Source organism: Paenibacillus sp. J22P51, assembly GCF_059692215.1.
The window spans coordinates 1-57,671 of record NZ_JCAUAZ010000011.1; the positions used below are offsets into that span (position 1 = coordinate 1).

General features: G+C 45.4%; 47 protein-coding genes, 1 riboswitch and 1 other annotated feature (1 of these 49 running past the window's edge). Of the genes, 6 read left to right on the forward strand and 41 right to left on the reverse strand.

Features of this window, described 5'->3' with window-relative positions:
* Positions 1–346: 346 nt before the first annotated feature.
* From nrdF to liaF, 19 genes are all read right to left on the reverse strand, one after another.
* Positions 347–1,333, reverse strand: coding sequence for a class 1b ribonucleoside-diphosphate reductase subunit beta (gene nrdF / locus AC58QC_RS21235; protein WP_497417074.1), 987 nt, complete (start codon positions 1,331–1,333; stop codon positions 347–349).
* Between the two features lie 21 nt (positions 1,334–1,354).
* Positions 1,355–3,439 (reverse strand): class 1b ribonucleoside-diphosphate reductase subunit alpha, encoded by a 2,085-nt coding sequence (gene nrdE, locus AC58QC_RS21240; RefSeq protein WP_497417075.1) that lies wholly within the window; start codon positions 3,437–3,439, stop codon positions 1,355–1,357.
* On the reverse strand, positions 3,426–3,785 hold the full coding sequence (nrdI, locus tag AC58QC_RS21245) for a class Ib ribonucleoside-diphosphate reductase assembly flavoprotein NrdI (protein WP_056609533.1): 360 nt from the start codon (positions 3,783–3,785) through the stop codon (positions 3,426–3,428). Before nrdI ends, nrdE begins: the two co-directional genes overlap by 14 nt.
* A 592-nt stretch (positions 3,786–4,377) precedes the next feature.
* Positions 4,378–5,466 (reverse strand): 3-phosphoserine/phosphohydroxythreonine transaminase, encoded by a 1,089-nt coding sequence (serC, locus tag AC58QC_RS21250; protein ID WP_497417076.1) that lies wholly within the window; start codon positions 5,464–5,466, stop codon positions 4,378–4,380.
* A gap of 79 nt (positions 5,467–5,545) precedes the next feature.
* The gene (gene mug, locus AC58QC_RS21255; protein WP_497417077.1) at positions 5,546–6,055 is read right to left on the reverse strand and encodes a G/U mismatch-specific DNA glycosylase; all 510 of its coding nucleotides are present in this window, start codon (positions 6,053–6,055) and stop codon (positions 5,546–5,548) included.
* Positions 6,056–6,073: 18 nt separating this feature from the next.
* Positions 6,074–7,306, reverse strand: a complete 1,233-nt coding sequence (locus AC58QC_RS21260) for a DUF1501 domain-containing protein (RefSeq protein WP_497417078.1) — start codon at positions 7,304–7,306, stop codon at positions 6,074–6,076.
* An 11-nt stretch (positions 7,307–7,317) separates the two neighbouring features.
* Complete coding sequence (locus tag AC58QC_RS21265; RefSeq protein ID WP_497417079.1) at positions 7,318–8,646, reverse strand: DUF1800 domain-containing protein; 1,329 nt, start codon at positions 8,644–8,646, stop codon at positions 7,318–7,320.
* Between the two features lie 126 nt (positions 8,647–8,772).
* Positions 8,773–9,333 carry an NADPH-dependent FMN reductase gene (locus AC58QC_RS21270; RefSeq protein ID WP_497417080.1) on the reverse strand — a complete coding sequence of 187 codons (561 nt, stop codon included), beginning with the start codon at positions 9,331–9,333 and terminating at the stop codon, positions 8,773–8,775.
* Between the two features lie 200 nt (positions 9,334–9,533).
* Positions 9,534–10,958, reverse strand: a complete 1,425-nt coding sequence (gene glnA, locus AC58QC_RS21275; RefSeq protein ID WP_497417081.1) for a type I glutamate--ammonia ligase — start codon at positions 10,956–10,958, stop codon at positions 9,534–9,536.
* Between the two features lie 239 nt (positions 10,959–11,197).
* Positions 11,198–12,241 (reverse strand): 3-deoxy-7-phosphoheptulonate synthase, encoded by a 1,044-nt coding sequence (gene aroF / locus AC58QC_RS21280; RefSeq protein WP_497417082.1) that lies wholly within the window; start codon positions 12,239–12,241, stop codon positions 11,198–11,200.
* 147 nt (positions 12,242–12,388) lie between these two features.
* Positions 12,389–12,904, reverse strand: coding sequence for a DUF2062 domain-containing protein (locus AC58QC_RS21285; protein WP_497417083.1), 516 nt, complete (start codon positions 12,902–12,904; stop codon positions 12,389–12,391).
* A 60-nt stretch (positions 12,905–12,964) separates the two neighbouring features.
* Positions 12,965–13,921, reverse strand: coding sequence for a 4-hydroxy-3-methylbut-2-enyl diphosphate reductase (locus tag AC58QC_RS21290; protein ID WP_497417084.1), 957 nt, complete (start codon positions 13,919–13,921; stop codon positions 12,965–12,967).
* A gap of 46 nt (positions 13,922–13,967) precedes the next feature.
* Entirely contained in the window at positions 13,968–15,461 is a 1,494-nt protein-coding gene (locus AC58QC_RS21295; protein ID WP_497417085.1) for a sensor histidine kinase, read from the reverse strand.
* Position 15,462: 1 nt separating this feature from the next.
* Positions 15,463–16,152 (reverse strand): response regulator transcription factor, encoded by a 690-nt coding sequence (locus tag AC58QC_RS21300; protein WP_497417086.1) that lies wholly within the window; start codon positions 16,150–16,152, stop codon positions 15,463–15,465.
* Positions 16,153–16,266: 114 nt separating this feature from the next.
* Positions 16,267–17,862: a S1C family serine protease gene (locus AC58QC_RS21305; protein ID WP_497417087.1), complete on the reverse strand. Its 1,596-nt coding sequence runs from the start codon at positions 17,860–17,862 to the stop codon at positions 16,267–16,269.
* 137 nt (positions 17,863–17,999) lie between these two features.
* Complete coding sequence (locus tag AC58QC_RS21310) at positions 18,000–18,413, reverse strand: YugN family protein (protein ID WP_497417088.1); 414 nt, start codon at positions 18,411–18,413, stop codon at positions 18,000–18,002.
* Between the two features lie 102 nt (positions 18,414–18,515).
* A complete protein-coding gene (locus tag AC58QC_RS21315) occupies positions 18,516–19,166 on the reverse strand; it encodes a response regulator transcription factor (protein WP_497417089.1) in 651 nt (216 codons plus the stop codon).
* The gene (locus AC58QC_RS21320) at positions 19,163–20,203 is read right to left on the reverse strand and encodes a HAMP domain-containing sensor histidine kinase (RefSeq protein WP_497417090.1); all 1,041 of its coding nucleotides are present in this window, start codon (positions 20,201–20,203) and stop codon (positions 19,163–19,165) included. The genes AC58QC_RS21315 and AC58QC_RS21320 overlap by 4 nt, the downstream gene beginning before the upstream one ends.
* 9 nt (positions 20,204–20,212) lie before the next feature.
* Positions 20,213–21,346, reverse strand: coding sequence for a cell wall-active antibiotics response protein LiaF (gene liaF, locus AC58QC_RS21325; RefSeq protein WP_497417091.1), 1,134 nt, complete (start codon positions 21,344–21,346; stop codon positions 20,213–20,215).
* A gap of 272 nt (positions 21,347–21,618) precedes the next feature.
* Here liaF and AC58QC_RS21330 point away from each other — a divergent pair, with 272 nt between their 5' ends.
* On the forward strand, positions 21,619–22,905 hold the full coding sequence (locus AC58QC_RS21330; RefSeq protein ID WP_497417092.1) for an ammonium transporter: 1,287 nt from the start codon (positions 21,619–21,621) through the stop codon (positions 22,903–22,905).
* A gap of 47 nt (positions 22,906–22,952) precedes the next feature.
* Here AC58QC_RS21330 and AC58QC_RS21335 read toward each other — a convergent pair whose 3' ends face one another.
* From AC58QC_RS21335 to metA, 10 genes are all read right to left on the reverse strand, one after another.
* Complete coding sequence (locus tag AC58QC_RS21335; RefSeq protein ID WP_497417093.1) at positions 22,953–23,333, reverse strand: hypothetical protein; 381 nt, start codon at positions 23,331–23,333, stop codon at positions 22,953–22,955.
* 78 nt (positions 23,334–23,411) lie between these two features.
* The gene (locus tag AC58QC_RS21340; RefSeq protein ID WP_497417094.1) at positions 23,412–24,935 is read right to left on the reverse strand and encodes a methyl-accepting chemotaxis protein; all 1,524 of its coding nucleotides are present in this window, start codon (positions 24,933–24,935) and stop codon (positions 23,412–23,414) included.
* 319 nt (positions 24,936–25,254) lie between these two features.
* Positions 25,255–25,905 (reverse strand): 3D domain-containing protein, encoded by a 651-nt coding sequence (locus AC58QC_RS21345; protein WP_497417095.1) that lies wholly within the window; start codon positions 25,903–25,905, stop codon positions 25,255–25,257.
* Between the two features lie 195 nt (positions 25,906–26,100).
* Positions 26,101–28,035, reverse strand: coding sequence for a threonine--tRNA ligase (gene thrS, locus AC58QC_RS21350; protein WP_497417096.1), 1,935 nt, complete (start codon positions 28,033–28,035; stop codon positions 26,101–26,103).
* Between the two features lie 384 nt (positions 28,036–28,419).
* Positions 28,420–29,367, reverse strand: coding sequence for a putative sporulation protein YtxC (locus tag AC58QC_RS21355; protein ID WP_497417097.1), 948 nt, complete (start codon positions 29,365–29,367; stop codon positions 28,420–28,422).
* A gap of 345 nt (positions 29,368–29,712) precedes the next feature.
* On the reverse strand, positions 29,713–32,601 hold the full coding sequence (locus AC58QC_RS21360; RefSeq protein ID WP_497417098.1) for a glycosyl hydrolase family 18 protein: 2,889 nt from the start codon (positions 32,599–32,601) through the stop codon (positions 29,713–29,715).
* 294 nt (positions 32,602–32,895) lie between these two features.
* Positions 32,896–34,032 (reverse strand): cyclic dehypoxanthinyl futalosine synthase, encoded by a 1,137-nt coding sequence (gene mqnC / locus AC58QC_RS21365; protein WP_497417099.1) that lies wholly within the window; start codon positions 34,030–34,032, stop codon positions 32,896–32,898.
* A gap of 136 nt (positions 34,033–34,168) precedes the next feature.
* The gene (locus AC58QC_RS21370; protein WP_497417100.1) at positions 34,169–35,347 is read right to left on the reverse strand and encodes a trans-sulfuration enzyme family protein; all 1,179 of its coding nucleotides are present in this window, start codon (positions 35,345–35,347) and stop codon (positions 34,169–34,171) included.
* Positions 35,344–36,513: an aminotransferase class I/II-fold pyridoxal phosphate-dependent enzyme gene (locus tag AC58QC_RS21375; protein WP_497417237.1), complete on the reverse strand. Its 1,170-nt coding sequence runs from the start codon at positions 36,511–36,513 to the stop codon at positions 35,344–35,346. Before AC58QC_RS21375 ends, AC58QC_RS21370 begins: the two co-directional genes overlap by 4 nt.
* A gap of 36 nt (positions 36,514–36,549) precedes the next feature.
* The gene (gene metA, locus AC58QC_RS21380) at positions 36,550–37,494 is read right to left on the reverse strand and encodes a homoserine O-acetyltransferase MetA (protein WP_497417101.1); all 945 of its coding nucleotides are present in this window, start codon (positions 37,492–37,494) and stop codon (positions 36,550–36,552) included.
* A gap of 113 nt (positions 37,495–37,607) precedes the next feature.
* A riboswitch (SAM riboswitch) is annotated at positions 37,608–37,736 on the reverse strand.
* 244 nt (positions 37,737–37,980) lie between these two features.
* On the opposite strand from metA, the gene AC58QC_RS21385 reads away from it, so the two are divergent.
* Both AC58QC_RS21385 and corA read left to right on the forward strand, forming a co-directional pair.
* Positions 37,981–38,208: a hypothetical protein gene (locus tag AC58QC_RS21385; protein ID WP_497417102.1), complete on the forward strand. Its 228-nt coding sequence runs from the start codon at positions 37,981–37,983 to the stop codon at positions 38,206–38,208.
* 303 nt (positions 38,209–38,511) lie between these two features.
* Positions 38,512–39,450: a magnesium/cobalt transporter CorA gene (gene corA / locus AC58QC_RS21390; RefSeq protein ID WP_497417103.1), complete on the forward strand. Its 939-nt coding sequence runs from the start codon at positions 38,512–38,514 to the stop codon at positions 39,448–39,450.
* Positions 39,451–39,527: 77 nt separating this feature from the next.
* Here the strand turns inward: corA and tyrS are convergent, their stop codons facing one another.
* Both tyrS and AC58QC_RS21400 read right to left on the reverse strand, forming a co-directional pair.
* Positions 39,528–40,787, reverse strand: a complete 1,260-nt coding sequence (gene tyrS, locus AC58QC_RS21395; RefSeq protein WP_497417104.1) for a tyrosine--tRNA ligase — start codon at positions 40,785–40,787, stop codon at positions 39,528–39,530.
* Between the two features lie 57 nt (positions 40,788–40,844).
* Positions 40,845–41,106, reverse strand: a binding site (T-box leader).
* A gap of 65 nt (positions 41,107–41,171) precedes the next feature.
* Positions 41,172–42,185 (reverse strand): HRDC domain-containing protein, encoded by a 1,014-nt coding sequence (locus AC58QC_RS21400; protein ID WP_497417105.1) that lies wholly within the window; start codon positions 42,183–42,185, stop codon positions 41,172–41,174.
* A gap of 203 nt (positions 42,186–42,388) precedes the next feature.
* On the opposite strand from AC58QC_RS21400, the gene AC58QC_RS21405 reads away from it, so the two are divergent.
* Both AC58QC_RS21405 and AC58QC_RS21410 read left to right on the forward strand, forming a co-directional pair.
* On the forward strand, positions 42,389–42,682 hold the full coding sequence (locus AC58QC_RS21405; protein WP_497264426.1) for a DUF3055 domain-containing protein: 294 nt from the start codon (positions 42,389–42,391) through the stop codon (positions 42,680–42,682).
* Positions 42,683–42,734: 52 nt separating this feature from the next.
* Positions 42,735–43,046, forward strand: a complete 312-nt coding sequence (locus tag AC58QC_RS21410) for a hypothetical protein (RefSeq protein WP_497417106.1) — start codon at positions 42,735–42,737, stop codon at positions 43,044–43,046.
* A gap of 60 nt (positions 43,047–43,106) precedes the next feature.
* Here the strand turns inward: AC58QC_RS21410 and AC58QC_RS21415 are convergent, their stop codons facing one another.
* On the reverse strand, positions 43,107–44,591 hold the full coding sequence (locus AC58QC_RS21415) for a tagaturonate epimerase family protein (RefSeq protein WP_497417107.1): 1,485 nt from the start codon (positions 44,589–44,591) through the stop codon (positions 43,107–43,109).
* 175 nt (positions 44,592–44,766) lie between these two features.
* On the opposite strand from AC58QC_RS21415, the gene AC58QC_RS21420 reads away from it, so the two are divergent.
* Positions 44,767–45,615, forward strand: coding sequence for an AraC family transcriptional regulator (locus tag AC58QC_RS21420; protein ID WP_497417108.1), 849 nt, complete (start codon positions 44,767–44,769; stop codon positions 45,613–45,615).
* 538 nt (positions 45,616–46,153) lie between these two features.
* Here AC58QC_RS21420 and AC58QC_RS21425 read toward each other — a convergent pair.
* From AC58QC_RS21425 to ssuE, 9 genes are all read right to left on the reverse strand, one after another.
* On the reverse strand, positions 46,154–48,265 hold the full coding sequence (locus AC58QC_RS21425; RefSeq protein ID WP_497417109.1) for an alpha-galactosidase: 2,112 nt from the start codon (positions 48,263–48,265) through the stop codon (positions 46,154–46,156).
* A 29-nt stretch (positions 48,266–48,294) separates the two neighbouring features.
* The gene (locus AC58QC_RS21430; protein WP_497417110.1) at positions 48,295–49,113 is read right to left on the reverse strand and encodes a carbohydrate ABC transporter permease; all 819 of its coding nucleotides are present in this window, start codon (positions 49,111–49,113) and stop codon (positions 48,295–48,297) included.
* Complete coding sequence (locus AC58QC_RS21435; RefSeq protein WP_497417111.1) at positions 49,113–49,991, reverse strand: carbohydrate ABC transporter permease; 879 nt, start codon at positions 49,989–49,991, stop codon at positions 49,113–49,115. The genes AC58QC_RS21430 and AC58QC_RS21435 overlap by 1 nt, the downstream gene beginning before the upstream one ends.
* 65 nt (positions 49,992–50,056) lie before the next feature.
* Positions 50,057–51,391: an ABC transporter substrate-binding protein gene (locus tag AC58QC_RS21440; protein WP_497417112.1), complete on the reverse strand. Its 1,335-nt coding sequence runs from the start codon at positions 51,389–51,391 to the stop codon at positions 50,057–50,059.
* 127 nt (positions 51,392–51,518) lie between these two features.
* Positions 51,519–53,126: a response regulator transcription factor gene (locus AC58QC_RS21445; RefSeq protein ID WP_497417113.1), complete on the reverse strand. Its 1,608-nt coding sequence runs from the start codon at positions 53,124–53,126 to the stop codon at positions 51,519–51,521.
* On the reverse strand, positions 53,101–54,918 hold the full coding sequence (locus tag AC58QC_RS21450; protein ID WP_497417114.1) for a sensor histidine kinase: 1,818 nt from the start codon (positions 54,916–54,918) through the stop codon (positions 53,101–53,103). Before AC58QC_RS21450 ends, AC58QC_RS21445 begins: the two co-directional genes overlap by 26 nt.
* Before the next feature lie 202 nt (positions 54,919–55,120).
* On the reverse strand, positions 55,121–56,461 hold the full coding sequence (locus AC58QC_RS21455) for an ABC transporter substrate-binding protein (protein WP_497417115.1): 1,341 nt from the start codon (positions 56,459–56,461) through the stop codon (positions 55,121–55,123).
* A 173-nt stretch (positions 56,462–56,634) separates the two neighbouring features.
* Positions 56,635–57,510, reverse strand: a complete 876-nt coding sequence (locus AC58QC_RS21460; protein ID WP_497417116.1) for a 5'-3' exonuclease — start codon at positions 57,508–57,510, stop codon at positions 56,635–56,637.
* A 143-nt stretch (positions 57,511–57,653) separates the two neighbouring features.
* Positions 57,654–57,671 carry the end of an NADPH-dependent FMN reductase gene (gene ssuE / locus AC58QC_RS21465; RefSeq protein WP_497417117.1) on the reverse strand. The gene runs 525 nt beyond the window's last position, so 18 of the gene's 543 nt are visible here — the last part of the coding sequence; the start codon falls outside the window, past its right edge — the gene reads right to left on this strand; its stop codon occupies positions 57,654–57,656.

Genomic DNA, 57,671 nt, shown 5'->3' on the forward strand with positions numbered 1-57,671 from the left:
CTCCATCGAGCCCCATTGGCCGGATTAAGTCGATTTTTTCGACTTAGAGGTCTCCATCGAGCTCGATTGGCCGGATTAAGTCGATTTTTTCGACTTAGAGGACTCCATGGAGCCCGATTGGCCGGATTAAATCGATTTTTTCGACTTAGAGGACTCCATCGAGCCCGATTGGCCGGATTAAGTCGATTTTTTCGACTTAGATGTCTCCATCGAGCACGATTGGCCGGATTAAATCGATTTTTTCGACTTAGAGGTCTCCATAGAGCCCCATTGGCCGAGCGCACACACAAACAAACCACCCAGCAGCCGCTGAGTGGTTCATTTCTTCATCTCTATGTTTCACAACTTAGAATACAAAATCATCATCCGTCAAAGCCTCAACGTGAATCGTGCGTACATAACCGTTCCCTTTTTTGGAGAAAAAGTCATGCTGCTTCGTCTTCGTGCTCAGTCCATTCAGAACAATCGGGTTGATGTCCTCTTCCGGGAACATCGGTTCAACACCCAAATTCATAAACGCTTTATTCGCGTTGTAGCGCAGGAATGCTTTCACTTCGTCCGCCAGACCCAGCGGTCCGTACAGACTATCTGTATAGCCTTCTTCATTCGCATGAAGCTCTTTCAACAACGCACAAAGTGTCGCATACGCTTCATCCTGCTCGGCAGGGCTTAGCTCCGCATAAACCTCTTGTGCAAGCACGCCTATGTACAGCCCGTGGATGCTCTCATCACGAAGAATCAAGTCAATGATCTCGCCGCTGCTCGTCATTTTACCTTGGCCAGCCAAATACAGCGGATAATAGAAACCGCTATAGAACAAATAGCTTTCAAGCAGCACAGACGCAGCCATCGCTAGATACAGCTCTTTGGTCGTTGTAATATTCTCATAGTAATGTGAAATCTTATTCGCCTTAAACTGCAAGTGTGGATTACGCTCCACCCATTGGAACAACTCGTTAATCTCTTCTGTCGTAGACAGCGTTGTGAATATCGAGCTGTAAGACTTCGCATGGATCTGCTCCATCATTCCCATGAAGCTGAGCACTGCTTTGCGCTGCAGCCCATCGACATGCTCGAGAATCTTCGGCATTCCAATGCCGCCTTGCATCGTATCAAGCAAAGTCAGACCGCCAAGCACCTTCATATATAGCTCACGCTCAACGTTACTTAGTGTAATCCAGGACATTTTATCATCAGACAATGGAATTTCTTCATCTGTCCAGAATTGCATAATATTTTGATTCCAGAACGTTATCGTAAAATCATCATCAGGCCGGTTCCAATTCACCGCTTTTTTGACGATAGGTTTATTGATGGTTGGTGCACTTGTCATAAATGGTAATCCCCTTCCTAATTATACTGAGCAGCTTACACATTCCTCAACGGATAGCTGATTGGTTCGTGTGTAGTAGAGCGATTTAAGTCCTTTGTGTGCCGCATACAGGTATAATCTAGCAAGTTGTCTTGTTGAAACATCACTGTTTACGTGTAAAATCGTCGAGATCCCTTGATCCACATGCGTTTGAATCTCCGAAATAAGGTCAAGAATCTTGAACTGATCCATTTGATAAGCGGATTTATAGTAGAAGAAATTGTCACGCGCCATGAATGGCATCGGATAATACGTTGTTGAGTTCGCATACGTCCGTGTCTCAATCGGTTCCACAATCGGCATGACGCTCGATGTTGAATTTTGAATATACGAGATGCTTTGTGTTGGCGCTACAGCCAAACGGTAGGCATGATACAGTCCGTGCTTCTGTACATCCGCTTGCAAAGCTTTCCAGTCGCTTGGAGACGGGATTGGCATGCCATCGAATAAAGCTTTCACTTTTTCCGACAGCGGACGGTAATCGATTTCTGTATAACGGGTAAAATAATTCCCATTCGCATACTCGGACAGCTCGAAGCCTTCGAAGGTTTGACCGGATTCTTTGGCAATCTCCATACTTTTCTCAATGGAATAGAAATTCATCGCAGCGAAGAAGGTACGAACGAAATCCTTAGCCTCGGCACTTTCATAAGCAATTTTGTTCTTCGATAAATAGCCGTGCAGGTTCATGACACCTAGGCCGACAGAATGCAGCTCACGGTTCGCTTTGGCGACACCAGGCGCATTGTGAATCGTCGTCATATCACTCACTGAAGTTAACGCGATCATGCCTTCGTGAACGGTTTCGCGCAGCTTTTTACGATCCATCACATTCGCAATGTTCATGGAAGCTAGGTTACAGCTGATATCCCGAAGAATGACATCTTCTTGACCATAATCATTAATTTCGGATGTTTCCTGCAGTTGGAAAATTTCCGTACAGAGATTGGACATCTTGATCGTCCCGATCCCCTTCAGGGCATGATCCTTATTCGCATTCGTGCGGTTCATGATATATGGATAACCGGATTCCAGTTGAGTAGTCGCAATTTTGGTCAGCATATCACGTGCATTCATGACAGCTTTCTTCTTTACCTTTGGGTTCGCTAAGAGTTCATCGTACATTTCATCCAAATCAAGATCATCCAAATGCTTGCCATAGGCTTGGAGAACAGTGTATGGCGCGAAAACATGTAGAGGCTTATTCTCCTCCGCCAGCTTATAAAACTTATTCGGAACAATAAGTCCAATTGAGAGAGTTTTTAAACGGGATTTCTCATCCGCATTAATTTTCTTGCTATCTAGGAATTCCAATACGTCCCAGCCAAAAATGTTGTAATACGCCGCGCCTGAGCCCTTGCGTTGACCCATTTGATCCGCATAGGAGAACGCATCCTCCATAAGCTTAAGGACTGGAATAATACCTTTGGCTGCGCCCTCAACGCCTTTAATCGTTTCACCGCGCCCACGAAGCTTCGATAAATTCACGGCTACACCGCCGCCAATTTTGGAAAGCTGCATGCATGTAGCCAACACATAGTTGATGGAATTTAAGGAATCATCCATTTCTAATAAGAAGCAAGATACCAATTCACCACGACGACTCTTGCCTGCGTTCAGGAATGTCGGTGTCGCTGGCTGCAAGCGCTGCTCCATCATGGATACGGCAAGCACTCGTGCTGTCTCCGCGTTTCCGCGCCCCAAGTACAGGGCCACAATCGCTACGCGATCAGCGAAATGCTCCAGGTATAACGTCTTATCATCACTGCGTAAAGCGTAATCTGTATAAAATTTCGAAGCTGCCATATACGATGCGAACTCGAATTTATTGTCATGTGCCACTTGATACACGCTGTCAACTTCAGCTTCGGTGTATTTGTCATAAACGTTTTCGTAGAAGTTATTGTCGATCATATAACGAACCTTCGAAGAGGTATCGGGGAATGTGAGGCTTCTGCTGTGGACTTCCTTCATGAACACTTCAACAGCTTCTTTATCCTTCTCTAATTGAAAAAAACCATCCGTACCGCGTTGCATTAATTCATTATTAAGTTCAATGTGCCGCAATTGCCTGTACCCCCTGAACAAATCGTTCTACATCATTTTTGGTGCCTGATAATTCAAATTTGGTTAATACGGGAACATCGTAAAGCGCTGAGATTGTATCTGCGCTTTTGGCGAAGCCGTCTCCCCAGTTGCGATTACCGCTAGCTGCTACGCCTTGAAGACGAGAGGAATTGCTTTCTAGGAAAGAAGCTACCTTGGGAGGAATTTGGCCAAAACCAGTTGTATATGTCACGAGCACGAAAGGCTCGTCCATCGTCATCGCTTCCTCTATTTGAACCGCGGGCATCTGGAGCTTCGCAATAAAACGGCGAACATTTCCAGTCTTCGAATCGTAAGCAATCAACATAGCTTCCGTCTCCTATCATTCTCAATTCTCTCTTCTTGTGCCTTCACTTGCGGGTAACCTATATGTAGTGAACATTCAAATTCTATCGTCTGTCATACGTGGTGCAGCTTAACCTTAATCGACAGAATCTGCGTTTTCTTACCTACTCCGTTAGCGGTCAAAAAAGCTCTAAACCTGCGGTTTCACTTGATTTACGGCTCGGTTTGAGCCTTCGTTTAGCAATCTCGCAATTCGCTTTTTATCACGACATCTAGTTGATAGATTCAAATTTATATCAATATATTGTGTTTGTCAACGAGCAAAACGACCTATTTACATTTCCAAAACACCTAATCCTAGACGGGGCGTGGCTCGATGGGTTTAGAAAAAATATTTTCAATTTTTACTTGATTTTTTCGGAAATGTCGAAATGACTAGGACCTTAATCACCCACTATATCTAGTTTCTACTCCTCTCTCAAAAAACGTCTTTAAACCTTCTCAGAGACCTTCTACAGACCTTCAATCCCTTCGAACGATAACTCATGCCTCCAACAAAAAAAAGCTATTCACGCGCACACGAGGGTGCCATGAATAGCTTAATTTATTTTTGATTAACTGTTGCGTTGTTGGAAGTCCGTCATGAAATCAGCGAGCGCTTTACATGAAGCGTTAGGTACCGCGTTATAAGTAGAAGCACGTAAACCACCCACACTTCGGTGACCTTTGAGTCCAACAAAGCCTTGCTGTTCTGTTTCTTTAATGAACTTCTTCTCCAGCTCTTCATCTTGCAAGCGGAACGTAATATTCATTGTAGAACGGCTGCCTAGATCTACTGGTCCACGGAAGAAACCATTGCTGCTATCAATAGCGCTATAAATGAGGCCCGCTTTTTCTACATTATTCTTCTCAATCACCGTTAATCCGCCTTGCTCTTCGATCCATTTCAGTACCAGATTCACCATATAAATGGAATAAGCCGGTGGCGTATTATATAGGGAGTTGTTTTTGCTATGCGTTTCGTAGCGCAGCATGGTCGGAATTGTTTTCGGCAGATCCTGCAGCAAATCTTCTTTGATAATGGCAACCGTCACACCAGACGGTCCAAGATTCTTCTGTGCACCCGCATAGATCATGCTGAACTTCGACACATCGACCGGGCGGCTCAGGATATCGCTGGACATATCGGCAATCAAAGGGACATTCCCTGTATCCGGGTAGCTTTGGAACTGCGCCCCTTCAATCGTTTCGTTGGAAGTCACATGCAGATAAGCGGAATTCGGGTGAATGTTAATTTCACTCAAATCCGGGATTTTCATGAATTTCTGTTCCTTAGAGCTAGCTGCAATCGACACTTCGCCAAATAGAGCAGCCTCTTGCACAGCCTTCTCAGCCCATGCGCCAGTAAGTACGTAACTGCCAACTTTACCAGGTTTCAAGAAATTCATTGGAATCATTGCAAACTGGGAGCTTGCCCCACCTTGCAAGAAGAGAATTTGGTATCCTGCCGGAATGCCAAAAATACGCTTCAACAATTCTTGCGTTTCATTATGTACTTGCTCATATTCCGCACTACGGTGAGAAATTTCCATGATGGACATGCCGATACCCTTAAAATCAACAAACTCCTCTTGCGCTCTTTGAAGTACTTCGAGCGGTAACGCCGCAGGCCCTGCGTTAAAGTTAAAGGCCCTGTTTCCCATGAGTGACCACACCTTTGCTTTTGTATTATGGCTATGATAGCAATATTCTGTTCAAGCATCAAGTAAAACCTCAAACAAGCTATACAAGAGCAGCTAGAATACCACTGTAAATCGCAACCATTTCCTCCAGCTTCATCCGCACAAGTCCACTGGAAGACGGGCATACATAATCAATAACGCCGTCTACCATCGGACTCGGTTGTTCCCCCCACGCAATGCCTCTGCGGCCGCTATACTGCTCGTAAACGCCCTTACCTACGAAGCAAACAACCTTAGGTCGGTAGGTCTCAATTTTCTCTTTTAAAATGCGTCTGCCCTCACGGTACTCTTCTGCGGTGATTTCCGCTGCTGTCAGTGAGGGGCGTGACACGATATTCGTGAAGCCGTAGCCGATTTGAAGCAGATCGCCATCTTCTTGCGGCTTGTAGAGCCGGGGTGTTAAACCCGCCTGCAGCAGAATGCGATAAAATCGATTACTCGGATTCGCATAATGATGTCCGGTCTCCCCCGATCGGATACTAGGGTTATATCCAACGAAGAGAACTTGCAAATTGACCGCAATATGATCTGAAATTTCCGCTAGCTCCAATAGTGCACCTCTATCTATTTAAATAAACTTTAAATTCTCATATGCTTTACCTAGCACTGTCGCTGAATCACCTTTTAACCATGAATCAATTAACGTATGATACACAGAACGGAAATCCACCTCATATTTCAAATCATCGTTGTCCAAGTTACTTAAACTCGGGTAGGTTCCATACAGTCCGCCTTTCACCTTGCCGCCAATGACGAACATCGGGGCAGCGGTTCCGTGGTCTGTGCCTCCGCTTCCATTCTCCTTAGCGCGACGTCCGAACTCGGAGAACACCATGATGGCAACCCGATCCTGCAGCCCTTGTGCCTGCAAATCCTGGTAGAACGCAGTCAGTCCTTCATCGACCTGCGTCAGCATTTGCGCATGCTGCAGCTTCTCATCGGCATGATCATCAAATCCACCCACTTCAACATTGAAGAGTCGCGTGCCCGACTTTCCTGCTAACAGCTTCGTTACGAGCTGCAAGTCCCTTGCAAAATTCGTATTCGGGTAATCTATTTTCTTCGTATAGGTGGCGGCAAGCGATTGGATCGCTTCGACACTCTTGTATGCTTCTGAGCCTCTAACCGAGGCAACTCGCAGTTGATCCAGACTATTCGATGCGCCATACATATCCAAGAAAGCTTTGGTAATTCTATTTTTGTCCATCAATGCCGTCTTGGGATCAAAAACATGGTAGGACTCGAGGGATTGAATCACTGGAAAGCTTGATTTATCTGAGGCGAAGGCTTTGCTGCCTGAACCGCCAATTTGAATCACTTTTAGTGGATTAGGATTACTCTGCAAGGAAGATTCCGCGTACCTTGCCAGCCAGCCGCTGCGGCTCATTTTCGCAGGCTCTGCTGTTTGCCAGATTTCCATGGATCGAAAGTGAGAACGATTAGGCTCCGGATATCCAACTCCTTGTATAATAGCCATTTTGCCTAACTTATACAATGCTGCCAATCCTGTAAGACTCGGATGTAAGCCAACATGCTGATCGAGCGCCAGTATTTCCTTCTCCTGGTAAGCAAGCGTGGGCCGCGAATCATAGTAAATGCCCTGTCCGTAAGGGATTAATGTATTGATACCGTCATTGCCGCCGCTTAATTGCACAACCACCAGCACCGGGTCATCCACGTCTGATTCTGAGCTCCCAGCCCAAAGTGATTTACCCGTATTTGTGAAAAGCGCACCACCAAGCCCAAGGGTTGCGAATAACGCCGTACCTTTAATCAGAAAATCTCTTCTCGTTAATTTCACCTGGTTCCCCCCTACTTCATCTGAGCTTCAGGACTAATCAATACGAGCTGCAATAAGCCGCGCAAGCCTGTCGTTTTCTGTTTCTTCTGATTCGTATGTACAATGGTGTCGTCTGCATAAGCGCTCAAGCTCATCTGTGTTTGCTCCGATAAGTCCGTTATGCCCATGAGCTGTGCGAAGAACTTCGCCCATGCCAAGGGAGACTCCGCTTGATCGGGTTTGAACTCAGCGGAGGCTAGAAGTTGTCCGTTCATTTGCTTCGCTATGCTCTCAGCAAATTGATACCTCGCCAACAAACAGTTGGTTGTGAGCCATGAGGCGCCTCCTCGCCAGCCCGCAACATCAGGCGGGACGAATAGTTCCTGCCCCATCTTCCGCATCGCTTGTGCATGCCCCTTGGCGACAGAGAGATTGCAGCATTTCAGAATACCCGCTACATAATCTGCTGGTGTCTTAATGAGTGACATCCTATATTTCTCCGCGTAGAATTCATCGGATAAGAAAAGCTCTTGAAGCACTTCTCCCACTGTACGCTTCTGCGTGATGAGCCCCGCTAGGGTCTGAACCCAACTTTCCGATGGCGTATCGGTTGCAAAATATTTCAACAGCTTCTCTGCCAGAAAAGTTGGCAATGCTTTTTGATGAAATAAAATATCAATCACATCGTCTGCGTCTAGCTTGCCGCTTTCCCCCAGCAACGTTTTCGCGTCGTTATCGTGCTGTTTGGCATTATAATTGACCTTATGTTCATTCTTATTGTACGCCCAGCCTGTGAAAGCCCGCGCTGACTCCTTCACATCCATTTCGGTATAGTGACCGATGCCAAGCGTGAATAGCTCCATCACCTCACGGGCATAATTCTCATTCGGCTTACCCTTCTTATTCTGATTCACATCCAGCCAGATCATCATGGCAGGATCTTTGCCGATTTTGGTTAGCAGCTCTTTGAAATTGCCTAGGGCATATGTACGAAAAAGTTCATTTTGCCCCACCATGAGCGCCGCATCCTTTACCTTATAATTCGCCGTCGCAAAATGCCCATGCCAAAACAGCGTCATCTTCTCGATAAGCGGCGTTGGTGAGTTCACCATTCGATAGAGCCAGTACATCTGCTGATCCGCTAATAAGAGTGGGTCCAAGGCTTTCTTCCCATCCGCGTGGAATTGATCAAAGGAGGCGAGCTTCGGGGCCTTCTCGATCAAATTTTCACCGCTAACTAAGCGTCGAACCGTTTCCTCTCTTCCTAGGGCCAAGCAAGCTGCAACTTCCTCATTCGTTGAACCAAAGCCTGCGCGCATTAAAAGATGAATAACTTCCTTGTTCGTCCACTGGACTCCCATGATCTCCCCACCGTTCATTTTTCCCCATACTGTACCATATAAATGTGTCAAAAGTGTGTAGAACCGCAAAAAAACCAAGTCAGGTGACTTGGTCCTTTCATGCTTCCGCCCTTTAGCTACTGCCGTTTACCCATGCGTTCGTCCCGAAAGCTGTTCGGCGAGCTGTAAGAAGGATCCCACAACACGTTTAACTCGCTTGTCCACATCCGGGTGAATGTCTTCGAAGCCAACATCTCCGCGGAAACTCTTGCGTTGATCGCCTCCAATTGAAATCCATTCCGGGCAGTTAATGCCGTGCAGATTGCGGACCGTCGTCTGCATCTGTGTCAGCGAGCTGACAGCAACCGCCCCACCGGAAGAGCTGATGGATAGCACAGCTTTATTCTTGAAATGATCCTGCCCAATATGATCGAGCGCATTCTTCAATACTCCCGACATTCCGCTGTGATACTCAGGTGTTGCCAATACAATCGCATCAGCGGACAGCATCGCTTGTTTAAATGCTCCCAGTGCTTCGTGATTATCCCCCTCATCATCAGGTGTATAGAACGGTAACGGCGTTCGATACAAGTCGAACAGCGTTACGTCTTGTTGTTCCTGCATTGCCAAATGCTGAATATATGCAGCAAGTCGTGTGCTTGTTGCAGCGCCATGGTTGCTTCCTGCTACAATCGTAATTTTCATCATCTTTCATCCTTCCTTTGCCAATAAACTTACGAACAAAATACTTGAGATTTCAGCTTTGCATACCATTATTTACATTTATTATAAAACAATATTTATTATAAAACAATAATTATTATAATTTAATGCAAAAAGAAAACTGCTCCTCCATAGCGTCCTATGAAGGGGCAGTTCCTATGATGATATCGAATAAGTGCTAAAGATTAGCAATCGAAGTATAGGTTATACTCGTGTGGGTGAATACGGATTGCAACTTGTTTCGCTTCGCCACGTTTCAAGTCGATGTAGTTATCGATGAAATCTTGTGTGAATACGCCGCCTTCAAGCAAGAAGTCGGAATCAGCTGCAAGAGCATCCAAAGCTTCGTCTAATGAACCAGGAACGCTGCGGATTTCAGCTTTCTCAGCATCGGACATTTCATAGATGTTTGTATCGAAAGGACCGTATCCAAGAGCACGTGGATCGATTTTCTTCTTGATACCGTCAAGACCAGCCATCAACATTGCTGCGAAAGCAAGATATGGGTTAGCTGTGCTGTCAGGCGTACGGAACTCAATACGACAACCTTTAGGTGTCACAGCTGCGATTGGAATACGAACTGCTGCGGAACGGTTACCTTTGGAGAATACAAGGTTTACCGGAGCTTCGTAACCAGGAACTAGACGTTTGAAGGAGTTTGTACTTGGGTTCGTGATCGCGATCAACGCTGGAGCGTGATACAGGATACCACCGATATAGTTAATAGCCATTTCGGAAAGGTTAGCATATGCGCCTTTTTCGTAGAACAAAGGGTTACCTTCATTGAAAATGGACATATGAACGTGCATTCCGCTACCGTTGTCACCAAATAGTGGTTTCGGCATGAAAGTTGCAACTTTACCATATTCTCTCGCTGTGTTAGCAACGATATACTTGTATTTAAGCAGGTTGTCTGCTGTTTTAGTCAATGTGTCAAAACGGAAGTTGATTTCAGCTTGACCAGCTGTCGCTACTTCGTGGTGATGACGCTCGATGCGAAGACCTGCGTCAGCAAGCTTATTACACATTTCGGAACGGATATCTTGTTGGGAATCCATTGGAGCTACTGGAACGTAACCGCCTTTAACTGGAACTTTGTAACCAAGGTTACCGCCTTCTTCTTTACGGCCTGTGTTCCAACCAGCTTCTTCGGAGTCAACTTCGAAGTAAGATTTGTTCATACCATTCTCGAAACGAACATCATCAAAGATGAAGAATTCGGATTCTGGAGCGAAGTATGCAGTTGTACCCACACCTGTAGTTTGCAAATATTCTTCAGCCTTCTGAGCGATGCTACGTGGATCACGGTCATAACGGTCGCCTTCAGGTGTATGGATGTTGCTCATAATTACTAGAGTTGGGTGTGCTGTGAAAGGATCCACATAAGCAGTTTCCGTATCTGGCATCATTACCATGTCAGATTGTTCAATACCACGGAATCCTGGGATGGATGAACCGTCAAAAGCAACGCCATTCACGAATGTTTCTTCATCTACTTCTGTAGCTGGCAAAGAGATATGCTGCGCTTTACCGGAAAGACCAACGAAACGAAAATCTACCCACTCAATATTTTTTTCCTTGATAAGGTTCAACACATTTTGAACTGACATTTAAAAACCCTCCCATTTCCGTACATTCAACGTACTTTGCATGATTAATGTTCAACTTTTGCTTGTTTTCTTTCACATATTATATAGCGATTCCTCTAACACAGTCAATACTTATGTCAGGTATTTTTTAAAGATGTGTAAGCTATTCTTACACTCACACATAATTTTCCCATGTATCCAAAAACAGGCATGGAATTTCTCCTAATATGGAGAAATTCCATGCCTATGAAAACCGTATATTACGCCAAAATGGCTTCTTTCTTCGTATCGAACTTCTTGCCAAGTAATGGAGCAAGTTTCTCAAGATCAGATAGCAAATGAGCAAATTGGTCTGGGAACAAGGACTGTACGCCATCGCCTGTCATTGAATTGTCTGGATCTGTATGCATTTCGATGATTAAACCGTCTGCTCCAGCTGCGACTGATGCCTTCGTCATTGGGACTACAAGCTCTCTGCGGCCTGTTCCATGACTTGGATCTGAGATAACCGGCAAGTGACTCAACTGTTTAAGTACAGGAATCGCCGATAAATCTAACGTATTTCGTGTATAAGTCTCGAATGTACGGATTCCGCGCTCACAAAGCATAACATTCGGGTTGCCGCCAGCAAGAATGTACTCAGCTGCATTCAAGAATTCATCATATGTAGAGCTAAATCCACGTTTGAGCAAGACCGGTGTTTGAATCGTTCCTAATTTACGAAGGAGATCGAAGTTTTGCATGTTACGCGTACCCACTTGGAGAATGTCCGCGTATTGTGCGCATACATCAACGTATTCTGGCGTCATTACTTCAGTAATTGTAAGAAGACCATGCTTCTTACCTGCCTCAGCCATCATGATCAAGCCTTCAACGCCAACACCTTGGAAGCTGTAAGGACCAGTTCTTGGTTTAAAAGCACCGCCGCGCAGCACCTGTCCGCCAGCTGCTTTCACCAACCGAGCAATCTCATCGATTTGCTCTGGTGTTTCTACCGCACAAGGGCCACCCATAACAACAAGCTGCTCGCCGCCAATATCAACACCTTTAATAGAAATAACTGTATCGGCAGGATGGAAATCACGGCTAGCTAGCTTATAGGACTTCGAGATTTTCACAACTTGCTCAACACCTGACATTTGGCGAAGCTGTTCAGCTAATTTCGGATCCGCTTGACCAATGATGCCAATTACCGTACGATCCTCGCCTTTGGAAACATGCGCTTGAACCCCTTTACTTTCAATAAATTGCACGATTTCCTGAATTCGCTCATTCGAAGTTTTGTTAGATGTAATTGCGATCATGTGATCCACGCTCCTAATTCATTTATTATGGGATAATTGACTATAATTTCACTCACATGCTTCAACGCTTGTTCGCTTCTACGCTTTTAACCGCTAAAGTAAATATACAACGCTTGACGAGAATTCGTCAAGCGCTAATTTATTTCACTATTCATTTGTTTCCGAAGGAGCTAACTGATCTTTACGTATTCTACGTTTCTCTTTACGGCGATTCGTGTGGTATTTAAGCAACAGCACAACGGGGAAATAAGCAATGATTCCAAGAAAAAGACCAACGACCATGCCTCCGATAATTAAATCGAGCCCGCTTCTAATGATATTAGAAAGGAGATGTGGCAGATGATGGATCAAATAGATCTTAAAGTGCTTTGGTACTAGATATTCCCCGACCTGCTTATTGAGAATGGAAAAAGGTATATAGATGACTTTACCGAACACGAAGCCAATTAAAGCCGCAGGCAGGTTCGCTCTCAGCAGATAAACCAAAGGAAAGATGAGAACGAACGCAAACCCTGCAGTCGGCAGTGTGAACATTTCAACGAATAAACCAACCGAAAAGCCCCGTGCTACTTTGGAAGGACCGCCCTTGGCACGTAAAAGAAGTAAATATTTGTACCTAAACCAACGTTTAGTACTTTTCCAATCGTAGCGAGGTTTCATCATTTTCACCTTCTGAGTACTTTGCATGCTAGTTTCAATCCCGTCGAGTGGAATAAGCAGGAATTACACGTTACTTGCTGCTTTGGATTTAACAGGGGGAATTAGTTTCTTCATATTAATAGTACGTTTTATTTCCCAACTGGTTTCATCTTTCGCATCGTAGTTCTCCAAATAGGTAATAACCTCTTTGGTTATCGGTGTTGGCGTGGAAGCCCCTGAGGTTACACCCACTTTACGAACATTGGCCAACCATTCAATATTTAATTCGGAGACATCTGAGATTCGATACGCCATAACACCAGCGATCTCTTGGGAAACCTGTGCTAAGCGGTTCGAATTGTTGCTTTTCGGATCACCAACAACAATAACGAGGTCAACTTCCTTCGCTTGCTCCGCGACAGCTTCTTGTCGAACCTGCGTAGCCAAGCAAATTTCATTATGAATTTCAGCTTTTGGGAAGAGATCCAATAACCGATTCATGATATGCTTAATATCCCATTGACTCATGGTTGTTTGATTCGTAATAATGATTCGATTGGACCCCAGATTGAGCAACTCCGCTTCCTCAAGCTTTTCAATGAGATGCACATGATCAGGAGCAACACCGATAGCGCCTTCTGGCTCTGGGTGTCCTTTTTTGCCAATATAAATAATCTCATAACCGTCTGCGACTTTCTCACGAATCAAATCATGCGTCTTCGTCACATCTGGACAAGTAGCATCCACAACGGTTAATCCTTTGTCACGCGCTAAGCGCCTTACTTCAGGAGAAACCCCGTGAGCGGTAAAAATAACAGTCCCCGTTTCCACTTTCTCCAAAATCTCGAGACGATTCTCGCCATCCAGCGTAATGACTCCTTCTTCTTTAAAGAAATCCGTCACATGCGCATTATGAACAATCATGCCTAAAATATATATAGGTCTGGGAAGATTTAAATTTTTAGCAGTTTGCATGGCAAGCGCCATTGCATCAACAACCCCATAACAGTAGCCTCTGGGGGATATTCGAACAACTTCCATTTCTTCCACCTGCCTAAGACATCGTATTTCCTCTAATTATATCTGATTATATAGAATGAGGGAAGTTTGCCGGAAGCCAAATTAAAAAGGTACTTCCTTCGTCCTTCCGTGTAGTGACTTCAACAGACCCATCATGCTCATCAATGATCCATTTGGCGATAGAAAGACCCAATCCTGTCCCCGTCGTAACCCCTCTGGATAAATCAGCGCGATAGAAGCGATCGAAAATATGAGGAATATCCTCTTTATCCATTCCTATGCCGGTATCCGATATGCGTATGCCAATAAAGCTGTTCCTTCGAATTGCCTCAATAGTAACTGTCCCTGAAGGTGTATATTTAAAAGCATTTTCAATAAAGATAAACAACAATTGCTGCAGGTAATCACGGTTACCTTGCACAATCGCATCTTCAAGATCTTCTAAATCGCCTACTTGCCACTCCGCCGTATGTTCGAGCAGCTGTGCTCTCCTTACCACCTCTAGGACCAGCGGCATAAACTCAATCGGTTGCTTCTCCATGAGTACACCCGCATCCGCCCTCGCAAGCGCGAGTAAATCATTGACTAATCTGCTCATTCGCTGAGCCTCACCGGCAATATCGTGCATAGCCTCTAAAGACATCTGAACTTGCTCTGGCGTTGCCAGGGCTTGCGTCCCTGAGGTTTGCTTCCACATTTTCTCCAGCAAATCTACATTGCCACGAATCGTCGTCAGAGGTGTCCTGAGTTCGTGTGAAGCATCGGATACGAATCGTCGCTGTGCGCGGTAAGCTTCATCAAGTTCCACATACGTAATCTGTATGCGCGACAGCATGCCATTAATCGTATTCGTCAGCCGTCCTATTTCATCCAACGGACCATCATAGTGTATTCGTTTCTCTAGATCGTCTCCACTCTCGATTTGGTTCGCCGCATCAATCACGCGCTCGATTGGCTTAAGTGCCTTACGCGCCAAGAACCAGCCCAACGAAGCTGCAACGATAATGGTTAAAATAGCCCAAATTACGAGCGTATATCGCAGTGTAACAGCCGTTCTCTCATAACTTCCGATTGGCACAGCAGATTGCAGAATGCCAATGAGCTTTGTTTGATTATCGGAGGTGATCCCTAAGTGATAAATAAGAAAGTCTTGATTGAGGATCTTCGTTTTTTCAAAAAAGCCAACCTCATCTTCCTGCTTATCCACTTGCCGTTGTAGTTTATCAATTGTCGATTGGTCAATGGGCAGCGTTTGATCATAGTATTGCAAATTAGCCGATCGGTTAAAACTTTTCAAGGCTATATTATATAATTGTAAAAAGGTATTCGTTGAGTAGAAGTCTCTGCTCTCTAACTCAAGATCGACAAACAGCCCCTTCTGAGAAAGAGCGATGCTTTTCTGAATACGTGTGGAGCTGTTGACGGCTTCCCTTTTTACATCTTGCCGAATTTGATCATAAAGGAAATAGTTCAAGAAGAAGTAGAGAACAATTCCAAAAAGCAGCATCGTGATGGCCAATATGCCTGAATACCAGAGCGTTAGCCGCAGGCGAAGCGACATCTTAATTTTCCCCTCTCAATACGTAGCCTGCTCCTCGGACCGTTTGAATCAACCGTTTATGACCAAATTCTTCTGTCTTCTGCCGCAATAACGCTATGTAAACCTCTAGGACATTGGACTCGCCACTGTAATCGTAGCCCCATATCTTCTCCATAATGATATCCCTCGACAGAACCCGCTTTGGATTCTGCATGAATAAATGCAATAAATCAAACTCTTTCGTCGTTAATTCGATCAGCTTCTCGCCGCGGAAAACCTCACGTGTATCTAAATCCAGGATGGCGTCTTCAAAGCCCAGTCGATTGTTCATCTGTTCAGTTCTTTCCGTTCTTCGACGAAGCAATACACGCACTCTAGCCAGTAGTTCCTCCAAAGCGAAGGGCTTGACCAAATAATCGTCAGCACCCAAATCCAAACCTTTCACGCGATCACTAATATCATCCTTCGCAGTCAGCATGAGGATCGGCACCTCGCTACCGCTTTCACGAATCCGGCGAACGACTTCCCAGCCATCGATATGCGGCATCATGACATCCAAAATAATAAGCTGCGGCTCTGTCACCAGCATTTGCTTGAGACCCTCTAAGCCATTAGCTGCTGTGGTAACCAAATAACCTTCAAAAGCTAGTCCTCGTCTAAGCATCGATGTAATTTTCTCATCATCGTCAATGACCATAATATTTTCTCTCATATGTCCGTCCCCCATTCTTTTCTTTATTGTAGCAAAATAACCGCTTAGCAAAAAGAAGCAGAGCCTGCAAGCTTGAGGCCGCGGACTCTACTTCCCTTTCATTGAACTTGCAGCTTACTGAGCTGGTGTCCCAGCAAGCGTATTTTTATCTCCAACCGTAACTGGGACTTCCGTTCGCTTACCATCACGAATAATGCCTAGCGTTACTTTGTCGCCAACCTTGGTTGCTTGAACCTTCGTAATCAACTCTTGCGAATTTTTGATCTTCGTCCCATTCAAATCTACGATCACATCATATTGACGCAAGCCTGCTTGGAACGCAGGGCTCTTACGTTGAACACTGCCAACCAAAGCGCCGTCTGTGTTAGAAAGCTTCAATTCACTAACCCAATCTTTGCCGATATCCTGCAGACCAACCCCTAGGTAAGGAACTGGTTCTTTTGGAATAGTCACATTGTTCTTCAAATTGTCTAGTACGGAAGAGATCGTGCTTGTCGGAATCGCGAAACCAATCCCTTGCGCTTGAGAGCTTACAGCCGTATTGATCCCAATCACTTCACCGTTTAAGTTAAGCAGAGGGCCCCCTGAGTTACCAGGGTTAATGGAAGCATCGGTTTGCAATAAGTGCTTATATTCGCGAGTACCCTTCTCGTCTGGAATACTAATTGGACGTTCTTTCGCACTAAGCACACCAACAGTTACCGTATGGTCGAATCCATAAGGGTTTCCGATCGCTACAACCCAATCACCTACGTTAACGTCGTCTGCTTTGCCAAGAGGAAGGATCGGGAAATCCTTAGTTCCTTCAATTTTAAGTACTGCTAAATCCAAATCATAAGAGCTTCCTTGCAGTTTCGCTGTAAAAGGTTTGTCGTAGCCTTCTACGGTCACTTGAATTTCATCCGCACCGTCAACAACATGCTCGTTCGTTAGGATATAACCTGTTTTTTCGAAAATAAAGCCAGTTCCCATACCCGCTGGTTGGAGTTGACCGCTGCCTGTGTCATTTTGACCACTCTTAGGCGTTGTTTGGCCACCACCGTTATCGCCAAAAAACTGACGGAAGAAAGGATCATCAAAAAGTGAGTTTCCACCACCGCTGCGACTGGATTGCTTCGGTTTAACGAGTGCTTCAACCTTCACGATCGCAGGTCCTGCGTTTTGAGCAATCGCCGCGATGTTACCAGGGCGAACAACGTCCAGGGCTGCATTTTTAACTTCGCCGCTGTTATTGTTTGAGCCGTTTGCTAAGGTTGTAGCTGAACTTGAACCAGAAGCTAGCGGCTGGTTGCCTGAGAACATGTTCGTTTTATCCGCTGTAAACATCAGAGCGCTGACAACTAATGCGCCTGCCATGAAGGCTGCAAAAACACTTTTGACCGAGGAACGCTTCTTCGCATTCGGATCCCAACCTGCTGGACCTTGTGTGGCATTCTCTGGTCCAAAGCTGAATGGGCGCAGCGTCTTAGGTGGCGTCACTTCAACATTCGATGTGCCTTCTGAAGCCGAGGAAGAAGTGGTTAAGGCTTGCCCTTCACTTTCTTCATTAAAAGCGGATTTGTAAGGCCCATATGAATAGTAGTAGGAAGGTCTTTCTTTATTCGGGTCTTGCCCCTCGTTATCTCGAGCTTGCTCCTGCTTCGTATCCTCGTTGTTATCATTATTCTGCGGCTTGAAAAAGTCGCTATAGTCTTTTTTGTTATCTTCCATGGGTCTTACCTCCATTGATTAAAGTTATAAGTGCATGTTCTTCTGAAGGATCGTTGTTCTCTATATGTCTATCATGCACTCACAACCTTAAGCGAATATTAAAAAACAATAAATTGGAGGTAAAAATAGGACATAAATTAATGAATCCAAGCTTGTTCAACTTTATGCAGCACGCTTGCAGCTTCTTTCACCCATTTATCCTCAATCCCTGCATCAGAATCCAGAGGCGCTTGGAATTGGTCAACCAATGCTCCGGCAGTCTCTATTTCAGCCGCAGGATCAAGTCCTTCATTATAGACATGCTTTAGCACAAAAGGGGTACCTACCTCGACGACGGCATCCGTCGCCTCAACATCGCCTTCAATTCTGCCGGTAATCACTTGAACAGGAATTCGCAGCCAAACTTTATTCGCTTCATCCAGAGAACGATCAAAGTAGCCATGGTCGTAATCCCAGCCTCCGCCCAAATTAAAATCAAACTGTTCTAGTTGGGCACGCACTTTGTCAAATGATTCTTGAACCTGCTCCAGTGAGGAAGTTAGTGGTTTCATTGCGATTGGACACTCCTTAAGCGCTCATATTATTTTACTTACGCATAGAATGTGCCAAATTGACGTTTTTATGTGTAAAAGTCCCTCTAATTGTTCGTTCTGTTAAACCCATCCTTTGCGATGAGCGAATATGGCTAATTGGGTCCGATCATCAAGCTCACACTTCATCAACAGGTTGCTCACGTGTGTTTTCACCGTTTTGATACTAATAAAGAGTTCCTCAGAAATATCCTTGTTGCTTTTCCCTTCGGCAATTAACAAAAGAACCTCCCGCTCCCGGGCAGTTAACCCCTCTTGTTCAGGCAATTCACTTCGCTGTCGAATTCCTCTAGTTAATGCTTGCGACACTTCTGCATTCATGACAGGCATCCCGCGGTAAGCGCTCTGAATAGCGTGAATCAGTTGATCGGATGAAACTGTTTTCAACATATAACTGATGGCTCCCGATTCAACCGCCTCCAGAACTTTGGCTTCTTCCAGAAACGAAGTCAGCATAATCACTTTCACCTGTGGAAACTTGTCACAAATCAGCTTCGTTGCACCAATTCCATCCAACACGGGCATCGTCAAATCCATCAGAATAACATCAGGTAATGACGCTAGGCGTCCTTCATTTAGCTGATCAAAGGCATCTCGACCATTCGACGCCTCACCCACCACTTCTAACCCTGGCTCCAACGAAATGTAAGTACGCAAACCCACTCGCACCATATCGTGATCATCAACAATCATGACTTTAATGTTCGGATTCATTCTTGTTTTCCCCCTGAATGCCCAGAAAATCGCGGAATACGTACGCGTACGCGAGTTCCAGAGCCTAATTTGCTATCAATCTCCACTTCGCCGCCTAGCTTTTGCGCACGTTCTCTCATCGTTGACAGGCCATGGGAAGCAGAAGGAATATCACTTCGTTCAAAACCTTGACCATCATCCTGCAATTGCAGCACATATTGATGCTCTCTTTCGTAAATCGCCAATCGAACTTGTTTGGCCGAGGCATGCTTGATGACATTCGCAAGTCCTTCTTGAATAATGAGAAAAAACTGATGTTCAATCGCCTCCGAGATGATCTCGGGCAGTGAAACATCAAGTTGACCCTGAAGTTCATGGGTCCGGCAATATTCCGGAAACCATTTCTCCAGGGCTTCTTGTAAGCTCATATCTTTTAGTTCGATCGGTCTTAGCTGTGAAATGAGACCTCGCATCTGCTTCTGGGCATGATGGGACATCTCGATGAGCTGATTCATCAACGCAGGCGCAGCCGCTGGGTTTCTTTCCAATATTTTCGGAAGCGAGGAAGCCGACATATGGATAGCGAAAAGCTCCTGACTCACGGTATCATGGAGATCTCTCGCAAGTCGGCGCCTTTCCTCCATCACGGCATTTTCGGTCAGCTCCTGATCCCGAATAGCTTCTGCTTCCCCTAACTTTTGCGTTAACTGCACACGTTCTTCGATCGATGTGGCCATGCTATTGAAAGCATCATACAAATACAGGAAGGGCTCCACTGGCTCCATCTCGATACGAACTGAGAAATTCCCTTTCGACAATTCCAGCATTGCCACATGCAATTCATCTACCTTGCGCTGCCACCTTCGGGTTGCAATGTAACCCACAGTCAAGCACACCACTAGAATGGCTAGAACAAACCACATCCTGAACTCCCAAGAACCAAGCGCTTCCTCGTAATATTCAATGACGATATAAATACCTGAAACCGTCAATACACTGGAAATCAGAAAGTAATTCAGCAGCTGCCACTTCATATTGAACATTCGCAATTTGTACATGCTCCATCCTTAACCTATCTTTTTAATCGTGATATCACCGATAAACATGCTTGTCGTTACGACGATTTTATGTTCAGCTTCTTCATAGTGAGAGGTTTGCGTTCGAATGTTGCGTAAAAAACCACTTTCAAAACGATCAAGTACCTTCATATCGCCAATAAAAGAGCTTGCCATGACTCGGACCTCAACGTCCATGTCATTCGGGATGAAAATCTTCACATCGCCAATGAAAGCCGTAACATGAATCGTTGTTTCACCACGAGGAATTGAGGCACGCGTTAGATCGATAACAGAGTCACCAATAAAATGAGAGATTTGTACCGGCTTTAATTCCCAAGCCTCTTGACCCAAATGCACATCCCCGATAAAACCATGACGGTGTAAAACATTACCCGAATCGTAATTCCGAACAAAACCATCATACTTGTTGTGGTGGTGATCGTGATCCATGTTACTTGTCTTCGGCTGACTAGTCCGATTAGCACGTGCTGTAGGCTCTTTGCCTGCCTTTTCCTTATCGGCAAGTTCGTCCGATACCTTCCATTCATCAAGCTGATCTTCCGCTGGATATACACCGTGAATATCCTTTAGTACTTCCTTCTCTTCGTCGGTTAGTCCATATTTCACATTGTTCGTTGGCGAGTGATCCGTATATTCTTTGGATTTACTTGTCGGTTCCCAATTCACAGATTCCCATTGCTTCTTATGTTGTTCATGCCGCAATCGATTCGCTTCTCGCCGAGCTCTTCTTTCTTCTTCTTTTGCTTTCTTTATTGAAGGCCAATCAGGTGATTCTTTTCTGCTTGGTTTAAATATCACATGTAATCCAAAAAATATTAAAGCTACTGGTACCAGAAATTTAAACATTTCGCCAAGCGATAGATCGGTAAGATTTAAATTTTTCAATAGAAAAATAGTTCCGACACCGCACATCATCAAGCTTCCGATGGATCCACCCCAATGATACTTACGTTGCGAAACGAAACCAATGAGTCCATAAAAAATGAGAATGACAGGCCAATACGTAGAAAACATATAGGCGACATCCACTTGGATGATTCCCAATTGATTTAGTAAAAAGAGAGTGCCCGCGGATACGAGGACAAGCCCCCAGATCATTCTTTGAAACATATGCGGATTCATACGTTCTTCCTCCATTTGTGAGAAGCGTTGTTAAGATAACTCTAGTTTATAAGATACGAGATAGAATGAAAAGAGACGTTGGATTGAAGGCGTCCTCGGTCTTCAGACCGATATTTCAAAGTCCTCCACCTCCAAACCTCACATGACCGTCGTATAAGACGAACAATTTGATGTTCATGTTATGTATTCTTACGTATTCCGTTGACATGCTTATCATCAGAACCGTATAATTGGTGCTGAGAATGCAAGTATTATAAGGGGAGATTACAGGGATGGATCAAATCCAACAGCTTACATCTGGCTTAGACACAATTTGGGTTGTTTTGACTGCTGCCATGATTTTATTAATGGAAGGCGGATTCGCCTTACTAGAAGCAGGGTTTGTCAGACAAAAGAATGCCGTAAGTATTATCATGAAAGTATTTGTAGATATCTCATTTGGCGCGCTTATTTTTTACTTTTTTGGATTTGCACTGATGTACGGCAAGGACGTTGGAGGTATCATTGGTACAACCGGGTTTTTCATGGGAGGAGATTTATCACACATCGCCTTAACCATCACACATGATACCTATTGGTTATTCCAGTGCGCCTTTGTTATCGCCGTTATCTCAATTGTATCCGGAGCTGTAGCAGAACGCATCAATTTTCGCGCTTATATTCTTTATACGATCGCCATGACAGGTTTAATCTATCCCATTGCTGGTCACTGGGTATGGGGCGTTAACGGATGGCTTGGCAAGCTTGGCATGGTTGACTTCGCTGGATCAGCCGTTATCCACGGACTTGGCGGTTTCTCAGCACTTGCCGCAGCGATGATCATTGGTCCACGGATTGGCAAGTTTTCTGCCGATGGAACAGCTAACATCGTTCCCCCATCAAATCTACCACTTGCCTCAGTAGGCGCATTTATCCTGTGGTTTGGATGGTTTGGTTTTAATTCCGGGAGTACGTTAAGCGCTACGAATACTTCCATCGGACATATCGCGGTTACCACGATGCTATCCGCCGCAGCTGGCTGTGCTGCCTGCATTCTGTTCACCATGATGCGCTATCGCAAAGCGGATCCACCCATGGTTATCAACGGTGCGCTTGCTGGTCTCGTCGGAATTACCGCAGGCTGTGCCTTCGTCAGTGACGCTGCAGCAATCTGCATTGGTGCGATCTGCGGGATCGCCGTGGTTTACGCAACGGAAATATTGGAAGCCAAACAGATTGATGATCCTGTAGGTGCCTTCCCTGTACACGGTATAAGCGGAAGCATCGGGACGCTCGCTGTTGGCTTATGTGCGAAGCCAGACGCAATCCGCGAAGGAACTGCTGGTTTATTCTATGGCGGAGGCTTTCATCTTCTAGGTGTTCAAGCATTAGGTCTAGTGACCGTCTGTGCGTGGGGCTTCTTCATCACTTGGGTATTCTTAAAGCTGATTAAGCTAATCGTTCCTTTACGTGTAAGCCGCGATGAAGAATTAGTCGGACTCGACGTCGGCTCTCATGGGGTTCCTGCCTACAGTCAGGAAGCAGGCTTCTTGGACTTACAACAATTAAAGAATAAATAAACAGATACAAAGAAGAGGACACTGCAACCGCAGTGTCCTCTTCTTTGTTAGTTTGAAAATATATCTTCGAATGCTTCTGGGAACGTAATATCGTCACCAGGCTTAGAATCATTCATGATTTGTCTAGCTTGCTCAATTTCGGCACGAAGCTTTCTTACTTGCTCCATAGGTTTCTTCACATAATGGATGTACTCAACAGCAAGATGATGATCAGGCTTCTTACCAGAGAACATGCGCCGAAATGATGACATTGTTTGATAAGCCCGTTCTTCCTTCATTCTCTTGACCTCATATCGCTCAACAACCTGCTCAATTTCCCGAGCCTGCTGCTCCTTGCGTGTAATAAAAGCTTCCAAGAAGGGAAGTACCTCTGCAGCTTTCCTAGGTGTTTTTAAGGGCTTTCCATCCGATCGTAATGCTTGTAGCATGATCTATCACCTATCTCTCCGTGTCAAGATTTATAACAGTAATCTTATTTTACACTAAAAAGAGCGGTTTGAGAACCATTATTTTAACACAAGGTCGATTCCAACGACACCAATTGGCTTTCCCATGTCATCTATTACCGATTTTGACAACGTGATACATGGTTTTTTCGTAATAGCTGACACGTACTCTTCCGAAATGAAGAGTTCACCTGCCATTGCACGCTTCCACCACTCTCTTCCTTTGGCATTGACCAAGCCCGCTTCCGGCTGCGAGAAGATAAAAGTTCCATCCCCACGATTTGACCAAATCGCTTCAATTCCTGCTGTTTTCTTCAAAATTCCGTTTAAATGCGAGGCATGCTTATCCTCCAACAAAGATTTGATGTCAGGTACTCGAACAAGCGCATTCAACAGTTGCTTCATTTCTTCAATATTTACATGGATCGTTCCACGCTTACTCTTCATGCCTACCGCTTGAATAGCCTCGATGAGCTCTGCCGAAGAGCGATCTAAATTTTGATTAATATGCTGAAGTCGCGAAACTTCATTTCGCTGCTTTTTCATTTGATCCAGCGTATGCTCAACACTGGACATGGTCTCATTCATCAGATCCACAACTTCTCCTAGAGAAGTTCTTGTCCCTGTAACCAGGGAAGATTGATGCTTCGTTGAACTCGTGGTACTTGCGACTAGGCTGTTCACGTGAAGGATCAATGAGAAAATCGTATCGATCTTCCCTTTCATCACCTTCATCTCATCAATACCGTGCGTGACAGAAGCTTTCTCTTCAGCAACTGCGGCGACAACCTGCGATACGCCGCTCTCAATATCAGCTAGGAGCTCAGACGATTTCTGTACGGCTTCATGACTTTGCGCTGCTAGTTTCTTAATTTCCTGCGCAACGACGGAAAAGCCTCTTCCATGTTCACCAGCTCGAGCCGCTTCAATCGATGCGTTTAAGGCAAGCAAGGACGTTTGAGCAACGACTTCGGTAATAAACGTATTGATTTCTTCAATTTTCGAGGTATGCTCGGTTAAATCTTGAATTTTCTTCTGCATGGTATCGTTGTTAACGTGCAAATCATTCATAACCTCATCTGTCGCATTCAAGGAGCGACATACATCAACTACTGTATCTTTGGTTTGTTCACTTTCCCGATGCATATGTAACGACGAATCCAATATCTGATCAGCAGCAGCAGCCACCTGTTGAATCGCAGCAAAAGCTTCTTGGAGCTGTCCTGCAGCATGCTGACTTCGCCCCTTCAACTCTTCTTCCCCTTGAATGGAAGCATCAGCAATCTGGAGAAGATGACCGATGGAACGATTGACCTCTTCAACCGCCGCTGCTAGTCGATCTGCGACAACTTGTGATTCTTGAATAAATGTACGGAATTGGTCTTCTTGATCAAGTATTCCTTGCTCTCGTACTTTAACGGATGCTCTTGAACTCAGTAATGCACTTAAACCCATAACGAGTAAAACTGCGACACTAACTACCGTAACCCATCTTGAAGCAGCAAATAACGCGAATACATTTACACCCATACCAATAAGTACAAGAACATAGAACCAGGCTCTCTGCTTTGAATCCGTCGACATCAACAACCGGAACTCCTCCCAAAAGGAACAAAATGTTAGTTTTTGTTACATTATATCGGATATAGAAGGGGTTGAAAAGAAATAAAAAACGGAGACCCTCTCGGATCTCCGTCTTCTCATATTCGCTATGTTTTTATTTATTTTGGTTTTGTGTGTTGTTTTGTTGCTGCTTGTTAGGTACCGCTACTTCTGTAGCAAATTCCGCGTCTTGCGCTGCTTTCTTGTTGTTCTTGTTCTTTGCCATGTCAATCACCTCCTGTAAGAGTATGATTTCCCAAATAGGATTTTTTATGAATTTCTTTTTAGACAAAATTGAACATTACAACGCTTTGGCTGGAGCCAGTATTTCATCCTTTAGCTGCTTCCAAATCACATCCGTCACTTTGCCATTTCCTTTTTTCACAACAAACACTTTGACAGTTTTTTTACCCCACTCTTTATAAACCTGATCCTTGGTGTCAAAATACAGATCGATTTTCTTACCTTTAATCGCACTTCCTGTATCTGCTACAACCCCGTAGCCGTAACCGGGTATGAACAACACTGTACCTAACGGGAACACCTTCGTATCTGCTGCGATCGTTGATAAAGCTTTATCATCACGCTTGACTTTAATCCCTGAATACGTGATCCCATAGGTCGGATGGTCCGGATTCTTCCCTGTAGATTCCTTACCTGCAAAATACCCGGTCGCTGTCACTTCGACTGCCGTGTATTTGGATAAATCGGCATCTAAATTCGGAACAAAGCGGTAACTAACTTGCTGTTGATGTTCTTGCGCAACAGGCCATGCAGCCGGAATCACTGTTCCTGGCTGTTTGTCCCGCTGACCTCGTATATGGGTATCGGTGTTTGCCGCCCTATTGTTACCTTGATTGCTAGCCTCTTCTCCGAAAAACACGACCAAAACAGTGAGCACCATCCATGCTAATATCCATTTGGATTGCACCTGCGCATTGGTTATTCTCATTGTGTTAAGCCTCCCCCTACTAAAGTAGGCTGTCCATTTCCTTTCATCAATAAACCTCCACATACAGACTCACTGTATAACATGTCCTCCTTTGTGCTACTTATGCATCGGCATAACCATAATTTTGAACGCAAAAAAAGGCTGTCCTATAAAAGTAGAAGAATCTACTTATGGGACAACCTCTTTATGTGAGAGTTAAAGCTTTTTGCTGATCTCTTCGTTAATCATGCTTATCACTTGATCAATCGGCTGGGTACCAAGATCCCCTTGACCCCGCTTACGAATGGACAAGCTGTCGTTCTTCACTTCGTTCTCGCCAACGACGAGCATGAAAGGAATTTTCTCCAGCTGTGCTTCTCTGATTTTGTAACCTAGCTTTTCATTGCGATTATCCGCTTCTACACGAATGCCAGCTGCTCTTAGTCTGTCTGTCACCTGATTGGAGAACTCTTCAAACGCAGGTGATACTGGAATAACTTTAGCTTGTGTTGGCATTAACCATGTTGGCAATGCGCCAGCGAAATTCTCAAGCAAGAAGGCCGTCATACGCTCCATTGTGGAGATAATCCCTCTATGAATGACGACTGGGCGGTGCTTCTGACCGTCTTCCCCTGTGTATTCAAGCTGGAAGCGTTCAGGCAGCAAGAAATCGATTTGCGCAGTTGAAAGTGTTTCTTCCTTCTTGAGTGCAGTCTTGATTTGAACATCAAGCTTAGGACCGTAGAACGCCGCTTCGCCTTCTGCTTCATAGAATGGCAAGCCTAATTCTTCAACGACTTCACGCAGCATCCGTTGGGAAGTTTCCCACATTTGATCGTCTTGGAAGTATTTCTCCGTGTCCTTCGGATCACGGTAAGAAAGACGGAAACGGTAGTCTGTGATTCCGAAATCTGCGTACACTTGACGAATCAAAGTAACAACGCGGGAGAACTCTTCTTTAATTTGATCCAAACGACAGAAAATGTGAGCATCATTTAATGTCATCGCGCGCACACGGTGTAAACCAGTCAAGGCGCCAGACATTTCATAACGGTGCATCGTGCCTAACTCAGCAATACGAACAGGCAGATCACGGTAGCTGCGCATGTCACTCTTGTACACCATCATATGATGCGGACAGTTCATAGGACGAAGAACAAGTTCCTCATTGTCCATGATCATTTTTGGGAACATATCTTCCTGGTAGTGCTCCCAATGTCCAGAAGTTTTGTACAGCTCAACATTAGCAAGTACAGGTGTATACACGTGTTGATAGCCTAGACGCTCTTCCAAATCCACGATGTAACGCTCCATTGTGCGTCTTAATTTCGCACCGTTCGGCAGCCAAAGCGGTAAGCCTTGTCCAACTTCGCGTGAGAATGCGAACATTTTAAGCTCGCGGCCTAATTTGCGGTGATCGCGTTTCTTCGCTTCTTCCAACAGGTGCAAATGCTCATCCAGCTGTGCTTTTTTCGGGAAAGCAGTTCCGTAAATGCGCTGCAGCATTTTGTTTTTTGCGTCGCCGCGCCAGTAAGCACCAGCAACACTCAACAATTTGAAAGCTTTGATACGGCCAGTTGAAGGCAAATGCGGTCCGCGGCACAAGTCAAAGAATTCACCTTGATCATAAATCGTGAGAACAGAATCCTCAGGCAGATCACGGATCAGTTCAAGCTTAAACGGATCTTCCATCTCTGTGAAAATACGAATCGCTTCATCACGGGAAACAACGCGGCGCGTAATCGCCAGATTTTCACCTGAAATGCGCTCCATTTCCTTCTCGATTTTGACCAAATCTTCAGGGTTTAGCGGAGTTTCCAAATCGATATCGTAGTAGAAGCCGTCCTCAATCACAGGACCGATTCCTAGCTTAACCGCTTTGTTGCCATAAATGCGTTTGATCGCTTGCGCCATCAAATGCGCTGTGCTATGACGGTACATTTCTAGACCTGCTTCGCTATCCAGCGTTAAGATTTCAACATCAGCATCATTGTCCAAAGCAAAAGATAAATCAACGGATTTCCCGTTTACTTTGCCACCAACTGCATTTTTCTTCAGACCGGATGAAATGGACTCCGCCACTTGCTCAATGGTCGTCCCTACTGCATACTCTCTCACTGCGCCATCTGGTAATTTCACTTGTACAACCATTTTCCAAGCCTCCTAATAAGTTAATTGAACGCAAAAAAGCACACTACATCCCATAAAGGGACGAGTGCGCTCAGCTCGTGGTTCCACCCTAGTTCGATTCGCTCATACCTGAAGCTGAGAGACTTTTAGCTCCGCTAAAAGATCCCTATATTAGGTAAGTCGAATCCTCATCAGCATTCGTTAACGGGAATGATTCCGGTACTGTATAGTATCGCACCTGCAAGTCAGGACGAATTCCACAATACGGCTACAAAGGGGTAAACAATCCGATTCGCTGAAGGAGATTGCAGCCTGGTCTCCTCTCTCTGAGCAGTTCATACAGAAAGTTCTTGTCTTTGATACTAACGCCTTCGATCACTATTATAAATGCCGAGGGGTGCAAGGTCAAGGGGATAGTTGATCCTGCTTTTTGGCATCCCCCAGATAGAGATCGCATGTACGACAATAGCTGCACACGGATGTGCGGTCCTCGAAGATCTGCCTTATCGTTTTGATGATCGTCAATTCAGGATCCCGTGTATGAATGTAGATATTGGCTGGCGAGACCGTAATAAGTGTACTCACGATCATATCCTCGAAATTGATATCCTTCTCCAGCATTTCCATTCGAAAGCTTGCATCAAATTCATTCGCATCAATCGGTTCCATTCTGTCATTCAAAATGACAAACTCATGTCCGCCTTTGTGAATAAGATGTGCTGCGGGTATTTTGGCCTCTTGAATATAGACGAAATATTGCAGAAGCGAAATAAATTCCTGATACTGACGGTCCATCATAAACTCGTCAATTGCATACTCGACAATTTCCCGCAGTTCCTCCCTATATTCCTGAATTCGGAATTTAAGGAAGCCATTTAAGCTGAACTGCGCATTCTCTTCAAGCAATGCCATTATTTGTTCCTTCAGCATCTGAATACGACGAAGCCGGCTTGGGCTGCCGTTCATCAGCGGCAAACCTTCCAGCCCACTCTCTTGGACCAAGGATTGCTTACAGTAGCCTTCAATGGCTTCTATGTCTGTCTGCTTCTCGTATTTAAAATCCTTCGTGATCAGGTTACGCAAGATGCTGGATTCCTTGTCCGCCACAATGTGGCTCGCCAACACTTCTGCTAAGCAGGCTCTCACCTGAGCTTCATGAACCTGCGGATCGTGGTGTACACTCCCCGCTTCCGCTTCCACATAAATAAAAGCACGTGATTCACTCCAAGTGTAAGTAGACGTTAAACCATTTTCTACGATATGTAAATGCTGCAGCGCTTGCTTCACCTGTGCGCTCAGCGAACGTACATAGGATTCCTCGACATCGATTAGGGCAATTGCAAACAGTTCCATGTGCTCACTCCTTCCATCTATGCATCCTCCTCTTAAGAGTATATGGTCGATAGCAGGGAGATATACAACGAACAATTTGCCATTTGCGGAAGAGTTGTGCATGCAAAAAAGGAGCAGCATTTAGCTGCTCCTCATGTAAGTAACAAGGGTGTTATAGCTCTAAAAGAGCCTTCACGAGTAAGAAGGGGAGAGCACCGATGGAGACAAAAGCATAAAGGAATCCTTGCACAAAACTTTTAAGCAGTTTCACAACAATCACTCCGATCTTTAATCTCAAATTTGTGGTGTTCCCTCATTCTACTCTTATTGACCAATAGTTACCTGAAGATTAGATTAAAATTACGCTCATTGCGATAAGGCATTGGAAAAAGCATTTAAAAGTGTTTTGTTCTTATCGCCCGAGAATTCCCAGAACATACCGCCACCAAGCCCCATGGACTTGATAAAGTCTGTTTTGTATTGGAATGACTGAACATCATCATAGGTGATGAATGTTCCTGTGGCTGGATTAAACAACCATGGTGTTTTGGTTACATCATTCCAATAACGTGTATATCCATTTTTGTTGATATAGTTGGCTTCCAGATCCCAGAAGTCAAAAGAGCCAGCTTCAACGGTTCCTTTTGTGGAGGCTTTTGCACAAGGTTGATATAGCCCATTATTCACATTGGCGCAGCCGTCCCAGCCGCGTCCATAGAATGGAAGTCCCATGACAATTTTGTTATTTGGTACGCCATGACTAATAAAGCCCTGAATCGAATTCGCAACGTTAAAGCCTTGCGGGTCAACACCGTTGTCAGCTGGATCGAAGTACAATGGTGCGTTTTGTCCTGACTTAGCGTCCCAACCACCGTGGAAGTCATATGTCATGATGTTGATCCAATCGCAGTATTGCGCGATTTTATCAAGCTCCGTGTTGTTTTGAAATGCTGGCGATGCACCCGCTGCAATCGTCAATGTGTACTCTTTGCCGTCAGCAATTTCAGCTGCATCCAGCTTGGTGCGAATTTCTTGCAGAAGAAGAGAGTAATTTTGCTTGTCGCTAGGACGGTAGCTGTTACTAACTAGACCTCCACCTACTGGATACTCCCAATCAAGATCTACACCGTCAAAGCTGTATTTGCGCAAGAAGTTAACAGCAGAGTTAGCAAAGGTTGCTCTTGTTGATGGATCTGCCGCGACATCCGAGAAGCGGTTGGACCACGTCCAGCCACCGACGGAAATAATTGTTTTCACATGCGGATTTGCAGCTTTCAGTCTTATTAATTCGCCAAAGCTCCCTTTAATTGGGGTATCCCACGTATCACCCGGGTAGGAAATGCCTGTATCAGCCCAAGGGTCGCCTTGCACGATGGTACCGTTTGGAGCGTTTATGGCTCCAGTCTCATCTTGGCAGCTCCAAGTTTGCATATTGGGACTATCTGAACCGGGATTACCGTGAATACCATTCCAGCAAATATCTGCGAAAGCATAGTTGATATGCGTTATCTTAGAAGCATCAATATCTTTTACCTTGAAGTTTCTACCGCTGTAAACGCCCCATGATGCGAAGTAAAACACTTTTTTATAGCTAGTCGTAGTCTCATTTGTTGTCGTAATTGATATGGCGCTGCTTGCGGCAGATAGATTACCTACTGCATCTTTGGCCATTACTGTAAAGCTATATGTTGTATTTGGTGTTAGACCCGTAACATTCATCAAATTTCCAGTTGCTGAACCTTTTAAAGTCCCATTTGCATACACATTGTAACCAGTCACACCAACATTGTCCGTAGAAGCGGTCCATGACAACGTTGTGGACGTTGCTGTTGTGCCTGCAGCCGTCAAATTGGTTGGAACAGTTGGCGCTTGTGTGTCAGGAGCAAGTGTTGTTGCATTGGCTGCATTACTTGCTGCAGATACGTTATTAGCTGCGTCTTTGGCTTTTACCGTAAATGTGTAAGAAGTAGACGCTGTTAGACCTGTAACGTTAAAAGTTGTTGCTGTTACGGAACCAATTAATGTAGTGCCTTGATACACATCATAGCCCGCTACTCCGATATTGTCTGTGGAGGCAGCCCATGTCAATTTCAAAGCATTCGTGGTGATGCTCGAAGCGGACAAACCAGTTGGAACAGATGGTGCTGTTGTGTCGGGTCCAGATGTGTCAACTTGCCACAAAGTAGGTGTATTGGATGGCTCCCAGCCTACTAAAGATGTATGCGCTTGAAGACATTTATAAATAGATCCGCTGTATGAAACGCGCGCATTAACGGCATAGGCTGTGTTCGGAGCCCAAGGTGCTACAGACGATTGAGCGTCAGTTGTTACAGACACTGCATTACTTGCTGCCGATTTATTACCCGCTGCATCTACTGCTTTTACAGTAAAAGCGTATATCGTACTCGCGGAAAGGCCTGTTACGTTATGGGAGGTGCCTGTTACAGTTGAAACCAGTGCGCTTCCGTTGTACACCTCGTAGCCGGTTACGCCTACATTGTCAGTAGCAGCACTCCAAGATAATGCGGCGGAAGAAGACGTCTTCCCTGTAGAAGTCAGATTCGTTGGAGTTGTTGGGGCTTGTGTGTCGGAAGGAGCTTGGCTTGTTGTAACCGCTACAGCATTGCTATCTGCAGATTTGTTACCAGCAGCGTCTTTCGCTTTTAATGTAAAGGTATAGGCCGTGTTGGCAGTAAGTCCTGTAACATTATGGGATGTACCAGTTACCGTTGTAAGCAATGTACTGCCACTATAAATCTCATAACCGCTAACACCTACATTGTCTGTAGATGCACTCCAAGATAGTGCGACGGATGTGGCCGTTTTTCCCGTGGAAGTCAAATTAGCAGGGATGGAAGGAGCTTGCGTGTCACCGCCACCGCCGTTTATTACCGTATAAGTTAGATTACTGGATGTTGTCGTTCCGAAAGAGTTGATCAGATCGACCTTGTAAACATATGTACCCGATGGCTTATTCGTAAAAGAAAATGAAGATGATTGCGCATTCGGAGAATTATCAGTCAATGCAGCCGTGTAAATGACAGTACCGTTCTCGTATAGCTTCCAAGATGAACCATTATTTCCCCACCACATATCGAAACCAATCGTGTAGTTTGGACTGTTGTCCCATTTGTTCTGATTCAAGTTCGGGGTTCCAGGTGTTCCTGTCGCTGCTGCAAATAATACACTTGGCAATAAGGTAAACATAAGCGTCAGCAATAGAACGATGTTGGTAACCTTCTTTGTCATTTTCATTCTAATTTCCCTCCCAAATGGTTAAATGCGTTTTACTCTTCCTCCTTATTCAGTCTGTGAGTGAACCGAAGCATCTTCACGAATGTAAGCGCATTCTAAAATTTGCTCCTACTTTGATTTTATTGCCCATTGGATAATTTTGATAGGAACAATTCCTCTATTTGAGGGATAAATTTGCGTAATTCCTGCATTTTAACGAAAGGAATATACCACTTTGCGCATTATCCGTGCATGAACATGCAAATCACCACAAAAAAAAGAAGCAGCCTCAGCTGCTCCTTCAAAAATTCATTTTTAGTTCTGCATCACAAAATCACGATCAATCTTCGCATTCACATCATCAAATACACGCAGAATCTGGTACTTCGTGTTCCGCTGCGCAGGGATTTTGCCTGCTTGACGGATGATGTCCAGTGTCGAGGATACATTGACTTTATGCGTTGTTCCCGCCGCGGATACGACATTCTCTTCAATCATCGTGCTGCCGAAGTCGTTACAGCCATAGCTAAGCGTCTGTTTGCCAACCTCAGGTCCCATCGTGACCCAGGAGGATTGGAAGTTCGGCACGTTGTCCAGCATAATGCGGCTGATCGCCAACGTTTTCAAGTATTCTTCAGGCGTCACTTTCTCCGCCTTCATATTCGTATTGTCCGGTTGGAACGTCCACGGAATGAATGCCAGGAAGCCTGGTGTGTTCAGCTTCTGCAGCAGTACATCGTCTTGCGCATCACGGATACGCAGCATGTGCAGAGCACGCTCTTCCATGGATTCGCCAAAGCCGATAACCATCGTTCCGGTGGTGTGCATGCCTAGCTTGTGCGCCGTCTGCATGACATCCATCCAATCGCGCCATGAGCCTTTCAGCTTGGAGATCTTGCGACGCGTACGATCATCAAGAATTTCCGCCCCGCCGCCTGGCAAAGAATCAAGTCCCGCTTCGTGCAATTGACGAACGATTTCCTCTAGTGATAAGCCGCCGGAAACGTCTTTCATTTTCATAATTTCAGCTGGTGAAAAAGAATGCATCGTGATATTGAAGCGCTTCTTAATCTCTCGCAAAATATTCGTATAGTAACTGAATGGTAGATTCGGGTTCGTACCACCTTGCATCAGAATCTCGGTACCATCAACATCCAAGGTCTCTTGAATCTTCTGGAAGATCGTTTCATCCGGCAGCACATAGCCTTCCGCTGATCCCGGTGGACGGTAGAACGCACAGAATCTGCAATATACATCACAGATATTCGTGTAGTTGATATTGCGCCCAATGACGAAGGTCGTAATTGGATCCGGGTGCCACTTCTTCATAATCTGATTGGCGGTATCGCCAATTTTCTCTATTTGATCGGATTCGAACAGTGTAATACATTCTTCTACATCAATTCGTCCGCCAGCTTGTGCTTTATTTAAAATGCGATCAATCGGTTTCATTGCAACTCACTCCTTTACTTTCTGAAGGCTCGTATCCATTAATCGTACCATACTCATGCCAAAAAAGCAGCAAATCGCTGCTTTTTCCAAATGTTATTCCCTTGTAAATATGGATAATTTCTGAATACTGAGGCTCTTAACCTCGCAAGGCTTGTTCCAAATCTTCAATGATATCTTCAATATCTTCAAGACCTACTGAGTATCTAACGAGACCGTCCGTGATACCGCGTAGAAGGCGAACTTCCTTCGGCATCGCGGCGTGTGACATCTTGGCCGGATACGACAAGATACTCTCTACAGCACCCAAGCTCACAGCTACAAGAGGAATCTTTACTTTGCTCAGCAATTTCTTCGCTTTCTCACCAGAGCCAACATCAAATGAGACAACAGCTCCATAGCCTAGGGATTGCTTCTCGTGAATTTCTCTTCCTGGGTGATTAGGCAGCCCTGGATAGTAGACTACGTCAATATCTGGCTGCTCTGTCAGCCATTGTGCTAATCTACGAGCGCCCTTCTCAGACATTTCCATCCGTGCCTGCAACGTCTTCATGCCGCGAATGAGCAGCCACGAATCTTGAATACCGAGCACGTTCCCCATGCCATTTTGAATTTGCTTCATCCGACGGCCAAGGCTGTCGTTCGCAACAACCGCTAGCCCGGCAAGGACATCACTATGCCCGCCAAGGAATTTCGTCGCGCTGTGCAGCACGATGTCAATGCCAAGTTCGATTGGACGTTGATGATATGGCGTCATAAAAGTATTATCCAGCATCGTGAGCAAATCATGCTCCTTCGCAAAAGCGGCAATCTCACCGATGTCCGTAATGCGAAGTGTAGGATTTGAAGGCGTCTCGATGAAGACGGCTCTTGTATTCGAACGAAGGGCTGCTCTCACCTGAGCAATATCGGTCATATCTACGAATGTGGATTCTACGCCCATGCGATTCATAATCGTTGTAAGCAATCGATATGTACCGCCGTACACGTCTTCCGTACAGATTACGTGATCCCCCTGCGACAACAGCATCAATGCTGATGAGATTGCCGCCATCCCAGAGGCGAACGCAAATCCGCGCGTACCGCCTTCTAGTAAGGCAATGTAATCTTCCAACGCCTGACGCGTCGGGTTACCAGATCGCGTGTAGTCGTACTCTTGGTTCGCTTCCAAATCAGCCTGATGAAAGGTAGAAGCCTGGTACAAAGGCACGCTCGATGCCCCTGTCGCTTCATCAATTTCAGCACCGAAATGAATCAGTCTTGTGGCAAATTTGCCATGTGCTTTGCGTTTCTCTTTGTCTGATGATGAATGGCTCATGATTGTGGAGCTCCTTCCAACTCGGCTTGCGCGGACTCCAGCGCATTCGACAAATCAGCGATCAGATCATCGATATGCTCAATCCCAACGGAGAAGCGAAGCAGGCGGTCATCAACACCAATTTGCTGTCTAATTTCAAGCGGGATGTCCGCGTGTGTTTGTACCGCAGGGTACGTCATCAAGGATTCAACCCCGCCTAAGCTTTCAGCGAAGGCAATGAGCTTGATATGACGAAGAATCGGTTCAACCAATCTCGCGTCCTTGACCTTGAAGGAGAAAATCCCTGTGTTTCCACTGGATTGTTTGTTTTGAATCTCATGGCCCGGATGAGACTCCAGCGCTGGGTAGTAAACGTCTGAAATGAGCGAGTGCTCTAGCAAGAAGTTCGCGATTGCTGTTGCGTTCTGTTCGTGACGCTCCATGCGTAGCGCAAGGGTTTTCATCCCTCTCATGAGAAGCCAGCTATCCTGCGGTCCAAGTACGGCACCAATGGAGTTGTGAAGGATAGCCATTTGCTCAGAAAGCTCTTTCCCTTTTGTAACGATCAGACCCGCTAGCACATCATTATGTCCGCCCAAATATTTCGTCGCACTGTGGATGACGATATCGGCGCCAAGTTCAATCGGTCGTTGCAGATACGGTGTAAGCAAGGTGTTATCGACAATGGATACGATGCCCTTTTTACGGGCCCATGTACATACAAGCTCAAGATCTGTAATCATCATTAGTGGATTCGTTGGCGTTTCAATCACGAGACCCTTCGTATTCGATTGATAGGCGCCTTCAAGTGCATCCAAGTTATTCGTATCCACGTACGTAGCGGTTACACCGAAACGGGACATGATTCTTTCTAATAGACGGTACGTACCGCCATATAAATCCAAGGAAACAATCAAATGATCACCTTGGCTGAAATATGCGAAAATCGTTTGCAATGCCGCCATACCTGAAGAGCATGCAAAGCCTGCATCTCCAGATTCGAGCTGGGCAATAGCGTCTTCAAGCACTTTACGTGTTGGACTCTTCGTACGGGCATAATCAAATCCTGTGCTTTGCCCCAGTTTAGGATGGCGAAACGCAGTTGCTTGATAAACTGGAAAGCTAATAGCACCTGTAACAGGTTCTTCAATAGAGCCAATTTGAGCGAGACGACTTTCGATTTTCAACAAGGGAATTCCTCCTCAGGATGTGGGTACATTTTTTTACAATTGCGAGCTTGCCAAGCTTTCATTAATGTTTACCGTCAACTCAAAAGGTGTTTCTTGATATACATAATAGTTCAGCCAGTTCGAGAACAGCAAATTCGCATGTGCTCTCCAAGTGTTGTATGGCTGTCTACTTGGATCGTTATTCGGGTAATAATTGTTCGGGATATCGATTGGCAGCCCTTTGGCCGCATCGCGGTCATACTCCCATTTCAAAGAGCAAGCATCATATTCCGAATGTCCAGTTACGAAAATATGCTTCCCATCGCGCGTTGCGACGATATAGACCCCTGATTCATCGGATTCAGACAAAATTTCCAAATCCGGACATCGCTCAATATCTTCACGGATAATATCCGTATGGCGTGATTGAGGGACATTGAACACTTCGTCGAAACCGCGCAGCAGCTTCGTGTTCGGAACACTCACCGTATGAGGGAATACACCGAACGTTTTCTTCTCCAGACCATATTTCCGTACGCCGAAATGATGGTATAAGCCTGCTTGAGCAGCCCAGCAAATGTGCAAAGTTGAAGTGACATTGCGCTTGCTCCATTCGAGGATTTGCGTCAGCTCCTCCCAGTAATTCACGTCTTCGAACTCCATTTGTTCAACTGGCGCTCCGGTAATAATCATACCATCCAACTTATCATCTTTGATATCATCAAAGGTTTTGTAAAACATATCTAAATGTTCGTGCGACGTATTTTTGGAAGTGTGGGTTTTGGGATGCAGCAGCACGAACTCCACTTGCAGTGGCGTGTTCCCGATCAATCGCAACAGCTGTGTCTCTGTGGTTTCTTTGGTCGGCATTAAGTTAAGCAAGGCAATGCGAAGTGGACGAATATCCTGATGATACGCGACAGATTCATCCATGGTGAAGATGTTCTCTTGGTTTAAAATTTCTTTGGCAGGCAGGTTGTCAGGAATCTTGATCGGCATCCTGTTCACTCCTCTTCTGAAAGTAGTAGGTTAGGTAAAAACATGTATGAAAAACAAAAATGACCTTCTCTGGAATCAGAGAAAGGCCATGGAAAGTCAAAGTCAATGTCCTTCTCTTATCTCCCAGATTCGCTGTAAACAGCGTTTCCGCAAGAATTAGCACCGTGCTCCCCTTTGCTTGCAAAGGTTTGTCGGTTGCCGGGTGTCATAGGGCTAGTCCCTCCACCTACTCTTGATAAGAAAACGTAACGTATGCGATTAGCATTATCATACTATAAATTAAACGAAAGTCAAGATACTTGGGCTTGTACCTTGGTCAGAGATCGTAAGAAATTTGTAAACGTAGCCATCCATCTATTTTTGTGATACAATTTGTATCGGGTAGATCTGTTTACGCAAGGATACTTCTGGTTAAACAAGTAGGACAAGCTTACGCAGTTAAGTTCCGATACGCAGAAGAAATTTTTTGAAGAAATGAGGGCCACTATGTCAACTCAAACATCGGATAATTTCTCAGTATTCGCCTCCCTGCATCGATATTTCGCACTTACTGAAAACGTAAAACCCACGCTAGAGCAAGCAGAAATGGCTGCCGCTCAGCTTCCTCACATCTATGGAGCTGAAAGTGAAGCCGATCTAATGCAGCGCGGTACCCCTGAGTTAATTCAGATGTATACGAACATCAAAAATAAGATATTAAGCGCCGCCAAGTAAGTTTTGGCGGTTTATTTTTTTTGGCACAGACCTAGCCTTGCTGCCATACCCTATCTAAACGAGAATTTCCCTTATTTCATCAAACTTTTTGGCTTGAAACGTGATATATGAACGAGTATACTAGACAAGTATTCGACACGGACGGAAAAGGAGGGCATACGCTTGGACGGAGAACCGAGGAGTAGTACCTGCAAAGCGAACAAACAATTTCAAAGTGTAGGAATGAAGTCGGTTATTCCATCAGCCAGAGCCTTGCTCTTCTAGATGAACTAACCGGCTGATTCCATTCAAAGGGGTGGGCAGATGAAAACACGGTTGGTTCAAAATGGTATTTTCACGTTAGTTGATGATGTCACTGCTGCGCTTACACCTCCAAGCCAAGGCTTCTATTGGATTGATGCGGGAATCGAGGATCTGCAATTACTTCAGCCTCTGTTCCATTTGCATGATTTGGCCGTAGAAGATTGTCTAAGTGAGGAAGAACAGCGTCCTAAGATTGAATTCTATGATTCTCATTATTTTATTGTCATTAATAGCATTCGTTTCGATGATGAAGAAATTTTTCTACGCGCACTTAATCTATTTCTAAGCAAGCATGTCATTATTACCGTAACACGACAAAAAATTAATGAGCTCCGCGCTTTAAAGCCCTTCCTTTGGGAAGAAGAAGTGAATAGCGCCGATCGTTTCTTATATCATTTGGTCGATCTTGTTGTCGATAACTATGTGGCAGTCGGTGACCGAATTGAAGCTAAGATCGAGAAGCTGGAAGAAGATATTCTCATGGCGACGAAGAAGTCGCATTTGAATGAAATTATTGGTCTACGTTCTGAAATTTTATGGCTGAAAAAGGTGCTTGTGCCACAACGTGACGTCATCGGAACGCTTGGTAAGAAAGAACTGAGACTGATCGACCATCAGCTGCAGAAATATTTCGGCGACATTTATGAGAATGCCGTCAAAATTGTAGATACGTTCGATACGCTCCGCGATCTCATGGGGAACTTACGAGAAGCTTATCAATCCAGTCTTGCTAACCGTGCGAATGATATCATGCGTGTGTTTACCGCTTTGACGACGATCTTCATGCCCTTGACCTTCATTACCGGTGTATTCGGGATGAATTTCGATAATATTCTAGGCCTGCATTTAACTGATCATGGGGATGAAATTGTGCTAGCCTTTATGGGCGTACTCGGTATTGCCATGTATGTGCTATTCCGTAAGAAAGAATGGCTGTGAACAGATCAGAATGGTATATAGATAAAGGGTGACTCCAAGCAGAACGTTGCTGAGAAGTCACCCTTTTGTGCGTCTGGTTACGTTAGATTAATTTTGACAAATTTCCGTTTGCCCACTTGAAGGATATCGCCATCCATCGGCGTGATTTGCGCATGAATATCGGTCAGTTTCTGTTCGTTGATTTTCACTGCCCCTTGCTCCACACTCCGCCTTGCTTCTCCATTTGACGTTTGCAGTGATAAACTGACCAACAGCTTGATGATCGAGATCCGTCCTTCATCCAAGAGATTGTGGCTCAAGCTAACTTCCTCAATCTCATCCGGTAACGCACGCTTTTGAAAAACAGTAATAAAATGCTGCTCCGCGTCCTCGGCCGCTTGGACACCGTGGTACATCTCCACGTACAATTTGGCCAGCCTCAGCTTGGCGTCTCTAGGATGGATCGTACCCGCTTCGAGCCCTTGACGCAGCTCCTCGATTTCCGCATTCGACAGCGCTGTCGTTAGCTCGAAATATTTGAGCATAAGCGAATCTGGAATGGACATCGTTTTGCCAAAAATGTCGTTCGGTTGCTCATCGATCCCGATGTAGTTGCGCAAGCTTTTGCTCATCTTCTGAACGCCATCCAGACCCTCAAGCAACGGCATCAGGATCGCCACTTGACCCTCTTTGATCTCATATGCGCCTTGGAGTGTGCGCCCCATTAGGATATTAAATGTCTGATCGGTTCCACCCAGCTCAATGTCGCTTTCTAAGGAAACGGAGTCGTAGCCCTGCATAAGCGGGTAAAAAAACTCGTGCACATGAATTGGCTGATTCGCCGCATACCGCTTGGCAAAGTCATCTCTTTCGAGCATGCGCGCGACAGTCACTTTACCTGCAAGTCTTAAGACATCATCAAAGCGGAGCTCACCTAGCCATGTGGAATTGTAGTAGAACGATGTCTTGTTCAGATCCAACACTTTGGCTAACTGAGTCTGATAGGTTTGCGCGTTACGCTTTACATCCTCTTCCGAAAGCTGTTTGCGCGTCTCGGATTTCCCTGTCGGATCGCCGATGCGGCCTGTGAAGTCACCAATAATGAGCTGAACCTCATGGCCCAAATCTTGGAATTGACGAAGCTTCTGCAGTACGACGGTATGACCGATGTGGATATCGGGTGCAGATGGGTCTAAGCCAAGCTTTACTTTAAGAGGTGTTCCTGTCACAACGGCCTTCATAATCTTCTGTTTAAGCGCTTCTTCAGGTACGATTTCCGCTGCTCCGCGTTTGAGACTACGCAATTGATGTTCTACTTGCTGCTGTTGTTCTACCGTTAGCTTCTCCCAGACAAACATACAATCCCTCCGTTCAAATGTTTAAAAGAAAACAAAAAGAGACAACCTCTACGTCCACAAAGGGACGAGAGATTGTCTCGCGGTACCACCCTAATTAAAGAGATTGGTTGCATGCCTGAAGACATGATCTTCTCTTTCACTTAGAAAATTAACGACAAAATTATTTGCCGGGTGTAAGCTACTGATGCCCGAATGAGCACGTTCCCTCCACCAACTCGGAACTGTAATTCGGAAAATATGCTTGCATCGGTTTGCACCTTCCACCGACTCTCTGCAGCAGCGGCATTTCTCCTACTCTGGGCTTCGCCCATGTTCGTCATCGCATTGACAGTTATTAGATTATTGAACATTTAATCATATCCGTTCAACCTTTGTCAATACGCATTAACTAGCTGCTTGGATCGTATTTCTTTCCTTCTCCCGGCGAAAACGCAACCTAAGCAGGCGCAGCCATTCATACGCTCTGTCCAGCTCCTTTCCTTTCAGCTCCTCGGTCACTGTGAGGCTCTTAAGGACAGGCTTTAAGTAGCGGTCACCTTCCGATTCGTACGCATTCCATGCCTTGATCTGCTCTTCCTCAGGGATCGAAGCAAGTTCTGCTTCCACGAGAGGATCCATATCGTAGCCTTCACGATCCAAGTCCTCCACCCACAGCAGCAATTCTCTCCGCGGCATCGTCAGATTCGCTTGCAGGTCCGCCAAGCTGCCGCCACCAGCAACGATTTCAAGCAGCTTACGCTTACTGACTTCACGATCAAGCTCAATTCGCAGCTTCTGCTCCTTCTGAGCGAGGAGCCAACCCTCGAATTTCATCATATCGACGTAGTTGGCAACCCAATCCAAAGGAAAACCGTTCGTGCGTGTGCAATCACCGATCATTCCAAGCAATTGCTCCGCGTACATCGCAGTCTTCTGCTCGCCAAAGCCAGGGATTTGTTGAAGCTCTTCCTTCGTCTGAGGCAAGAAGACAGAAATCATCCGCAGAACACGGTTCGTTGCGAGGATATAGGGAGCCTTTTTCTCACGAGCAGCCTGCTCGCGGCGCCATGTGCGTAGGGACTCGTACACCTCTTCATTCGGATTTTCCTCACAGTAGTAAGTTAGCATTTGTGTCATTTTCGCTTTACCCGTTAAGCCTTGCGTAAGATCTAATTCCGTGTGCACCAATGGTCGGAAGCCGATCCGCACCTTCTCACGCAAGCCTTGGCGGAACGCATACAGCATCTCATCCCAACTGATGCCCTGGTACCATTCATCCTGCCCAAACTTGCCAACCAAGTCAGGTTCACTCCAATGAACACTCCAAATCCCTTGTTCTTCAGCAATGGAAACTTGTGCAGAGAGCACTTGCTGGTCCCCCGAATTTTTCTCCAACGTGTTCAGAAATACAATATTCATCCCTTCAATTCCTCCAGACATATCACGAATTTTATTTCAGAAAAACGAAAAAGCACCTCTTCTGCCCGTTGGACAGAAAAGGTGCTTCCTTTTTCTAATATCCAAATCATACCATGTTTGTCAGTTAGGCGCAAGAACTGTTTTGTTGACGAGCCCTTATCGGTTATAATAGGTTCATACTAGAAAGAGAATGGAGGGCCCTCATGTCTGATTATGACTTTTTATATGATCATCAGGAAGAAACAACGACGCGTTTTGTCTGTTTCGTAGGTAATGCTTTACACCGTTTTGACCTCGCTATCATGACCACTACCCGTTATTATGGCAAGAAGCTGGTCATCGATTTGCAATCGGGACGCAGCGCAGTCATTGGTCCAGATGATTTGGATGAAGAAGGCTATCTGGAGCACGTGTTTAAGCTTAACGAAGAACAAGCCCAAGAACTTACCGAATTTTTATCTCAAATTATCGGTTCAATACATTTCACGGATATTTAAGGGATTGTCGGGGGACACTGGAAAAAGCATAACCTGAAAAGGAGGCTTATCCATGCGTAAGAAGTCACCACATACCAACAATGTAGAGGGATTAGGCTTCCTCTCAGAAGACCGCCTCGCTGCGTACACGGACCTCAAGTCGGTAGAGTCCCAGCGTAACGACATGATCCCCGAGGAGTTTCCGGAAGGACCCTATGGCACAAGCATGATGTCAGAGTCACTTGGGAAGAGCACACCTTGGCGAGAGGATCAACGCCCGACCAACCGATTTGCTTATGAGAATCGTGAGCTGCACGAAGGCATTTCAAGGGACTATCCTGGCGCAGATGATGAACTAGGAGAGTCTACTGAGGGCTTGTCCTAGGAACAACGAAACGCCGCGAACATCAGTGAATCTGATGTTCGCGGCGTTTTTAGTTGTTGCTTATTTACCCAGCAGCTCCAAGTGTCTGCCAATATGATGACGAAGGCCTTCAGCAAAGACATCCTCTTGATCAGCCATTGTTTGGAAAAACTCGTCCGCAAAGGTACGGCTGCCATCCTCATTTTTCGCTTGAAGGAGCAAGCCATACGTAATGTGCAGCAATTGACGTGCATTATTTTCTTCCATGTAATCAGGCAGTTGTGCATCTGTCACATCGCTAAGTGGTGCGATCGCGCTGATATCCGTTGTAACGTGGTAGTAAGCTGTTGCTTCAACAAAGTGATCAAGGGCATATTGGTGCATACGGCGATAAAGCGTAGGATTCACTTTGGCTACAACACGTACCGCTTCAAGCCAGTTCGTACCCGCCGTTTTGATATGGAACAAGCCATTCGTATATTGCCCGATCAACGGGAACACACTGAATTTATCACTGCCGGAATGGATACTAAGCTTATATTCAAAATGAACAGCAATGGCAGCATGACTAGCTAACTCACGCTCAAATTGCGCGATATCTCCAATGTAGTCGATCCCTTTTTGGAACTCGCCGCAGAAGCGTGGCGCCATGCTGAAAATCGTAACACCGCGATCACGCAGCTCATTCGCAACTAAATAATGTGCCTCTGGGGAAGTTGGAGTCGCTGTTTCATCTATGGAAATTTCGAAATCAACCGCACGGTCCAATGTAACGATATACTTGCGGTAGATGGCTTCCATGAAATTAATCGCTGCATCGTAGATCAAGACATCTTTCTTCAAAGCTTCCGCTGTATAGGCAAGCGTGGCTCCTGGTACATTCGGAGCTGTCTGCAGGTAGCGCTCTTCATAGCGGCTACGCAGGCTAGCAGGCAGTTGCTCGTATTTCGCTGCGATTTCCGCTGCGGACATGGATTCAATCGTATTGTCGATATTCTCGGAGCAATCCAGCGTCAGCATTGTAAAACCAAGGCGCAACGCGTACTCGATGTCCTCTTCTTTCTTCAAGTGGTCGCCGTCAGCGCCATACCCATCCTTGTAGCCCTCTTGCAGAACTGCATAAGCCGCTGCATCCAAAACATCCTCATACGTGCGGCCCGTCAATGCCAACTCACGAATACTTTGCTGCGCCAAGACAGGACGAATATCTTTGCCGCGGATCGTTTGGATATGGCCAGGACTTGCAATACCAAGTCGATCGCCTAGACCCATTGTCGCTACTTGTGTACCGAAAGCTTGTGGAGCTGTATATGGCAAAAATTGATTAATAATCAGACGATTTGCATGTGTTAACGGAGCAACTTTCCCGCCTTCTACAACATCACCTTGCAGAGCATCATAAAGCTCACCAGTGCCAACAGCTAGTAGACGTTTACCATCTGTGGTACGAACCATAAGAAGTGTTGTTTCTCCCACTTGCGTTAGTGATGATGCATATACTTTTACCACTTCGGATGAAAACTCGCTAACTTTCCCTGCGCGTACTGCTTCTATAAGTGCGTTCATGTTAAATTTCCTCCTATTTTTGCAAACGTTTGCTAGGTTTATATAACTTCATTTTAGCGCAAGTAACGAGCGTTTTCTCTTCATCTATTCCTATTTTAAGTGAAAACTATTCATATTTTTAACTAAACTTATGATATACTTTAGATACATCAATCCCAAATAAGGAGTCTTTCCTATGTCGCGTACCGTCACCTTCGGAAATGAAGATGAAGGCCCTTTCTACATTCAGCATATTCATCGCTCCGGCCCCTTCGAGAGAACTCAGCACATGCATGATATGTACGAGCTCTACTATTTGTACGAAGGAGAGCGCATGTATTTCATTCGTGATCGCTCGTATCTTATACTTCCGGGAGATTTGGTCCTCATTAATCGCCGCGAGCTTCATGCCACTTCCGATTCAGATAAATTAGGACATGCCCGAGTCGTTATTAATTTCAGTGACAGCTTGTTGGAAAGGATGAAAGACGAAGCTCCCTTCCTGCTCGACGCCTTCACGCATGCTACGCCCGTACTACGATTGGATCTACCTACTCGGAGACTCGTCGAAGACATTCTTGGCAAAATGATTCAAGAAGCGAAGGAGCCTCATCTGGGACAAACCTTCGCCATAACGCACTTTCTAGTCGAGCTGCTATTGTTCACGGCACGATTCGTACGTATTCATCCCGTCACTTCTCCTGAACATATCTCTCCTTTGCACCGGAAAATATCTACCATCGTGCGATTTATCAACACCCATTTTGCTGAGCCGATGCGACTGGAAGAGCTTGCTGAGCAGTTTGAAATCAGCCCCGCATATTTAAGCCGGATGTTCAAGGAAATTACCGGATTTTCGTTGGTTGAATATGTGAATCTCGTTCGTGTGCAAGAAGCTCAGAGGCTGCTAGCAACGACGAGGCTGAAAGTAATCGTGATCGCCGAGCAAGTTGGCTTCGGTTCTCTTGTGCAATTCGGGCGTGTGTTCCGTCAAATGACAAAGTTGACGCCGCTTCGTTATAGGCAATCGGCAAGTGTGCAATAGTGAGATAGACAAACTCATTATGCGGGTGAAAACTGTGCTGCTGGCTCGTTTCTCGACGAGTTAGTCGATTATTTCGACTTACGTAACTCCTATTGCCTCTCTCGACACGCGTAACTCGATTATTTCGACTTACGCTACTCCTATTGCCACTCTCACCACGCGTAACTCGATTTTTTCGACTTACGCTACTCCTTTTTGCTCTCTCGCCACGTGTAACTCGATTATTTCGACTTACGCTACTCCTTTTGCCTCTCTCGACACGCGTAACTCGATTTTTTCGACTTACGTAACTCCTATTGCCTCACTCGAGACGCGTAACTCGATTTTTTCGACTTACGCTACTCCTTTTGCCTCTCTCGCCACGAGTAACTCGATTATTTCGACTTACGCTACTCTTATTGCCACTCTCACCACGCGTAACTCGATTTTTTCGACTAACTCAATGCTGCTGGACCCGTTTCTCGAGAGTTAGTCGATTCTTTCGACTAACTCCTCGATAATAAAAAAAAGCCCGCACGATGCGGGCTTCACTTCCAAACTAATCCATACGTTTTACGCGTATCATCCTACTCTTATAATCTCCGCGCAGCATCAAAGGAACACCCAGGTTCATGAGCGTAGAACCATGCCGGATGCAGGCTTCACCATCGTCAGACTGCACCTCATATGACGCATGAGGAACAAGTCCTTGCAGAGGCAAATTCCGAGATTCCGAACCAAAATGCTGCGATTGCAAGAACGAAAAAACAACAGCTTCCTTTTCATCCTCACTGAGATATTGATAAGCCGCCACATTCGAGTCTCGCAGCGATGACAGCCGGTACAAGTCGCCATTCAGAATAATCGGCCTGATTTCCTTATACAGCTCCACATAGCGCTTCGCTTCATCCAATTCCTCTACCGACCATTTGCTGATGTTCGCCCCAATGCCCAAACCGCCCATCATCGCGCTATGGAATCTATAGGATAAAGGGAGGCTCCTGCCGTTAAAACCATGCGGCGATTCCGTTACCCAACACATCATTACCGCCGGACTGTAGGCATAGGAAAACCCCTCTTGAATCGCTAACCGGTCACGCGCATCCGTGTTGTCACTAATCCAAGCTTGATCGGCATAGCGCAAAATGCCAAGATCAATCCTCGCGCCTCCGCCCGCACATGTCTCAAATTCCACATGGGGGAATCGCTCCCTTAGCTCGGCCCAAATGGCGTACAAGTGATCGACATGTTTGATCCACATGCCCCCCCCTGCATCCTGCCCATTGGCAAATGTACCAGGCTCTGTAATGGTTCGGTTCATATCCCATTTGATAAATCGGATATCATACTTCGTAAGTAATGTCGTCATGAAATCGAGAACAAATTGCTTCACTTCGGGCAGACCCACATTCAACAACAGTTGATTGCGCAGCTGTGTTCCTTCGCGCGTCGGAAATTGATACACCCATTCCGGATGCGCTCGGTACAAGTCGCTGTCGGGGTTGACCGATTCTGGCTCTACCCATAGCCCGAATTCCATCCCTAGTACTTTAACGTGATCGATCAGCTCCTCTAGGCCATTCGGGAACTTCTCCTCATTGACATACCAATCTCCTAAGCCTGCTCTATCACTATGGCGCTGGCCGAACCAGCCGTCGTCAACGACGAATCGTTCCACACCCAGACGAGCTGCCTGCTGTGCCAGCTCCTTTTGCCCTTCCACAGTTACGGCGAATTCGGTCGCCTCCCACGAATTGTACAACACTTTGCGCAGCTTGTTGGTCGGCCGTACATAATCCTTTTGGTACTTGTGCAAGTTGCGGCTCATCTGACCGAATCCACCAGATGTGAATCCGCCGACGAATACTGGCGAAACATACATTTCACCAGGTGCCAGCACGAAGGCACTGTCAAAATCGTTCACACCGCCTACGATTCGCACATGCCCGAACGTCGACTTCTCCGCAACGATTTTCCAGTTGCCGCTCCAGCCAAGTGCGCCAAACCACAAATTCCCCGAGGTTTCGTCGGCTTTTCCACTGTCGATAGCAAACCATGGATTAGTGTGAGGCCCCGTGAAGCCTCTGCGTGATTCCAGCACCTTTTTCCCTTCGGACAAGACCGTCGATCTTAATTGATACTCGCCTGCCCAGCGACCTGTCACATGCGTCAATCGGTAATCAGGCAGAGCCTGCACCGTCCAAACAGCCGCCATGACCTGCTCAATTCGAACGGACTCTGTCTGCGAATTACGCACGTGCACAAAGCGCTCAATCAGATCGTACTCTGGGATCGCTTTATAATGAACTTCGACATCTAACGGGTAGTAGGTATCCACCATCCGCAGTACGATTTCATTTTCGCTCGCTAATCGATATCCTTCATACCTCAGCTTCAAGTCCCGTACACCGTCTTCAAACGAAACTTTCAGCGCGGGTTCGGCATAATTACAGCCGCCCCAGCCCCCATACTCCTCCGTTTCACGATCGATTTCCGCATCGAAGGAGCTATGCAGCCTGCTTGTTAGTAAATACCCGCATTCAGAAGCCTCAACATGGGTTCCCCAATACAAGTGCTGGATGGTGCCTTTCTCATTAATCCCGAACACATACGAAGATTTGTCGGTGCGAATTTCGAAGATATTCGCTTGTTCCAAAACCGTTACAGACATCCTAACCGTCCCCCTATGTCTCCATGAATCTATCCTTTGATCGCTCCCGCGGCAATCCCTTTAATGATGAATCTCTGCATGAACAAGAAAAAGATGATAATCGGAATCATGCCCATAACGGCATAAGCAAAAGCAAGATTTAAGTCGCTGCTGTATTGACCGAAGAAGAAGTACTGTTGCAGCGGGATCGTGCGGTAATTTTTGTCCTGCAGGTAGAGCAGTGGAAGTAAAAAGTCGTTCCAAATGTACAACGCATTCAGTACGAGTACCGTAGCTGTAACCGGCTTGAGCAAAGGCATCACAACACGTATAAAAATACCCGGCGTCGAACAGCCATCAATCCTAGCGGCTTCTTCAATTTCACGCGAAATGCCTTTCACGAAACCTGTGTAAAACAATACGCCCATCTGTACACCGAAACCGCCATAGATTAGCGCTAGTCCCCAATGCGAATTCACAAGATGGAATGATTTTCCGATCTGGTACAACGGGAGCATAATCACTTGAAAAGGGACCATCATACCCGAGAGGAACAAGATAAAAATAAAGCTATAAAATGGCTTATTTCTGCGCGCAATTGCATAACCAGCAAGTGCAGAAGCGAAGATAATTAGCGCAACGGAGATGACGGTTACAATCAAGCTATTTATAAGTGCTGCGGGATACTTGGACGTATTCCATGCATGCGTGTAATTCGCAAAATTCAAACTCGTCGGCAACGAATAAAAGGAATCAAAGGTTTGCTTCGCTGTTTTGAGTGACATCAGTAACGCGACATACATTGGAAACACAAACAGAATAGCCAGAATTGCAACCGCAGCGAACGTGCTGTATCGTGTGATTTTCATTACATCTCCACTTCCCGTCTTCTGAAAATGGATAATTGCACAACCGTCACGATGACCAGAATGACGAAGAATATCATCGATAACGCCATGCCATAACCTGCTTTGAAGGAGCTGAAGGCTGTTTTGTAGATGAACGTTGTAATAACCTCCGTTGCAAAGCCCGGTCCCCCCTGCGTGGTTACCCAAACGAGATCAAACACTTTGAGCGAGCCCGTCAACACGAGCAGCAGATTGATCGTAATCGACGGCGCAAGCAATGGTAATGTCACATGCCAGAACGCTCGACCTGCTCCAGCTCCGTCCATTTTGGCACTCTCTACAAGCTCACTCGGAATGCCCTGTAAACCAGCGATATAGATAATCATAGGTGCGCCTACGCCCTGCCACAGGGCAACAAGAATCAATCCGAATAGAGCATGATCGGGATTACCAAGCGGACTAGTCACATCCAGACCGAATATGGTCAGCAGCTTGGGAAAACCTGTGCTGAAATTGTATTTCCAAATAAAACCGGATAATACGATAGAGAGAATGCTCGGCAGGAAGAAAATCGTCCGAAATACGTTCTTAAACTTCAAATAAGAATCCAGAAGCAAAGCAAGTAGAAGAGATAGCACATTCACAAGCACCATTAGAATAATTGCATATTTAAACGTATTTCCAAGCGCGGCCCATACGTCCGAGTCTTGAAAAGCATGCACGTAGTTTTCCCACCCAATATACGTCAGCTTGCGTGATACACCATCCCAACTTGTGAAAGAATATCGCGTTCCTATCACGAATGGAATGAGGACTGCTAACGTAAATAACAGAATACCCGGAATAAGGAACAGAACATACCAGAACTCACCACGGATCATTCGTTTCATATTTCCCATAGGTTAAATTCCCTTTCTGATGAATAACGGCATAGGCAATAGCCTATGCCGTTATAACGCTGTCGTTATTTGTGGTTCTTGGCAACCCAGTCATCGAGATCCTTAATGATTTGATCAGGTGTTGCTTTCTTGAAAAACACCTTTTGAACATATTGTGTAAATTGTGAGTTCCAATCAATTGTCGTGGTAATAAAGGATTGAGAATCGTACGTTAACCCTTTATCGAAATACGGCTTAAGATCATTGACCGCTGGCGCAATGTCTGTTGAGGCGCCTTTGACAAAGCTAAGCGAGTTAATATTTTTCACCCAAGCATCTCCGCCCTCTTTGCTGGCCATGAATGCAAGGAATTTCAACGCTGCATCTTTATTCGCTGATTTGCTGTTCACGGCAAGAGAGGCATCAGGGTTGAATTCAAGCTTATTCAAGCTTTCATCATTGCTGAATGGATACGGGAAGTACCCCATACCTGTTTTGTACAATTCCGGATTTTTCTTCTGAATATCCGCTAAAGGCCAAGTCCCCATGTACATCATACCCACATCGCCTTTGGAGAAGAGGTCTACGATACCATTGTAATCGACGCCAAGCTGATCTTTGTTACCGAGGTCAAACAAATCTTGGGCATGGGCGATAACTGTTTTGGACGCAGGGTTGTCAGCAAATTTCGCTGTGCCCTTTTCCACTTTGGTGAAAAAGTCCGCTTGTTTCTCTACCAGAGTTGTATTGCTTGGCAGGTCTCGGCTCAACCACATGCCTAACGTCCAGTTGTCTTTCCATCCAAGGGCGAAAGGTGTTTTGCCCGCTTCTTTTATTTTTTTGGCCGCAGCAATCATCGCATCGTACGTTCTAGGAACCTGGAGACCGAGATCGCTGAATATTTTTTTGTTATAGAAAACTGCAATTGGCGTAGCGTTAACTGGCATGATATAGTTTTTGCCGTCAGTTGCTTGCGCTTTCAGTACGCCAGGATCGAAGTTGGACATGAAATCTTTACCCGTCAAATCTTCAAGGTAACCGCCATCATGCAGCAGCTTCGTTTGACTGCCCGCATTTAATGTAAACACGTCCACGATGTCGCCGCTGGCCATTTTCGTTTTCAATAAAGTGTAGTAATCATCATATTTAACAGGCTGTACCTCGACCTTAATATTAGGGTTTTGCTTTTCGAACTGCTCGACGATTTTTGCTACTCCGTCTGTGACATCACTTTTGAAATGCATAAAAGAAATCGTAACTGGCTTCTCTACTTTAGCCGTTGCGGCCGCAGTAGCAGCTGGTTTATTCTCGCTGCTTGCAGCTGGCGTTGCCGTGCTTGCTGTATTGCTGTTGCTGCCGCACGCTGACAATAAAAGAGCCACCATCGTTGCCGAAACACTTACACTTGCAAACTTATTCATATCTGTTACCCCTCTTCCTCGTTTTCGGTTTAGAACAGTGATCTCTCGTTCTGAATCCTATCTTACGCTCTGAAAGAAGGAATCGTAATAAAATAAATTGTCGTTCTGATGTTCAAAATTTTGGTATTTAAGATTTGGCCGTATACTTATCTCGGTATTCCGAAGGCGTTTGTCCCGTGAACTTTTTGAACACTTGGCTGAAGTAACGTTGATTCTCATACCCCACAAGCTCGGAAATCTCACTAATTTTATATTCCGACATGTTCAGCAGCTCGCATGACTTTTCCATCCGTTTACGCGTCACATACTCGATAAAGTTCTCAGAAGTCACGGATTTAAACTGCTTGCTTAAGTAACTCGGGTCGAGATGAAAGCGAGTAGCGATGTCGATCAGACTGATATCTTCAAAATAGTGCGCATCCAAATAGGAGGCAATCTCGTGCATAGAATGAACGGATGGGGTCGTCCCCTTACTCGCATGATATTCCTCAGTGGCTTCGGTGAACTGTTCGATGAAGTGACTGAACTGACTGTGATCCACGATGCCTGTGATCGAACGTGCATCGAAAAGCTGCGGATAAGTAAGCACCATTTCTGTCATCTCAGCGGCGGCCATTTCTGTTAGCTTTTTCAGCGCTCGCTGACCCTCACGGATGGTCAGTCCATTCATTTTATCCGCTTTGTGCAGGAAATTCCGCAGCAGCTCGCGACTCTCGGCCCCATTCCCTGCGGCAAACGCTTGCTGCAAGGTCTTCAGCTCAAACACCGTTAACAACTCCCACGTAGCAGGAGCCGCTCCTGTGAATTGTTCCGGGGCGTTAAGTGAAAACTGGGTCGCATGCAGCATGTTATTTCTCAACAGATCATTGGCAATGTCATAAGCCTCTGGCAACCGTTCCAATTTATTGAACACACTGCTTAAACCAGCTACCACATCAAGCTGCAGCATCTGGTTTATCACGTTGTGAAAAGACTTGAGCAAATGTCGGATATGTGTCTCATTGTAGGCGGACTCTGGTGCATACAAGCAGAGACTCATCCTGTCGTCCGACTTATAGATGAGTGGTGCAACGTCCTGTCCGTCAGAGGAGAGCACTTCGGCCAAAATATTTTCGATACTGTACATTAACAAATCTGCATTCCCATGGAATTTCTTTATGGATATGCCATGAAAGTTGCGGAACATACAGACTGCTAGCCGAAAGCTGCCTCTAGCGCTAGAGATTGCAAGTTCTTCCGCTTGTGTTTGAATATCTATGACATTCGTGATACGGCGGCTAGTGACATGCTGAAGGAACACTTCTCTGCGGAGCTGCCACATATCTTGGGTGAATTTCTTTTGCTGCTGCAGCGTCAAATGGTTGTGGCTTGCCTCCATAGCCTTCACTAATGCGCTTTTCAAATCCAACAGAGAAATCGGCTTCAGCACGTACTCACATGCCTGATAAGTCACTGCTGCTTTCATATATTCAAATTGCGAGTAGCCGCTAATGACAATCACTTTGATCTCGGCATAATTGGTGTACAAGGCTTCTAGAAACTGTTGACCGTTCATGACCGGCATGTTCATGTCCGTCACAATAATATGAGGCTTGCTAATACGTATAAGCTCCAACGCTTCTTCGCCATGTCGCGCTTCGGCAATAACTTCCACGTCCAGAGCAAGCTCACTAATCATTTTGCAGATGGACTTCCTTCCCAATGATTCGTCATCCACGACCATTACTTTGTACAAAGCTGTCACCCCCACTATGATTGTACGGAATTCGTATGTGAATCGTCGTTCCGATCCCTATCTCACTCTCCACGTCTAGGCCATATGGCGATCCATAAACCAGTCTTAATCGTTCATGCACATTTTTGAGTCCGATGGATACGCCGTAGAAAACGTCGGACGATTTGTTCTCGAACGATGACCGCAGCGCAACCAGCTTTTCTGTTTCGATGCCTGGTCCGTTATCTTGCACCGTCAGTACAACGGAATCCGATTCCCGCAGTACGCTCACACAGATCCGAAGGGACTGCTCCTCCTCCCGCTTGCTGAACGCGTGCACAATGACATTCTCAATAATCGGCTGCATGACGAATCGAATGATCGCACAGTCCATCAGCTCAGTGGCGACGTCGAACTCAATCTGCAGCGTCTCTTCAAAGCGGAGCTGTTGGATGTACAAGTAGTTATTCACGTGCGCAAGCTCCTGACCAATCGTCGAAGCTACATTGCCTTCATAGAAGCTGTACCGAAACATGTCGCCTAACGCACGGCACATCTCGTGAATTTCATAATCCCCGATCAGTACAGCCTTGCCGCCGATCGTCTGCAGTGTATTGTAAAGAAAATGCGGATTGATCTGCATTTGCAGCGCAAGAATTTGCGCTTCTTTATTGAGAAGCTGCATTTCGTATTTGGATTCAATCAGCTCGCGAATTTTATCTGTCATGAAATTAAAATTGCCCGTCAACTCTGAGATATCATCACGATAATTGGCATTCTGCGGCAGACTAACATGAAAATTGCCCTTGCGAACAGTTTTCATCGCTTTTCCGAGCAGCTTGATGGGTCGGGTAATGTAATGCTGTGCGAGGATCGAGAGCAGTGAAATGCTCAGCATCACGAAAATAAACGCCCCAACTGTCGTAAGCAAAATATTCCTGCGGTTTTGTTCCAGTTCTGGGTTCGGATACACAATGGAAAGCGAAATATTGCCATAATTGAGTCGGGAGGTAGCGACAAATAAATCCTTCTTATTCAAAAATTGAATGTCCTTAGGATCATTTTGCGAGCTGATCTCCGGCTTTTCGTATTTCGGAATGATATCCGCATATTTGCCATTCGTCTGATAAAAGGGCTCGCCGCTGGCGTTCTGCAATACAATGACGTTCGGCGAATGATTATTCGCTTCAATCATCTTCGATAATTCCTTGCTCTGAATGTAAAAAACGAGCGTACCGAATTTCGTTCTATAGAACGGATCATAAATAGGAATTGAATAAACAAAAAAGTCCTGTTGTAATGTGACATCCTTATAGGTAAACATAAGCGCTTGCTGAAATGGCAAATCGAGCATCTCCTTATTATGAGGAATGCTCTGATCCATTTTGACGGACTCGTAGCTAGCCGCTCTGGACCATGAATCTTCCAGCTTATTTTCTTTGCCGAAGATCATGATCTTAATAATGTCTTTGTTTTTATTCTGAATCAGCAAATCATAGTTTTTAATCGATTCCCTGAGCAAAATGATTTCGGCATCATTATAATTAGCCCCATGCTCCATGAGATTCAGGATGCGGTCAAAACCATATATTTGCAGGGCAGACGAAGAAATATTGCTGAAATATTGATCTAAATACCCAGATAAATACTCGGCATTCTGGTCCGAACTTCGGAACATCGAGTTTTCTAAGGAACGTGTGCTTGACTGATAAAAAATCATGGAGAGTACAAGCATGGGGATCAAGGAGATCAGGACACTGCTCCAAACAATTTTCGTGCGAATGCTCCTATTTATAAATAGCCACCTGATCATGCCATCCCAACTTCCCCTGTTGTTCAAATTAAAATTGGATCGATTATACCACATTGTAACATCAATCCTGCTTCTTACAATTCAACTTTTTGTAATCTTGATGTTCAAATTTTTGTTTCACGAATAACGCTAAACAGGTACCCACCGTCTAAACACTTGTTCAAAGTGTCCAACAATGAGTACCTGTTTTTAAAATCTCGTGTTACTTTTTGTTTTTGTCCAAAATAGCTGTTGCGTCTTTACGGAAAGATACAGCCGCTTCTTGAACCGTTATTTTCTTGTACATTATTTTCTCAGCTGTATCTTTTAGCAGCTTCTCGATTTCGATGGAACCAACTGGATTCGGAGGATCCATTGGCGCACTGTTTTTCTCAGCCCAAGCGACATAGTCAAATACTTTGATTTCATTCGGGCTTAACAGCGGTTTCAAAGCTTCCTTCACTTTGGATGCTACTGGTACGCCGCGCTCGCCCTTAATGATTTTATTTGCTTCAATATCATTGATCCAGAAATCAATAAATTTAGCAGCTTCTTCTTGTACTTTGGAACTGCTTGATATGGACCAGTACATACTTGGTTTCAAGAATAACCCTTTGTTTGCATCAGGACCTGGCATTGGCTGCAGGACAAGCTCACGTTTCGATGCTGTAGCTAGACCAATAAATTGATTGGACCAACCATTGGAGGAAATGGAATTACCCAATGTCAACTCGTCATCTTCTGGTGTGCCTTTCTTTTGTGCAGCCTTATCAAGCGCCAGCACACTTCCAGCGTCATAATATTTCTGAGAGCGAGTGAAATAATCAACAAACAGCTTGTCGTCGGTATAACCAAGGGCTGTGCCTTCTGCGTTATACATTTTTTGACCAAGTGTACGCAGGTAATATGGGAAGAAAACGTCATCTCGGAAGCCGCCCGTGATTTTGCCCGCAGCTTTCGCTTTTGCAGTAATCGCATCCATATCATTCCATGTCCAGTTCTTTTCAGGAGGCGTAATATTTGCTTTTTTCAACATCTCGAAGTCCATGATACTGGTCAAAGCATTAACCCCTAAGTTCATAGCTACGAGCTTCCCGCCTACTTGACCACCTGAAACCGCATTTGGACTAACGTCATCCACGTTAAGAATTTTACTTTTCGTAAAAGGCGTCAAATCTGCCAATTGGTTTCTTCCACCGTATTGTGTTAAATACGAGATATCCATTTGTATAATATCTGGAAGTTGGTTAGCTGCAGCCTGAGGAGCTAGCTTTTTCCAATAATCATCAAAAGCAGCGTATTCAGCTTCAATTTTGACATTCGGATGTGATTTCTCATACATTTCGATAACTTTTAGCGTATAATCGTGGCGTGCTTGACCTCCCCACCATGCCATACGAAGCTTTACTGGGTCCTTACTTGCACTAACTGTTGCACTAGGAGTCGTTGCTGTTGTTGGCGTTGTTGTGGCTCCACCACTTTGGTTGCTAGAAGTACCCGAAGAACAAGCGGTTGCAGTGAAAATCATGGATAATGACATTAATGTTACTACTGCCTTTTTCATGGTTTTTCTCCCCTTTGTACGTACATTTCAGACAAGGTAATCGCTTACATCCCTATTATCTTCTATAAATTAACATTTGGTAATTTAAAATTCCGTCCTCTTTGTTCAATTTTCAGTCTTGAAAAAGAAAAGAGACAGTACCTCTGAGTAGGTATTGTCCCTTATATGACGTACTATCCGATCAGTCTCATTAACCCTTTGTACGCTAGTTCCTCGAATTTACTAACGACCTTCTCCCGCTCCATCGCCCACTCGCAATCCTCAAGTGCGCAGGCAACCGGTGCATCCAAGCGAATGGTCGCCAGATCAAGCGATAGATGAAGCATATCCAGCTCTGCCTCGATCTTAGTCCGTACACCCTTCGGAAGTGCAGCTAAGTTCTCTAAGATACCCGCGATGTTCTGGTACTCATTCAGCAGCTTCGTTGCTGTTTTCTCCCCAATCCCTTTGACCCCAGGATAATTATCTGCCGTATCTCCCGTTAACCCCTTCAGATCAATGATTTGAGCTGGGGTCAGGCTCTTCTCCTCCATGAGTGTGTCTAGCGTATACACCATGTAATTGGATTGCCCTTTTTTCATAATAATGACTTCCGTGTTCTCGTTAACAAGCTGCAGCATATCGTGATCCCCTGTAAGGATCTGTACTTTCGTATGAGGGCTGTATGTACGAGCCAAGGTACCGATGCAATCATCAGCTTCATAGCCAACGACACCTACATTCGGAATATTAAAACTGGCTGTCACGTCTTTAACCAGGTCAAATTGTGGGATTAACTCCTCGGGAGCAGGTCCGCGATTCGCCTTGTAGGCTTCGAACTTCTCTGTGCGGAAGGTCTTGCTTCCCATATCCCAACAACACACAACATGAGTAGGCTTGAAGGTTTCAATCGCATCTAACAAATATTTCAGAAATCCGTAAACGCCGTTAATCGGCACGCCATGATCCGTTCTCATGATATAACCACTAGATGAAGTTGCGTAAAAACCGCGAAATAATAAGGCCATGCCGTCAACTAGCAGCACGGATTCAGATGAATTGTGTGACATAAATAATCGCTCCCATTCGAATAAAGCCTATGAAAAGTATGAACTTGTTACGAGTAGTATAGCACGGGACATGTGTTCCCGACACGCAAAAACCCGCCATCAGCAAAAGTTACCAATGACGGGAGTTCATAATATGAAGCTGTTTAGCGGCTCGTATGCCA

What these genes read in the sequence shown, in the direction of transcription:
- glnA (WP_497417081.1), bottom strand. Translation starts at nt 10,958, where the DNA reads ATGTCAGTTCAAAATGTGTTGAACCTTATCAAGGAAAAAAATATTGAG.
- AC58QC_RS21290 (WP_497417084.1), bottom strand. Translation starts at nt 13,921, where the DNA reads ATGGAAGTTGTTCGAATATCCCCCAGAGGCTACTGTTATGGGGTTGTT.
- AC58QC_RS21360 (WP_497417098.1), bottom strand. Translation starts at nt 32,601, where the DNA reads ATGAAAATGACAAAGAAGGTTACCAACATCGTTCTATTGCTGACGCTT.
- AC58QC_RS21270 (WP_497417080.1), bottom strand. Translation starts at nt 9,333, where the DNA reads ATGATGAAAATTACGATTGTAGCAGGAAGCAACCATGGCGCTGCAACA.
- thrS (WP_497417096.1), bottom strand. Translation starts at nt 28,035, where the DNA reads ATGGTTGTACAAGTGAAATTACCAGATGGCGCAGTGAGAGAGTATGCA.
- aroF (WP_497417082.1), bottom strand. Translation starts at nt 12,241, where the DNA reads ATGATCGCAATTACATCTAACAAAACTTCGAATGAGCGAATTCAGGAA.
- AC58QC_RS21455 (WP_497417115.1), bottom strand. Translation starts at nt 56,461, where the DNA reads ATGAAAAAGGCAGTAGTAACATTAATGTCATTATCCATGATTTTCACT.
- AC58QC_RS21420 (WP_497417108.1), top strand. Translation starts at nt 44,767, where the DNA reads ATGTCGCGTACCGTCACCTTCGGAAATGAAGATGAAGGCCCTTTCTAC.
- AC58QC_RS21315 (WP_497417089.1), bottom strand. Translation starts at nt 19,166, where the DNA reads ATGAATCCGAACATTAAAGTCATGATTGTTGATGATCACGATATGGTG.
- AC58QC_RS21355 (WP_497417097.1), bottom strand. Translation starts at nt 29,367, where the DNA reads ATGGAACTGTTTGCAATTGCCCTAATCGATGTCGAGGAATCCTATGTA.
- AC58QC_RS21330 (WP_497417092.1), top strand. Translation starts at nt 21,619, where the DNA reads ATGGATCAAATCCAACAGCTTACATCTGGCTTAGACACAATTTGGGTT.
- mqnC (WP_497417099.1), bottom strand. Translation starts at nt 34,032, where the DNA reads ATGAAACCGATTGATCGCATTTTAAATAAAGCACAAGCTGGCGGACGA.
- AC58QC_RS21310 (WP_497417088.1), bottom strand. Translation starts at nt 18,413, where the DNA reads ATGAAACCACTAACTTCCTCACTGGAGCAGGTTCAAGAATCATTTGAC.
- AC58QC_RS21265 (WP_497417079.1), bottom strand. Translation starts at nt 8,646, where the DNA reads ATGGGAGTCCAGTGGACGAACAAGGAAGTTATTCATCTTTTAATGCGC.
- AC58QC_RS21425 (WP_497417109.1), bottom strand. Translation starts at nt 48,265, where the DNA reads ATGTCTGTAACGGTTTTGGAACAAGCGAATATCTTCGAAATTCGCACC.
- AC58QC_RS21415 (WP_497417107.1), bottom strand. Translation starts at nt 44,591, where the DNA reads ATGAACGCACTTATAGAAGCAGTACGCGCAGGGAAAGTTAGCGAGTTT.
- tyrS (WP_497417104.1), bottom strand. Translation starts at nt 40,787, where the DNA reads ATGTTTGTCTGGGAGAAGCTAACGGTAGAACAACAGCAGCAAGTAGAA.
- AC58QC_RS21400 (WP_497417105.1), bottom strand. Translation starts at nt 42,185, where the DNA reads ATGAATATTGTATTTCTGAACACGTTGGAGAAAAATTCGGGGGACCAG.
- AC58QC_RS21335 (WP_497417093.1), bottom strand. Translation starts at nt 23,333, where the DNA reads ATGCTACAAGCATTACGATCGGATGGAAAGCCCTTAAAAACACCTAGG.
- AC58QC_RS21295 (WP_497417085.1), bottom strand. Translation starts at nt 15,461, where the DNA reads ATGTCGCTTCGCCTGCGGCTAACGCTCTGGTATTCAGGCATATTGGCC.
- nrdI (WP_056609533.1), bottom strand. Translation starts at nt 3,785, where the DNA reads ATGTTGATTGCTTACGATTCGAAGACTGGAAATGTTCGCCGTTTTATT.
- AC58QC_RS21370 (WP_497417100.1), bottom strand. Translation starts at nt 35,347, where the DNA reads ATGAGCCATTCATCATCAGACAAAGAGAAACGCAAAGCACATGGCAAA.
- liaF (WP_497417091.1), bottom strand. Translation starts at nt 21,346, where the DNA reads ATGAATCCGCATATGTTTCAAAGAATGATCTGGGGGCTTGTCCTCGTA.
- AC58QC_RS21435 (WP_497417111.1), bottom strand. Translation starts at nt 49,991, where the DNA reads ATGGGAAATATGAAACGAATGATCCGTGGTGAGTTCTGGTATGTTCTG.
- AC58QC_RS21320 (WP_497417090.1), bottom strand. Translation starts at nt 20,203, where the DNA reads ATGTACAAATTGCGAATGTTCAATATGAAGTGGCAGCTGCTGAATTAC.
- AC58QC_RS21300 (WP_497417086.1), bottom strand. Translation starts at nt 16,152, where the DNA reads ATGAGAGAAAATATTATGGTCATTGACGATGATGAGAAAATTACATCG.
- AC58QC_RS21440 (WP_497417112.1), bottom strand. Translation starts at nt 51,391, where the DNA reads ATGAATAAGTTTGCAAGTGTAAGTGTTTCGGCAACGATGGTGGCTCTT.
- AC58QC_RS21460 (WP_497417116.1), bottom strand. Translation starts at nt 57,510, where the DNA reads ATGTCACACAATTCATCTGAATCCGTGCTGCTAGTTGACGGCATGGCC.
- serC (WP_497417076.1), bottom strand. Translation starts at nt 5,466, where the DNA reads ATGGGAAACAGGGCCTTTAACTTTAACGCAGGGCCTGCGGCGTTACCG.
- AC58QC_RS21345 (WP_497417095.1), bottom strand. Translation starts at nt 25,905, where the DNA reads ATGAGAATAACCAATGCGCAGGTGCAATCCAAATGGATATTAGCATGG.
- AC58QC_RS21430 (WP_497417110.1), bottom strand. Translation starts at nt 49,113, where the DNA reads ATGAAAATCACACGATACAGCACGTTCGCTGCGGTTGCAATTCTGGCT.
- metA (WP_497417101.1), bottom strand. Translation starts at nt 37,494, where the DNA reads ATGCCGATCAAGATTCCTGACAACCTGCCTGCCAAAGAAATTTTAAAC.
- AC58QC_RS21410 (WP_497417106.1), top strand. Translation starts at nt 42,735, where the DNA reads ATGCGTAAGAAGTCACCACATACCAACAATGTAGAGGGATTAGGCTTC.
- AC58QC_RS21385 (WP_497417102.1), top strand. Translation starts at nt 37,981, where the DNA reads ATGTCAACTCAAACATCGGATAATTTCTCAGTATTCGCCTCCCTGCAT.
- AC58QC_RS21305 (WP_497417087.1), bottom strand. Translation starts at nt 17,862, where the DNA reads ATGGAAGATAACAAAAAAGACTATAGCGACTTTTTCAAGCCGCAGAAT.
- corA (WP_497417103.1), top strand. Translation starts at nt 38,512, where the DNA reads ATGAAAACACGGTTGGTTCAAAATGGTATTTTCACGTTAGTTGATGAT.
- AC58QC_RS21340 (WP_497417094.1), bottom strand. Translation starts at nt 24,935, where the DNA reads ATGTCGACGGATTCAAAGCAGAGAGCCTGGTTCTATGTTCTTGTACTT.
- AC58QC_RS21405 (WP_497264426.1), top strand. Translation starts at nt 42,389, where the DNA reads ATGTCTGATTATGACTTTTTATATGATCATCAGGAAGAAACAACGACG.
- nrdF (WP_497417074.1), bottom strand. Translation starts at nt 1,333, where the DNA reads ATGACAAGTGCACCAACCATCAATAAACCTATCGTCAAAAAAGCGGTG.
- AC58QC_RS21285 (WP_497417083.1), bottom strand. Translation starts at nt 12,904, where the DNA reads ATGATGAAACCTCGCTACGATTGGAAAAGTACTAAACGTTGGTTTAGG.
- AC58QC_RS21450 (WP_497417114.1), bottom strand. Translation starts at nt 54,918, where the DNA reads ATGATCAGGTGGCTATTTATAAATAGGAGCATTCGCACGAAAATTGTT.